This window comes from Streptomyces sp. NPDC051684 (assembly GCF_044453445.1).
Lineage (GTDB): Bacteria > Actinomycetota > Actinomycetes > Streptomycetales > Streptomycetaceae > Streptomyces.
The window spans coordinates 1-51,209 of sequence record NZ_JBITCS010000050.1 but is presented as its reverse complement, the minus strand read 5'-3'; the positions used below and the strand labels follow the sequence as shown (position 1 = coordinate 51,209).

Genomic DNA, 51,209 nt, shown 5'->3' with positions numbered 1-51,209 from the left:
CGACGCTCCGCGTCGCCTCCCTCCTCCGCCTTGCGATCGCACGCACCAGGCCCCGCTCCCTGATCCGGCCTGATCCAAACGACAAGCCCTAGTGGGTGTACGAGGCCTGGGTGGCCGCCACGAGTTCGAGGACCGGGCGCCAGTCCTCCAGGTCCCCCGCGTCCAGGCCCACGACCTTGCCCGCGTCGTCCGCCTGCCGCACCGTCACCGCGTCCTCCGCGTGCGGGTCCGCCTCGAACGCCGCCACCTCCCGTGGCGTCATCGTCCCGCCCTGCAGGCCCAGCGTCAGCGCACTCTGCGGGGACAGGCCGCGCCCCGGCTCGGTCGTCGCCAGATACCGCTTCGCCGGCACGTGCAGCCGTACGAGCTGTGCCACCCGCTCGCCGAGCAGCCCGCGCACCGCGTCCGCCGCCCGGTCCGCGTGCCCCGCGTCGTCGCCCGGGCACAGCAGGTGCCCGAGGTCGTGGACGAGCCCCGCGACCTGCAACTCCTTGTCGCTGGGCCGGGAGCGGCGCAGCAGCGCCGCCGTCTGCAGCGCGTGGTCGTGCAGATCGACGGGGTCACCGCTGCGGTCGGGGGTGTCCCAGGAGCCCCGGCAGGCGTTCAACGAGGCCATCAGTTCCTCGACGGTGCGCAATTCGACGCGTTCCATGGACGACTCCTCCCGAAGCTCTTCCGCAGCCTGCCCGGAAGCAGACCATGGCGAACCGAGGACGAGCCGACCCACCGGTCAACAGGACGTGAACGCTGTCCCCTTTCTCCCATGGTGCAGAATTGCCGCATGCGCCGCCTCACCGTCGTCCCCGCTCTCCTGGTGACCCTCCTGGTCACCGTGGTGGGCGCGGCATGGGGCAGCGACTTCGGCGGCGCGCCCGTCGAACCGGCCCCGGCCCTCGCGTCCGTGCAACAGGGGACGTCGCCCGGCGGCTCGACCGACTGCGCCCCCCAGGGGCCGCACGCCCCCGACAGCCGCCAGGGCGTGCCCTCGCGCGGCACGAGCGCCCACGAACTCCTCGCCCCGCTCGCGTACGCGCACGGCGTCGCCGCGCCGCTCACGGGCATCGTGCCGCCCACCCCGGCAGGCCGCGGACCGCCGCCGCCCAAGGACCCGCCCACCCCGGTCGAACTGTCCGTCCTGCGCGTGTAGATGACGCCCCGCCCCACCCGTCATCACGCATTCCCCACGCACGCAAGGACGACTTCGTCATGCCCAAGAACACCACCACCGCCCGCGCCAAGCAGCGCCGCTCCGCCGCGATCGCCGCCGCGGTCGCCGTGGCCGCGATCCTCCTCGGCACCGTCTCGTACACCGCGACCAGGCCCGAGACCCGTACCGACGCGGCCGACATGTCCGCTCAGCAGGGGGACACCACCGAGGCCAAGGACGAGCTGACCGACAAGCTCGTGAAGCTCGCCCGGCGCGACGCCAAGGACCCGCTCGCGCAGGGCCGCGCCGACGCGCCCGTGGTCCTCATCGAGTACGCCGACTTCAAGTGCGGCTACTGCGGCAAGTTCGCCCGCGACACCGAACCCGACCTGGTGAAGAAGTACGTCGACGACGGCACGCTGCGCATCGAGTGGCGCAACTTCCCGATCTTCGGCGCCGACTCGCAGTCCGCCGCGCGCGCGGCCTGGGCCGCGGGTCAGCAGGGCCGCTTCTGGCAGTTCCACAAGGCGGCCTACGCGGACGGCGCCAAGGACAAGGGCTTCGGCGCCGACCGCCTCGACGCGCTCGCCCGCGAGGCCGGGGTGAAGGACCTCGACCGGTTCCGCACCGACCGCGCGGGCAAGGCGGCGCAGGCCGCGGTGAAGCAGGACAGCGACGAGGCGTACGCGCTCGGCGCCACCTCCACGCCCTCCTTCCTCATCAACGGGACGCCCATCGCGGGTGCCCAGCCCGAGGCCGCCTTCGAGCAGGCCATCGAGGCGGCGAAGGCGCAGTCCGCGAAGTCCGGCGGCGGCAAGTGAACGACATCGGCTACTTCGCGGCGTTCCTCGGCGGCCTGCTCGCCCTGCTCAGCCCCTGCAGCGCCCTGCTGCTGCCCGCGTTCTTCGCGTACTCCATCGACAGCCCGCCCCGGCTCGTCGCCCGCACCGGAGTCTTCTACCTCGGGCTCGCCACCACCCTGGTCCCGCTCGGCGCCGCCGGCTCGTACGCGGGACGCTTCTTCTACGGCAACCGTGACCTGCTCGTCTCTGTCGGCGGCTGGCTGATCATCGCGCTCGGCGTGCTCCAGATCGCGGGCCGCGGCTTCGCATCGCGCCGCATGTCGGAGCTCTCCGGCCGCATCCGGCCCACCAACGCGGTGTCCGTGTACGCGCTCGGGGCGGTCTACGGACTCGCCGGATTCTGCGCGGGACCGATCCTCGGCAGCGTCCTGACGGTCGCGGCGCTCGGCGGACACCCGGTGTACGGCGGGGCGCTGCTCGCGGTGTACGCCCTGGGCATGGCCGTACCGCTGTTCCTGCTCGCCCTGTTGTGGGAACGGTTCGACCTCGGCAAGAAGCGGTGGCTGCGCGGCCGCCCGGTCCGCATCGGCCGTTTCCAGACGCACTCGACGTCGCTCGCCTCCGGCCTGTTCTTCCTGGCGCTCGGCACGCTGTTCCTCGTCTTCGACGGGACGACGGCGCTGCCCGGACTCCTCGACGTCGACAACTCGTTCGCCGCCGAGCAGTGGGCGCGCGGCATGGGCGACCGCGTGCCGGACCTCCTCGTCCTCGTCGTGGCCGGCGTGCTGGTGAGCGCGTTCTTCCTCGTACGGGCGCTGCGCGGGCGGGCGGAGGGCGTGCCGGTCGAGAGCGAGTAGCGAGCGGAGGCAGGGGCGAGTTGACGCCAAACTCCCGCGTCGACCGCCCCGCCCCACGTGCCCCGGTGGCCCCGGACGACGCTTCGGGGTACGCCGTCACCGCGCGGCGACACGCCGCGTTGTCCTGAAGTGCCCCCGTACGAGCGAAAACCCGTCGCGCCGGACCGGGGGCCCGTGGCTGAATGAACGCCAGGCGACCTCCGAAAGACCCAGAGATTTCAGCCCCAGTGAGCGGACCCCCGCTCATATGGTTAGGCTGTAGCCGCACGGTTACCGCAAGTGGGTCCGACACCTTGACCCATGGTGGCCGTACAGGGAGAGACCGAGAACCACGGCCGATCCCACCAGCGACAACCGGCGCCACCGCGCCCGAACTGGCCCTCTACACAAGCCCATCGGGCGCTGGACCCCGCGCGACGCTGGGCCGGACTGCCGGAGCGGGTTACCCGACACACAAGGAGTGCGCGGTGACACCAGAGAAGACGAATCGCGAACAGAGCCCCAAGGACCGGGCCGAGCGGGCCGGCCGGCGCAGGCCGGAGAAGCTCGGCAGTCTCGACGTCTGGGCGAGGTCGGCGCCGATCCGCCTCGCGGGGTACGAGGACGATTTGGCGGAGCCGCACATTCTGCCCAGCGTGGATTGAGACCGGGTTTCCTGGTTGCGCCGTGCCGTGGGCGGGGTCGCGGGGCTCTGCCCCGGGCCCCGCGCCTCAATCGCCGGCGGGGCTTGATTGGCCGGCGCGTCAGCCAGTGAACACCCGTTGCCCGTCCACGAAGGTCTGCTCGACCTTCGTCGAGCCGATCTCCTCCGCCGGGCCGGCGAACGGGTCGCGGTCCAGGACCGCCAGGTCGGCCAGGTAGCCCGCCGCGATCACCCCCGTCTCCGCGTCGAGATGGTTCACGTACGCGCTGCCGGACGTGTACGCCGTGAGCGCGTCACCGAGGCCGATTCGCTGCTCCGGCAGGAACACCGGCGTCCCGGCGGGTGCGTCCGCCAGGATCCGGTTCACCGCCACATGAATGCCCTGCAAGGGGTCCGGGCTGCTCACCGGCCAGTCGCTGCCCGCCGCGAGTGTCGCCCCGGCCCGCAGCAGCGCCCCGAACGGATACTGCCAGGCGGTCCGCTCCGCCCCCAGGAACGGGATCGTCAGGTCGTCCATCTGCGGCTCGTGCGCCGCCCACAGTGCCTGCATGTTCGCCGTCGCCCCCAGTTCCCGGAAGCGGCCGATGTCGTCGGGGTGCACGACCTGAAGATGCGCGAGGTGCGGGCGCGTGTTCGTCCAACCATTGGCCCCCCGTGCCGCTTCGACGGCATCGAGTGCCTCGCGGACGGCCCGGTCGCCGAGCGCGTGGAAGTGCACCTGGAAACCGTGGGCGTCCAGTTCGGTCACGTACTTCTTCAGCGCCTCGGGCGGTACGAAGCTGATCCCGCTGTTGTCCGAGCGGCAGCCGCAGCCGTCGAGATACGGGCCGAGCAGCGCCGCCGTGCCGTTCTCCGCGACCCCGTCCTGCATGATCTTCACGGTCGTCGAGCGGAGCCGGCCGCGGGTGCCGGCCGCGCGCCGGGCCAGCAGTTCCTCGATCTGCTCGGTGCCGCGCGCCCGGTCCCACCACAGCGCGCCCACGACGCGCGCGGTGAGCCGTCCGTCGTCGGCGCAGGCCAGATACGCGTCCGTGGGGTCGGTCAGGTTGGCGTGGTCGCCGAGGATGGCGTCCTGCCAGGCCGTGACGCCCAGGGAGTGCAGGTGCTCCTGGGCGCGGAGCAGCCCCGCGATCCGCTCCTCGCGGGTGACCGGCGGGAGCAGGCGGCCGACGAGGTTCGCGGCGCCCTCCTGGAGCATGCCGGTCGGTGTGCCGTCCGCCGCGCGCTCGATGCGGCCGTCCGACGGGTCCGGGGCGCGGGCGTCGAGTCCGGCGGCCCGCAGCGCGCGCGAGTTGACCCAGGCGCCGTGGTGGTCCCGGTTGACCAAATACACCGGCCGGTCCGGCACCAGGTCGTCCAGCTCGGCCGCCGTCGGCAGCCCGCCCGGGAACGCCTCCATCGCCCAGCCGCCCCCGGTGATCCACTCGGCGTCCGGGTGCGCGCTCGCGTACGCGGCGATCAGCTCCCGGTATTCGGCGAGCGTGGTGGAGCCGCTCAGGTCGCACTGGCCCATCTCCATGCCCGCCCCCACGGGGTGCGCGTGCGCGTCCTGGAAGCCGGGGACCAGCAACTTGCCTGCCAGGTCGACGACGTCGGTGCGTGGTCCGATCAACTCGCGCACCTCGTCGTGGCCGACGGCGACGATCCGCTCGCCCCGCACTGCGACGGACGTGGCGCGCGAGCGGGAGGGGGAGCCGGTGTGGACGGGGCCGCCGGTGAGGACGAGGTCGGCGGGTGCGGGCATGGTCTCAACTCCTAGTGAGTGTACGGGTGGTGCGAGGATTGGTCAGTGGGCCGTCGGCCCGACCAGTTCGACGGAGTCGGCGTCGGTGCCGCGCCCGGTCCTGAAGTAGGGGGAGCGGCGGCCGTACTTGGCGACCGCGGCCATCACGAGGCCGGAGACGACGATCGCCGCGGGCACCGCCAGCATGAACCAGCCGTTGTCCGGCGACAGTTCGAAGTGGTCGCTCATCGTCGCGTACGAGTACGCCAGATACGCGCCGATGCCGAGCAGCGCGAGGGCGCTGAGCCCCGGCACGAGGACCGCGCGCACCGCCTCCCGGGGTGCCGTGCGCAGCAGTGAGCGGAAGCGGACCGAGCAGGCGAGGGCCGTGAGGCCGTAGTAGAGGGCGACGGTGAGCCCGATGGAGTTCACCGCGGCGAGGATCATCTCGTTCAACTTCGGTATCGCCAGGGCGAGCAGGGCGACCGCCGCCGCGATCGACATCACGACGACGGTGCCGGCGGCGGGCGAACCGTAGCGCGGGCTCACCCGCGTCCAGATCGGCCCCATCGTGCGGTCCCGGCCCATCGCGAGCAGTCCGCGCGCCGTCGGGATCACGCTGGCCTGCAAGGACGCCACCGCCGAGAAGAGCAGCGCGAGCAGCGGCAGGCTGGCCACCGGCTCGTCGGCGAGCTTCGCGCCGAGGTAGGTGAGGGCCTGCGGGCCCTGCTCGACCAGTTCGGGCAGCGACATCTCGCGCTGGAAGGCCACGGAACCGTAGAGAAAGAGGCCGAGCATCGCGAAGAGAGCGATCAGGCCGCCGCGCCCCGCGTCCCGTACGTCCTTCGTCTCCTCGGTGACCGTGAACGCCGCGTCCCAGCCCCAGTAGAAGAACACCGCGAGGACCAGGCCCTGCGCGAAGGCGGTGCCGCCGTGGATGTCGAACGGGTTGAACCACGACCACTGGAAGGCGTGCGAGCCGGTGACCAGGGACCAGCCGCAGAACCCGAGCAGCACCACGTACTCGAAGACGAGCAGCCACGCCTGGAGGCGGGTCGCCTTGCGGACGCCGGTGACCGCGGTGACGGTGACGGCGGTGAGCACGAGCAGGCCGACGACCGTCGAGAGCGCCGTCGAGTTCGGGTCGAGGTCGAGCCCGAACAGGGCGTGCAGATCGGCCTTGTTGGCGAACTGGAGGAAGACCGAGCCCGTCACCGCGCTCGTGTACGCCATGAAGACCAGCGTGCCGACGAGGGTGACCCAGCCCGTCAGGAAGCCCAGCCAGGGGCCGAGCGAACCGCCCACCCAGACGTAGCCGCTGCCCATGTTCGGCTCCTGGCGGTTCAGGCGGGCGTAGGCCACCGCGATCCCCAGGATCGGCAGGAACGCCACCAGCAGGACCGCGGGCGCGTGCAGCCCGACCGTCGCGGCCAGCGAACCCATCCCGATGCCGATGCTGGTGGTCGCGGCGGTGCTGGACGCGGCGATGGCGATGCCGTCGACGACACCGAGGGAGCGGCGCAGGCCTGGTGGTTCGCTTCTCATGATCGATCTCCTGACGGCAGGGGAGAGGGAGACGTGCGAGGGGGCTGTGCGAGAGGTGCGTGCCTGTCGGGGGTGACCGGCGACCGCGATCAAATCGGCCTTGCCAGCTTGCGTCAATGGTGTTGTCATAAGAGGGACGCGCCCGGCGAGGGAGGGGAGAGGGTCATGACGGAGGGGCGGATCCCGGTTGAACGGCGGCGACGCAAGCCGACGAAGTCGGGGGTGCTGCTGTCCGAGGACGTGATCGTCGACTGTGCGCTGCGCCTGGTCGGGCAGCACGGGTCCGACGCGCTGAGCGTGCGCCGCCTCGGCGCGGCCCTGGGCTGCGATCCGAGCGCGCTGTACCGCTACTTCCACAGCACGGACGACCTGCTGCTCGCCGTCTCCGACCGGATCATCGGTGAGGCCATGGACGGTTTCCACCCCGAGCGGATGGCCTGGCGCGACGGGCTGCGCGAGTTCGGGCTGCGCATCCACCGCGGGTACCGCGCGCACCCGCGGGTCGCGGCGCTCGCGGCGTACCGGGTGACGCGGCGCGCGCACGAGTTCCGGGCCGTCGACGCGGGCATCGGCCTGCTGCGGCGGGCCGGGTTCGACGACGAGGACGCGGTGCGCCACTACTCCGCGTTCGTCGACACCGTCCTCGGCCACGCGGCCCTGGACGCCGCGTACTTGGCGCTGCCGCCGGAGCGCAGGGAGGCGGACGACCGGGCGTGGACGGGGGAGTACGCGACCCTGTCGGCCGACACCCACCCTCAACTGGGTGCGGTGCGCGAGCACTTGCCGCTGATGGCGGGAAGCTCGTTCGAGGTGGCGTTGGAACTGCTGCTGACGGCGGTGGAGGTGGCGGCGGCGGCGGGGTGAGTGTCAGGGGCGGTAGATGCACTCCGCGATCGTCGAGTGCTTCTTCCAGCCCAAGGTCTCGTACAGGGCGCGGCCGGTGTCCGTCGCGCCGAGGACGCCGATGTGCGCGCCCCGGGCCGCGGCCTGGTCGGCGAGTGTGCGCATCACGAAGCCGCCCAGGCCGCGCCGCCGGTGCGCTCCGAGGTCACCACCCGGTCCACCACCGCTGCCTCGCCGACGAGCGCCGCCCGCCCCTGGGCCGCCGGCTCGCCCGTCTCGTCTTCATCCAGGTCCGCGGGACCGTCACGGAGGCGGCCGCGTCGCGGACCAGCGACTCCTCTGCCTCGGGGAGGACATGGCGGCCCACTTCGGCGGGGTTGTCGGTCACCGCGATGTAGAACCCCCAGGGCTGCGCGACCGGTGAAGGCGTCCGCCGTGACACGGCCCAGCCCGCCACCCATGTCCTGACCGTGTCCGCAAGCATGGAGTCCTCCGACAGCCCGTGTAATACCCGCTGTGCTCGACTGCTCCTTACGTGGCGCGGTCGCGCTCCGAGGGCGGAATCCCGCCCCCGCAGGGGCCTCCAGGTCAGTCCCGAGCGTGTTCCCGGTACAAGTCCAGTTCACCGTCGAGTTCCAGGGCGAGGACCGTGCAGTACGGGTCCAGGAGGGTGTCGTCGTCGAGGTGGAGGTACTCCCAGCCGGGCACCTCGCCGAGGCCGCCGACGCGTTCGTGGCGGATCTCCGTGTCCGTGCCGACGACGCGCGCCGTCCGAACCTGATTGCGGACGCCGCGCAGCACCACGTACTCGTTGGGCCGGTCGAACGTGAAGAGGTACAGGGTGCGGCGGTCGGCGGAGAGGGCCGACGGGCCGTAGAAGTGGCCGTGCGGAAGCCCGCGCGAGGTGTCGTACACGGCGGGTTCGTGGCGCCCGATCCAGTCGCCGAGCGTCGTGAGCCGGTCGGCGGCCTCGGCCGGTACGGTGCCGTCCTCGCGCGGTCCGACGTCGAGCAGCAGATTTCCTCCGCCGCCGATGGTCTCGGCGAAGATGCGGACGATCTGCCGGGGGCTCTTCCAGGCGGTGTCGCCGTGCTGGTAGCCCCAGGAGTCGTTGAGGGTGAGGCACAGTTCCCACGGTCCGGCCGGTGGCTCGATCGGGACGCCCTGCTCGGGGGTGGCGTAGTCCCCGTGGCCGCTCAGGCGGCCGTTGGAGACGGTGTGCGCAGACAACTCGCCGATGAGATGCGCGAGTTCGGTCATGCGCCACTGCTGCGGGCTGCGCTCCCACTCGCCGTCGAACCAAAGCAGGTCCGGCTGGTAGCGGGTGAGCAGCTCGCGGATCTGCGCGCGGTGGAAGGAGAGGAAGGACTCCCAGCGGGCCGGATCCTCGTCGCCCGCGGCCGGCATCGAGTACGGGTTGCCGCGGTCGCCCGGATTCTGGTCGGCGGGCCGGATGCTGGCGTAGTCGGGATGGGACCAGTCCAGGTGGGAGTAGTAGAAGCCGACCTTGATGCCCCGGCGCCGGAGTGCGTCGACGTACGGTCCGATCAGGTCGCGGCCGGCCGGGGTGCGCTTGACCACCGACAGGTCGTTCGCCCCGGTGTCCCAGAGAGCGAGGCCGTCGTGGTGCTTGGTGGTGAGCACGGCGTAGTGCGCGCCCGCGCGGGCGAAGAGGTCCGCCCAGTCGTCCGGATCGTAGGCCCGCGCGGTGAAGCCGTCGAGCTGGCGCATGTACGTGTCGTACGGGACCTGCCCGTTGAAGAATGACCACGACTCGGCCACGCCGTCGACGGCGTAGATCCCCCAGTGGATGAAGATCCCGAGCTTTCCGTCGGTGAACCAGGGCTGGATCATGCGGGGGTCTCCTCCGGGGGAAGGTTGCTGGTGGGAGTCGTCGTCGAACGTGCCGTGGCAAGCGGTGGGCGCTCGGGCCCGGAGTGCCTGTCGGGGGTCAGCCCAACTGCCCGCGCATCCACTCCTCCACCTCGCCCACATGCGCCGCGGCGGCGGCCCGCGCCGCTTCCGGGTCGCGGGCCGTCAGGGCGTACAGGATGCGGGCGTGTTCGCGGCGGGTGCGCTCGAAGGCGCCCTCCTGTTCGTACCCGCGCCACACGCGCGCCCGGAAGGTCCGGGAGGACAGGCCCTCCAGGATCGCCGCCATCGTGTCGTTGCCCGCGGCCGCGGCGATCGTCCGGTGGAACGCCAGGTCGTGGGAGAGGATCTCGTCCGGATCGTCCGTCGCCTCCATCGCCGCCAAGTGGTCCTCCACCTCGGCAAGTTGGGTGCGCGTGATGCGTGCGGCGGCGAGCGCGGTGGCCGTCGACTCCAGGATGCGACGCACCTCCAGGAGTTCCACGAGGCGGGGCCCGCGCGACAGGTCGGCGACCACCCCGAACGTCTCCAGGAGGTCACCGGCCTCCAACTGCGTGACATAGATGCCCGATCCGTGGCGCGCCTCCAGGGCGCCGAGCACCGTGAGTGCCCGGATCGCCTCCCGCATGGAACTGCGCGAGATGCCGAGTTGCGCCGCCAGGTCCCGCTCGGTGGGCAGTCGTTGGCCCGGCTGGAGCTCGCCGCTGCCGATCATCGCCTTGAGCTGTTCAATGGCCCGTTGGGTGACGGTGGCCTTCTGCATGGCGCGCAGTGTAACCAGCCAGGTGGTCGGACCACTACGGGGGAAGTCGGACCTCTTGCTCGTGCCCGACCCGGTAAATACCCAGAAAACTTGCCTACGAAGGGTGTTGGGGCGCCGAAGTGGTCTGATAAATATCTCGGCGCGGGCGTATCCGGAGGGGCGGAGACCGGCCGCGCCCATGACTTCAGGAGCCGAGGAGCAGTCCGATGACTGGCACCACGATGGACTCGAAGGGAACGACCAGGGGGAACGGGGCGGCACGCGGCCGCGGTTCCCGAAGGCGAGGGCTGAGTGCGGCCGCCCTGTTCGGGTGCGCCGCGCTCGCGCTCGCCGCCTGCGGCAGCACCAAGGACACCGCGGCCGGAGCGGGCGGCGGAGGCGGCGACGGCAAGGGCAAGGTGGGTGTCGTACTGCCGCTGCTGACCTCGCCGTTCTGGCAGTCGTACAACGACTACGTGCCGAAGATGGCGAAGTCCGAGGGCGTGGACGCGCTGAAGACGGTCAACTCCAACAGCGACCCCTCGCAGCAGATCACGGACATCAACAACCAGCTCAACCAGGGCGTCAAGGGCCTCGTCGTCGCGCCGCTCGACAGCGCCGCCATCGGCGCCGGGCTCGACCAGGCCGAGCGCAAGGGCGTGCCGGTCGTCGCCGTGGACGTCGCGCCCGACAAGGGCAAGGTCGCCATGGTCGTCCGCGCCAACAACGTCGCGTACGGCAAGAAGGCCTGCGGCTACCTCGGCGACCATGTGAAGTCGGGGAAGGTCGTCCAGGTCATGGGCGACCTCGCGTCCGTGAACGGGCGTGAGCGCTCCAAGGCGTTCCGGGACTGCGTGAAGGAGAAGTACCCGAAGCTGAAGGTCCTGGAGATCCCGGCGAAGTGGGAGTCGGACACCGCCGCCTCCAAGCTCGACACCCTCCTCAACGCCAACCCCGACATCAAGGGCATCTACCTGCAGGCGGGCGGCGTCTACCTCGCCCCGACGCTCCAGACCCTCAAGTCCAAGGGGATGCTGAAGACGGCGGGCGACCCCAAGCACATCACGATCGTGTCGAACGACGGCATCCCGCAGGAGTTCGCCGCCATCCGCAAGGGTCAGATCGACGCGACGGTGTCCCAGCCCGCCGACACGTACGCCAAGTACGGCATGTACTACATCAAGGCCGCGATGCAGGGGAAGAAGTTCAAGCCCGGCCCCACCGACCACGGCTCGAAGATCGTCAAGCTGCCCAGCGGCACTCTGGAGGACCAGCTGCCCGCCCCGCTGGTCACCAAGAAGAACGTCGACGACTCCGAGCTGTGGGGAAACACGGTCAAGTGACCGCCCCCACCGCTCCTTTGGTCGAGGCCCGCGGCATCGTCAAGCGCTACGGGCCCACGGTCGCCCTCGCCGACGGCCGGCTCACCGTGCGCGCCGGCGAGTCCCACGCGCTCGTCGGGCGCAACGGCGCGGGCAAGTCCACGCTCGTCCAGATCCTCACCGGGCTCCAGGCCGCCGACGACGGCACGCTCACCTTCGACGGTGCGCCCGCGCCGCCGCTCGGCGACCGCGAGGCGTGGCGCGCGAAGGTCGCCTGCGTCTACCAAAAGCCCACCGTCATACCCGAGTTGACCGTCGCGGAGAATCTGTTCCTGAACCGGCAGCCGGGCGCCCGGCGCGGCTTCTTCAGCTGGAAGAAGCTCGACGCCGAGGCCCGCGGGCTGCTCGACACCTGGGACGTCCGCGTCGACCCCGGAGCACGCACCGCGGACCTCAAGGTCGAGGACCGCCAAATGGTCGAGATCGCACGGGCGTTGAGCGGCGGCGCCCGCTTCATCGTCCTCGACGAGCCGACCGCGCAGCTCGACAACCGGGAGATCGAGCGCCTCTTCGCCCGCATGCGAGCCCTCCAGGACTCGGGCGTGACCTTCCTGTTCATCTCGCACCACCTCCAGGAGGTGTACGAGGTGTGCCGGACGGTCACCGTGCTCCGCGACGCCCGCTGGATCACCACGGCTCCGGTCGCCGAACTGCCCCGGCCCGCACTCGTCGAGGCGATGGCGGGGGAGGCGGTCGCGGAACAGGCGGCGGCAGCGGCGGAGGCCGTCGTCGAGCAGGCGGCCGAGGAGGCCGTCGAGCCGGTCGTCCTTGAGGTCGCGGGCCTCACCTCGGACACCTACGAGAACGTGGACCTGACCGTGCGGCGCGGCGAGGTCGTCGGGCTCGCGGGCTCCAGCGGCAGCGGCAAGATCGCGCTCGCGGAGTCCCTCGCCGGACTGCACACACCCACGTCGGGCACGGCCCGGCTCGACGGGCGTCCGCTGCCCTTCGGGGACGTGTCAGCCGCGCTCGCCGCGGGCGTGGGATGCGTGCCGCGCGACCGGCACGACCAGGGGCTCGTCACCGGCATGTCCATCGGCGACAACTCCACGCTGTCGGTGCTCGGGCGGCTCGGCCGGCGCGGATTCATCGGCACGGAGAGCCGCCGGCGGTTCGCCAGTGAGCTGATCGAGCGGCTCGACATCCATGCGGAGGGGCCCGACCAGGCCGTCTCCGACCTGTCCGGCGGCAACGCGCAGAAGGTGGTGATGGCCCGTGCGCTGGCCTCCGACCCGCGGCTGCTCGTGCTCATCAACCCGACCGCCGGGGTCGACGTGAAGTCGAAGGAGTCGCTGCTGCGGAGGGTCGACAGTGCGCGCGACGACGGCACGGCGGTCCTCGTCGTGTCGGACGAGCTTGATGACCTGCGGCGCTGCGACCGGGTTTTTGTGCTGTTCCACGGTCGCGTCGTCGCGGAACACGCGGCGGGGTGGGCCGACCATGCGCTTGTCGCGTCGATCGAGGGGGTTGCCAGTGACGTCCACCCGTAAAGTTGCGGACACTCCGGTGCCCAGGCCGCGGGGCTCTGCCCCGGACCCCGCTGGCTCTCGTCCAACAGCGGGGCTCAATAGTGCCAAGAATGTTCTGTTGCGGCGCGCACGCGAACTCGCCCTCGTGCCCGCCCTCATACTCCTCCTGATCCTCGGTGCCGTCCTCAACGACTCGTTCCTGACCGAGCAGAACATCATCTCCATCCTCGGCTCCTCCGCCGCCCTCGCGATGGTGGTCCTCGCCGAGTCCCTTGTCCTCATCAGCGGCAAGTTCGACCTGTCGCTCGAATCGGTTGTCGGCATCGCGCCCGCCTTCGGCGCGCTGCTCGTGCTGCCCGTCGCGCAGTCCGGGTTCGGCACCGAATTCCCCGTCGCCGTCTCGCTGTTGGCGGTGCTCGTGGCCGGGGCGTGCATCGGTGCCTTCAACGGTGTGCTCGTCGTCAAGCTGCGGCTCAACGCGTTCATCGTGACGCTCGCGATGCTGATCGTGCTGCGCGGGCTGCTCGTCGGGGCGACCAAGGGCAAGACGCTGTTCGGGATGCCCGACGCGTTCTTCGCGCTCGCCACCTCGACGTTCCTGCGCGTTCCGATGTCGGTGTGGTTCGCCGCCATCGCGTTCGGTGTCGCCGGGCTCGTCCTCAAGTACCACCGGGTGGGCCGGGCCCTGTACGCGATCGGCGGCAACGCCGAGGCCGCGCGCGCCGCGGGCATCCGCGTCGAGCGCGTCATGCTCGGTGTCTTCGTGGTCGCGGGTGTCCTCGCCTCCGTCGGCGGCATCATGCAGACCGGATACGTGGGTGCCATCAGCGCCAACCAGGGCAACAACATGATCTTCACGGTGTTCGCCGCGGCAGTCATCGGAGGCATCAGCCTCGACGGCGGCAAGGGCACCATGTTCGGCGCCCTGACCGGCGTACTGCTGCTCGGTGTCGTACAGAACATGCTGACCCTCGCCCAGGTGCCGTCCTTCTGGATCCAGGCCATCTACGGCGGAATCATCCTGCTCGCCCTCATGGTCGCCCGTGTCACCACCGGCCGCGCCCAGGACTGACGCCGCCCGACCACGCCCCCGCCCGAAAGGCAGCACGTGTCCTCCACCTCGCCCCGTGTCACCGCTGTCGACACGTACGACATCCGGTTCCCGACCTCCCGGGAGCTGGACGGCTCCGACGCCATGAACCCCGACCCCGACTACTCCGCCGCGTACGTCGTGCTGCGCACCGATGACCCCGACGGACACGAGGGACACGGCTTCACCTTCACCATCGGGCGCGGGAACGACGTCCAGGTCGCCGCGATCCGAGCCCTGGACCAGCACGTCGTGGGCCGCCCGCTCGACGCGCTGTGCGCCGACCCCGGAAGCCTCAATCGCGACCTGATCGGCGACAGCCAACTGCGCTGGCTCGGGCCCGAGAAGGGCGTGATGCACATGGCGATCGGCGCGGTCGTCAACGCGGCCTGGGACCTCGCCGCCAAGCGCGCCGGCAAACCGCTGTGGCGGCTGCTCGCCGAGGCCGAGCCCGAGTGGCTGGTGTCCCAGGTCGACTTCCGCTACATCGCCGACGCCCTCACCCCCGACGAGGCCCTCGACCTGCTGCGGGCGGGGCGGCAGGGAGCCGCCGAGCGCACCGCGCGCCTCGTCGAGCGCGGCTATCCCGGCTACACCACCTCGCCCGGCTGGCTCGGCTACAGCGACGAGAAGCTCACCCGCCTCGCCCGGCAGGCCGTCGCCGACGGCTTCACCCAGATCAAGCTGAAGGTCGGCGCCGACCTCGACGACGACATCCGCCGCTGCCGCACCGCCCGCGCGGTCGTCGGCCCCGACATCCGCCTGGCCGTCGACGCCAACCAGCGCTGGAACGTCGACGACGCCGTCCAATGGACCAACGCCCTGGCCGAGTTCGCGCCCTACTGGGTGGAGGAGCCCACCAGCCCCGACGACATCCTGGGACACGCGGCCATCCGCAGAGGCGTCGCCCCCGTGAAGGTCGCCACCGGCGAACACGTGCAGAACCGCGTCGTGTTCAAGCAGCTCCTCCAGGCCGGCGCGATCGACATCCTGCAGATCGACGCCGCGCGCGTCGGCGGCGTCAACGAGAACCTGGCGATCCTGCTGCTCGCCGCGAAGTTCGGCGTCCCCGTCTGCCCGCACGCGGGCGGCGTCGGCCTGTGCGAACTCGTCCAGCACCTGTCGATGTTCGACTACATCGCCCTGTCGGGCACCACCGAGGACCGAGTCATCGAGTACGTCGACCACCTGCACGAGCACTTCGTCGACCCGGTCGTCGTCCGCGAGGGCCACTACGCCGCCCCGACGGCCCCCGGCTTCTCCGCCACCATGCACACCTCGTCCATCGCCGAATTCACCTACCCGGACGGCGAGTTCTGGGTGCAGGACCTCGCCGCACAGGAGCAGGACACCACCGACCCGAACGGAGCCGCCGCATGAGCGATCCCAGCGTCCCCAACGTGCAGGACTTCGCCGGCCTGAAGGCCCTCGTCACCGGTGGTGCCTCCGGCATCGGCCGGGCCACCGCCGAGCTGCTCGCCGCGCGCGGCGCCGACGTCGCCGTGCTCGACCGCGACATCACCGACGTGGAGAAGCCGCTGCGCGGATACGCCGCCGATGTCACCGACGACACCGCCGTACGGGCCGCCGTGACCACGGCCGTCGGCGACCTCGGCGGACTCGACGTCCTCGTCAACAACGCGGGCATCGGCGCCCAGGGCACCGTCGCCGACAACGACGACGCGGAATGGCACCGGGTCCTCGACGTCAACGTCATCGGCATGGTCCGCGTGGCCCGTGCCGCGCTCCCCGCGCTGCGGGACTCCGGGTACGCCGCGATCGTCAACACGTGCTCCATCGCCGCCACGGCGGGACTCCCGCAGCGGGCCCTGTACGCGGCGTCCAAGGGCGCGGTCCTCTCCCTCACGCTCGCCATGGCCGCCGACCACATCCGCGAGGGCATCCGCGTCAACTGCGTCAACCCCGGCACCGCCGACACCCCCTGGGTCGGCCGGCTCCTCGACAAGGCCGACGATCCGGCCGCCGAGCGCGCCGCCCTCGAAGCCCGCCAGCCCACAGGCCGCCTGGTCTCCGCCGCCGAAGTCGCGGGCGCCATAGCCCACTTGGCGAGCCCGCTGTCCGGCGCGACGACCGGCACGTCCATGGCCGTGGACGGCGGCATGCAGGGGCTGCGGCTGCGCCCCGTGGGGCAGTGACCCGCATGCGCACCGGCACACTCGGCCGCACCGACGTCCCGGTCACCGCGCTCGGTTTCGGTGGCGCGGCCATCGGCAACCTCTACACACCCGTCGGCGACGAGGAGGCCCACCTCGCCCTGGACGCCGCGTGGGACGCGGGCCTGCGCTACTTCGACACCGCGCCGCACTACGGCCTCGGCCTGTCCGAGCGCCGGATCGGGGAGCATCTGCGCGGCCGGCCCACGGGCTCGTACACGCTGTCCACGAAGGTCGGCAGACTCCTCGAACCGCACAACGGCGGCGACGACAGCGCCCACGGCTTCGCCGTGCCCGCCACCACCCGCCGGGTGTGGGACTTCAGCGCCGCCGGGGTGCGCCGCTCCATCGAGGAGAGCCTCGGCCGGCTCGGCCTCGACCGGATCGACGTCGTCTACCTCCACGACCCCGACGACCACGCGAAGGAGGCGTTCGGCGAGGCCTACCCGGAGCTGGAGCGGCTGCGCGGCGAGGGGCTCGTCGGCGCCATCGGCGCGGGCATGAACCAGTCCGCCATGCTGACCCGCTTCGTTCGGGACACCGACGTGGACGTGGTGCTGTGCGCGGGCCGCTACTCGCTGCTCGACCAGCGCGCCCTGAAGCAGCTGCTGCCCGCGGCCGTCGAACGCGGCGTCTCCGTCGTCATCGGCGGCGTCTTCAACTCCGGACTGCTCGCAGACCCCCAGCAGGGCGGCACGTTCGACTACGCCCTCGCCCCGCCCGAGGTCCTCGCCCGCGCCCGCCGGCTCAAAGACCTCGCCGAGCGCCACGGCACCACCCTGCGTGCCGCCGCGCTCGCCTTCCCGTTCGGGCACCCGGGCGTCACCAGTGTGCTCGTCGGAACCCGCTCGGCGGCCGAAGTCGCCGACACGGCGCGCCAGTTCAGCGCGGAGGTGCCCGCCGCGTTCTGGCAGGAGGCCGGCGACACCCACCTCCTCCCGGCCGACGTGCCCGTCCCCTCCGAACAGGAGTCGTCCGCATGAGAGTCGCCCTGCACACCAAGGTCCACGCCTACCTGATCGACGAGTACGAGGCCGCCCACCGCGAGGTGCCGGAGGAACTCGTCGCCGCGATCCGCGCGGCGGGCGCCCGGCAGTGGACGATCTGGCGCAGCGGCACGGACCTGTTCCACGTCATCGAGTGCGAGGACTACGCCCGCATGCTCTCCGAACTCGACAAGCTGCCCGTGAACATCGCCTGGCAGGCCCGCATGGACGAACTCCTCGACGTCGCCCACGACTACTCCGCCGAAGGCGCGGACGCCGGACTGCCCGTCGTGTGGGAGCTGCCGTGACCCCCGGGATCGTCGACGCGCACCACCACGTCTGGGACCTCTCCGTACGCGACCAGGACTGGATCACCGGCTCCGAACTCGCCCCGATCCGCCGTACGTTCACCTTCGGCGAGCTGGCCCCCGAGCTGCGCGCTGCGGGCGTCGACGCGACCGTGCTCGTGCAGACGGTGACCGTCGCCGAGGAGACCCCCGAGTTCCTGGCGCTCGCCGAGCGCAGCGACCTCGTCGCGGGAGTGGTCGGCTGGACCGATCTGACCCGGCCCGACGTCCGCGACACCCTGGCGCGGCTGCGGGAGCTGCCGGGCGGGCGGCACCTGGTGGGCATCAGACATCAGGTGCAGGGCGAGAGCGACCCCGGGTGGCTGCTGCGGCCCGACGTGCGGCGCGGGCTGGCCGCGGTCGCGGACGCCGGGCTCGTCTACGACCTGGTGGTCCTGCCGCACCAGCTGCCGGCCTGCGTCAGGGCCGCGGCCGAGCACCCGGGACTCACCTTCGTCCTCGACCACCTGGGCAAGCCGCCGATCGCGGCGGGGGAACTCGCCCCCTGGCGGGACGACGTCCGCGCGCTCGCGGCGCTCCCCAACACCGTCTGCAAGCTCTCCGGCATGGTCACGGAGGCCGACTGGTCGGGCTGGACCGTCGACCACCTGCGGCCGTACGCGGACACGGTCGTCGACGCCTTCGGGCCCGCCCGCGTGATGTTCGGCTCCGACTGGCCGGTGTGCACGCTCGCCGCGACGTATCAGCAAGTCGTCGACACCGCCCGGGAGTTGGTCGGCGGCGCAGACCTGCACGTCTTCGGGGAGACCGCTCGCCGTATCTACCTCAGCCGGGTCGGCGGCAGGAACTCCCGTACGTAGGTCCGCTCCCACCACGCCCCCGTCTCCCGCAGCTCCCGCCACGATGTGAAGCGGTAGCGGTACACGCGCGCCCGGATGTGCACGGGCGGCGCGTCGGCCGGGAAGGGGGAGCGGCGCAGCAGCCGCAGCGTGTCCCGGTCGCCCTCCAGGAGCCGCTCGACCAGGCCCTGGAACCACGACCGGGCGTACGCGGGTGACAGCGCGGCGAACCACATCATCCAGTCGAGCCGCAGATGGTACGGCGCGAACTGGCGCGGCAGGCGGCGCGGATCGCCCGGTTTGCCCTTGAACTCGTAGGCCAGCCAGCCCGATTCGGGGCGCGGCACCTCGTCCGTAGTCCCCTCGATCACGATCTCCTGGCGGACCCGGCCGACCGATCCGAACGCCCCGTACGTGTTGACCAGGTGCAGGGAGTCGTAGGAGCGGTTCATGGACTGGCGGCGCGAGAGCAGGTTGCGCACCGGCCGGTAGCTGAGCACCGCGACCGCCGCCGTGAGGGCGATGACCACCACCTCGTACCAGAGCGGCGCCTCGGGGAGCGCCGGTGTGGCGTGCAGGGCGGACAGGTCGAGGGCGGAGGCGGCCAGGACGATGGTGAGCCAGTTCAGCCACGCGAAGTTGCCCGAGGCGACCAGCCACAGCTGGGTCACGATCATCAGGGCGGCGGCCCACGTGGCGACCGGCTGCGGGGCGAAGAGCAGGAAGGGGACCGCCAACTGGGTGACGTGGTTGGCCGCCACCTCCACCCGGTGCAGTGGGCGCGGCAGGTGGTGGAAGAACCAGCTCAGCGGGCCCGGCATCGGCTGCGTCTCGTGGTGGAAGTCGAGACAGGTCAGCTTCCGCCAGCACGCGTCGCCGCGAATCTTGATCAGCCCGGCCCCGAATTCGAGGCGGAACAGCACCCAGCGCAGCAGGAACAGCACCAGGACCGGCGGCGCCACCTCGTCGTTGCCGAGGAACACCGCCAGGAAGCCGACCTCCAGGAGCAGTGACTCCCAGCCGAAGCCGTACCAGGTCTGGCCGACGTTCACGATCGACAGATACAGAGCCCACGGCACCAGCCACAGCGGCATCGCGGCCCACAGCGGCAGCAGCCCGTCCGCCCCGGCGAGCAGCCCGGCCGCCACCGCCGCGCCGCCCCACGCGCACCCGGCGAAGAACCGGTCCGAGTAGTGCAGCCGGAACAGCGTGGGCGCGGCCTTCCACGGCACGCGGGCCAGGAACCGGGGGACCGGCGTCATCCCGCGCTCCCCGATCAGCGCCCGGAACTGCAGCGCCGCCGCCACGAACGCGACGAGGTACAGCGCCGCGAGCCCGCGCTGGAACACCAGGCGGGCGAGCCATGGGTCCGATGCGCCGAACCAGTCCATGCCTCCAGTGTGTCCCCGCGTCCGTATCAAGGTCACGACGTGCGGGCCAAGGGGGCTCGGCCTAGCGTGGGGCCCATGGGCGAGGGTGACGGGGGCGGCGAGGAGTCCGGGAACGCCCCAGGCGGGGAGGGCCCGGAGGACGCCTCGCACGGATTTCTGGAGGCCTACGGCCGGGCGCTGCGCATGGGCAGCTTCGACTGGGACCTCGACACCGGCCTGATGGCGATGGACGCCCAGGCCCACGAGGTCTTCGACCTGCGCCCCGACGAATACGACGACCACCCGGAGACCCTGGGGCAGCGGGTGCCGCCCAGCGACGGCGCACGGCTGGACACCCTCGTCTCCCGCGCGCTCAAGAGCGGCGACGAGAGCTACGGAACGTACTTCCGCATCCGCACCCGCACGGACGAACTGCGCTGGACCCACACCCGCGGCTACATCCGCCGCGACGAGCAGGGCCGGCCGCGGCGCATCGTCGGCATCGTGCGCGATGCCACCGACGAGCTGAACGACGCTACCGTGCAGCACGAGCGCGAGGCCCGCGAGGCCGCCCGCAGGCGCGAGACCAGCGTCGTCCAGCACACCACCGCCGCGCTCGCCCACGCGCGCACCGTCGACGAGGTCGTCGACGTGCTGCGCGACACCCACGGCATCTACCACCTGGGCGCAACCAGCTTCGTGATGGGCCGCGTCAAGGCCGGGCGCATCCACCTGCTCGCCGAGGGGCCCAAGGGCAGTTTCGTGCCCGGCACCGGCATCACGCCCATCGACGCCCCGTACCCGATGAGCGAGGTCGTGCGCACCCTCAAGCCGCGCTTCATCGAATCGGCCCAGGACTTCGCCGCGTCGTACCCGGAGCTGTGGCCGCACATCGCCCACCTGGGGATCAGCTCCGCCGCCTATCTGCCGCTCATCGCGCAGGCTCGGCCCATCGGCGCGGTCGGCCTGCTGTACCACGACCGCGCGGGGTTCACGGAGTCCGAGCGCAACGTCCTCGTCGCGCTCGGCAGCAGCATCGCCCAGAGCCTTCAGCGCGCCATGTTCTACGAGCAGGAGAAGGACCTGGCCCAGGGCCTCCAGCAGGCCATGCTGCCGCGCAGCATCCCCGAGGTGCCGGGCGCCGACATCGCCGTCCGCTACCGCGCGGCGTCCCTCGGCCGGGACATCGGCGGCGACTGGTACGACGTGATCCCGCTGCCCGGCGGCCGCGTCGGCGCGGTCATCGGCGACGTCCAGGGACACGACACGCACGCCGCCGCCGTCATGGGCCAGCTGCGCATCGTGCTGCGCGCCTACGCCGCCGAGGGCCACACGCCCGCCACTGTCATGGCCCGCGCCTCCTCCTTCCTGCACGAACTCGACACCGACCGCTTCGCGACCTGCCTGTACGCGGAGGCCGACCTGTCGACCGGCGTCGTCCAGCTGGTGCGGGCCGGGCACCTCGACCCGCTGCTCCGCCTGACCGGCGGGAACTGCCGCCGACTGCCGGTGGAGGGTGGGCTCCCGCTCGGCCTGTCCGCCGAGTTCGGGCGCCTCGAGTACCCGGTGACCACCGCCGAACTCGACCCCGGTGAGGCGCTGGTGATGTGCACCGACGGCCTCGTCGAACGGCCCGGGACGGACCTCGACGACGGCCTCCAGACCCTCACCACGCTCATCGGCACGGGGCCCGACGACGTCGACGAGCTCGCGGACCGGCTCGTCGGTTCTGTCGACGAACGCGACATCGAGGACGACGTGGCGCTGCTGCTCCTGCGCCGCCGCGGCGCGGGCGCCGTGCAGAGCGGTGGCCGGCTCACCGAACACGTGCCGCCCGGCGACCCGGAGGCCCTGACGGCCGCCCGCCACATGATCCGGCACGCCGTGCGGGCCTGGGGGGCGAGGGACAGCGCCGACGAGATCGAACTCGTCGCCGACGAGATGATCACCAACGCCCTCATGCACACCGAAGGACCCGCCATCGTCACCCTGCGCGTCCTGACCGGCGCCGAGCGAAGACTCAGGGTCGACGTGGAGGACACCTCCAGCGCCCTGCCGCGCCGCCGGGAGGCGGGTGAGGACGGCGTCTCGGGGCGCGGCCTGTTCCTCGTCGACCAGCTCGCCGACGTGTGGGGCGTGGAGGCGCGCGGCGTGGGCAAGTGCGTCTGGTGCGAATTCGTGGTGCCCGCGCGCGAGTGAGAGGCTGTAGGGCATGCCGGAGCTCCCCGAGGTCGAAGCGCTCAAGGACTTCCTCACCGAACGCCTGGCGGGACACGACATCGTGCGCGTCCTGCCGGTCGCGGTGAGCGTCCTGAAGACGTACGACCCGCCGCTCACCGCCCTGGAGGGCCGCACGGTCACGTCCGTGGCGCGGCACGGCAAGTTCCTCGACCTGGCCACCGAGGACGGTCCCCACCTGGTCACGCACCTGGCCCGCGCGGGCTGGCTCCAGTGGAAGGACCGGCTGCCCGACGGCCCGCCCAAACCCGGCAAGGGACCGCTGGCGCTGCGCGTCGCCCTGGAGACCGGCGAGGGCTTCGACCTCACCGAAGCGGGCACGACCAAGAAGCTCGCCGTGTACGTGGTCGGCGACCCCGGCGACGTACCCGGCGTCGCCCGCCTCGGCCCCGACCCGCTGGCCGACGACTTCGACGAGACGGCCTTCGCGCGCCTGTTGCAGGGGGAGCGGCGCCAGATCAAGGGCGCCCTGCGCGACCAGTCGCTCATCGCCGGCATCGGCAACGCCTACAGCGACGAGATCCTGCACGCCGCCCGCATGTCCCCGTTCAAACCGACGGCCGGGCTGAGCGCCGACGACGTGCACACGCTGTACGAGGCGATGCGCACGACGCTGGCCGAAGCGGTCGAACGTTCGCGCGGGGTCGCCGCCGGGAAGCTCAAGGCCGAGAAGAAGAGCGGCCTTCGCGTGCACGGACGGACCGGGGAGGCGTGCCCCGTGTGCGGGGACACCGTCCGCGAGGTCAGTTTCAGCGACAGCGCGCTGCAGTACTGCCCGACCTGCCAGACGGACGGCAAGCCACTGGCGGACCGGCGAATGTCGCGACTGCTGAAGTAGCGGCTCACTGGAGGGGGAGCGTCAGCAACGGCTCCCCGTCCGCCGCCCGCACCTCGAACCGCGCGAGATCCGCGGGCCGCGCCGCCACCCCGCCGTCCAGCGCCACCGGGTCCCCGCGCACGGTCCACGTCGCCACCGTCTGCTCCGAGCCGTCCCGGCCCACCGCGACCAGCTCGCACACCCGCGGACCGCCCGAGTCCCGTACGTCCAGGCCCACTTGGGTGCCCCAGTCCCGGTCGTCCGCGGTCACGGTCGCCGCCACGCCGGTCGCGGCATCGTGCCCGCTCAAGGTCGCCGTGTGCCCGGCAGGTCCGGCACCGGCCCCGGTGAGCAGCACGACCCCCTGCCCCGCCGCGGCGAGCACGAGCACCGCCGCGACGGCCGCGCCCCACAGCCGGCGCCGCATCCTGCGGTGCAGCGCGCCGAGCCGGTCCACGGCCCGGTCGAGGAGCGTCGGGGCCGGTCGCGCCAGCACCTCCACGCACGGCGGTGTCGCCCGCGCGTACAGCGCCAGCGCGCCCGTCGTGGGCGCCAGTTCGCCGACCAGGGACGCGCACGCGGCGCACTCGGGCAGATGGTCCTCGAAGCGGAAGCGTTCCGCGGGGTCGAGAACCCCCAGCGCGTAGGCGCCTACGTCGCGATGCCGTTCCAGGGACCACATGCCTTCCTCCTGCTGTCGCCCACCGGTACGCAGGAGGCGGCTGATTCATTCAAGCGACCGCGCGATTACACTCCGCCGCATGTTGCGCGCACTGGCCGTCGACGACGAGGAACCCGCCCTCGCCGAACTCCTGTACCTCCTGCGGGCCGACCCGCGGATCCGCAGCGCCGAGGGCGCCACCGACGCCAACGAGGCGCTGCGCCGCATCGGCCGGGCCCTCGACGGCGCGGACGGCGCGATCGACGTCCTGTTCCTCGACATCCACATGGCGGGCCTGACGGGCCTCGACGTGGCGCGCCTCCTCGCCGGCTTCGCCCGCCCGCCGCTCGTCGTCTTCGTCACGGCCCACGAGGACTTCGCGGTCAAGGCCTTCGACCTCAAGGCCGTCGACTACGTGCTCAAACCGGTGCGCCGCGAACGCCTCGCGGAGGCCGTGAGCCGGGTCGCGGAACGCGTCGTGAGCAGCGCGCCGCCGGCCACCGTCGCGGACCGCATCCCCGTCGAACTCGGCGGCATCACCCGGCTCGTGGCCGTCGCCGACATCACCTACGCCGAGGCGCAGGGCGACTACGCGCGCCTGCACACGCAGGACGGCGTCAGCCACCTGGTGCGGATACCGCTCAGCACCCTGGAGGAACGCTGGCAGGAACTCGGCTTCGTCCGCGTCCACCGCAGCCACCTCGTCGCCCTCCACCGCATCGACGAACTCCGCCTCGACGGAGGCGGAATGACGGTCCGGGTCGGCGAGGCGGAAATCGCGGTGAGCCGCCGCCACGCGAGCCGCGTCCGCGAACTCTTGATGCGCAGACCTTGAGCGATCCGGCTGCCGGATTGCGCGATTCAAGCCCCGGTGCCGTCTGATCTCTTCGAGCGGCCTCGGCGCCGGTCGAGCAAATTCAAGCCCCGCCGGCGATTGAGGCGCGGGGTCCGGGTCAGCGCCCCGTGACCGCAACACCGTCCGGCCGCAAGCAACCCCTTCCGCCGGCCCACCCGACCTGCTTAAACTCCGCCCGTGCCCGATCACCCGCAACGCGAAACCGTGACCGGCGAACCCCGCCAGGTCCCCGGCCCGGCAGGCCTCCGTACGCACCGGGAGATCGACGAACAGACCACCCTCGGCGCCGCATACGTCCGCTCGCTCATGCGCAGCCAACTCCGCGCCGGCATCACCGCGTTCACCCTCCTCGCCGTCCCCGTCGCCGTCCTGCCCCTGTTCTTCGGCGCCCTGCGCAACGCCGCCGTGCAATGGCTCGTCCTCGGCTTCGGCTGCTACCCGTTCCTCGTGCTGATCGCCTGGTGGTACGTGCGCCGCGCCGAGCGCAACGAACGCGACTTCGCCGACCTCGTGCGTGGCCGCCCCGCCGACCACACAACGCCGTGAACGAGGCGTACGCGATCCCGGCGGTCGCCGTCGTCGTCCTCGCCACCGTCCTCATCGGCGGCTTCGGCCTGCGCGTCTCCCGTACGACGTCCGACTTCTACGTCGCCTCCCGCACGGTCGGCCCGCGGCTCAACGCGGCGGCGATCAGCGGTGAGTACCTCTCGGCCGCCTCCTTCCTCGGCATCGCGGGCCTGCTCCTCATCCACGGCCCAGACATGCTCTGGTACCCGGTCGGCTACACGGCGGGCTACCTCGTCCTCCTGGTCTTCGTCGCCGCGCCGCTGCGCCGCTCGGGCGCGTACACGCTGCCCGACTTCGCCGAGGGGCGGCTCGAATCCCGCCAGGTGCGGCGCGTGGTCAGCCTGTTCGTGGTCGGCGCGGGCTGGCTGTACCTGGTGCCCCAACTCCAGGGCGCGGGACTCACGCTGCAGATCCTCACGGGCGCGCCCCGCTGGTTCGGGGCGACGCTCGTCGCGGCGGTCGTGGTGCTCGCGGTCGCGGCGGGCGGCATGCGCTCGATCACCTTCGTCCAGGCCTTCCAGTACTGGCTCAAGCTCACGGCGCTCCTCGTGCCCGCCTTCTTCCTCCTGCTGGCCTGGCACGGCAACGGCGCCCCGCCGCCGGAGGCCGCGACCCTCGCCCCGCCGTCCGCCGGGGTCGGCGCGGGCCAGCCGCTCGCCACCAGCCGCGCCGACCACCCGCTCTACGCCACGTACGGCCTGATCATGGCCACGTTCCTGGGCACGATGGGCCTGCCGCACGTCGTCGTCCGCTTCTACACCAGCCCCAACGGCCGCGCGGCCCGCCGCACCACCGTCGTGGTCCTCGCCCTGATCGGCCTCTTCTACCTGCTGCCGCCCGTGTACGGCTGGCTGGGCCGCCTGTACGCGCCCGAGCTCACCGCCACCCAGGACGCCGACGCCACCGTGCTGCTGCTGCCGGCGCGCGTCTTCGACGGGGTGGCGGGCGACCTCCTGGGCGCGCTGGTCGCGGGCGGCGCGTTCGCGGCGTTCCTGTCCACCGCGTCGGGGCTGACGATGGCGGTGGCCGGGGTCGTCAGCCAGGACGTGCTCCAGGCGCGCGGCGTGCGGCACTTCCGGCTCGCCGTGCTGCTCGCGATCGCGATGCCGCTGGGCGGAGCGCTCCTGGTGGACGGGGTGCCGGTCGCCGACGCGGTCGGAATGGCGTTCGCGGTGTCGGCGTCCTCGTTCTGCCCGCTGCTGATCCTGGGCATCTGGTGGCGCCGACTCACCCCGCCGGGGGCGCTCGCGGGCCTGTTCCTCGGCGGCGGCTCGGCCCTCGTGGCGGTCGCGCTGACGGTGGCCGGACCGATCACCTCGGGCTGGCTGCACACGCTGCTCGCGTGGCCCGCCGTGTGGTCGGTGCCGGTCGGCTTCCTGGCGATGATCCTGGTGTCCCTTGCGACGCGGGACGCGATCCCGCCGCACACGACGGCGACGATGACCCGCCTGCACCTCCCGGAGTCGCTGAAGGCGTCCGTGCGCGGCCTCACGCCGCCGGACGGCCGGCCGCCGCGGGCTCGCGCCGGGGAGCCGGGAGGTGGATCGGAGTGAGCGGCACCGTCACCGCGGTCCTCATCGCCCTGTGCCCGCTGCTGCTCGGCGTCGGATTCCTGCTCGGGCGGCGCACCGCCCACCCCGACGGGCGCAGCGACGTCGGTACGCCCGTGGAGCGCGCCACCTTCGAGACTCTGCACACCGCCTCGCTCGCCGCCCCGGCGCTGCGCGCGGGCCTCACCGAGGACACCGCCCGCAAGTCCGCCCGCCGCCTGCGCACGCTGCTCGGCACGGACGCCCTCGCCGTCACCAACCGCTCCACGGTCCTCGCCTGGGACGGGACGGCCGAACACGCCCACGCCGCCCATGTGATGGAGCGGGTGCAGCCGGTGCTCGCCGGGGGCCGCAGCGCCGCGTTCGGCTGCGGCTGCGGGGGCGACGACTGCCCGCTGCGGTGGGCGGTGGCGGCCCCCGTGGTCGCGGACGGCCGGGTCCTGGGCGCCGTCGTCGCCTACGCGCCCCGCGAGTCGGCCGTACTCGCCCGCGCCACCGACGAGGTCGCCCGCTGGGTCTCGGTCCAGCTCGAACTCGCCGAACTGGACCGCTCCCGCACCCGCCTCATCGAGGCCGAGATCAAGGCGCTGCGCGCGCAGATCTCCCCGCACTTCATCTTCAACTCGCTCGCGGCGATCGCCTCGTTCGTCCGCACGGACCCCGAGCGGGCCCGCGAACTCCTCCTGGAATTCGCCGACTTCACCCGCTACTCGTTCCGCCGCCACGGCGACTTCACCACGCTGGCCGACGAACTCCACTCCATCGACCAGTACCTGGCACTGGTGCGCGCCCGCTTCGGCGACCGCCTCTCCGTGACGTTGCAGATCGCCCCCGAGGTCCTCCCGGTCACGCTGCCGTTCCTGTGCCTGCAACCGCTCGTCGAGAACGCGGTCAAGCACGGCCTGGAGGGCGCCGTCACCCGCAGCCGCATCTCCATCGGCGCCACCGACGCGGGCGCCGAGGCCGAGGTCGTCATCGAGGACGACGGCATCGGCATGAACCCCGGCGACCTCCGCGCGATCCTGCGCGGCGAGGGCGGCCACGGACACGGCATCGGCCTCTCGAACGTCGACGAACGCCTCCGCCAGGTCTTCGGCGACGCCTACGGCCTCGTGATCGAGACCGCGGAGGGCGCCGGCATGAAGATCACCATCCGCATCCCGAAGTACCGCGCGGGCGTGTACGCGCCGTAGGCACCCTCGCGTACCTAGAACAGCGAGATCGCCAAATGGCCCAGGGGTAAGCCCAGTTGCCACGCCGGAGTCCACACCTGGGGGCCGTCCTCCTCGTCCGGCACGGGCACCGCGTCGAGGTCGGGGGCGAGCAGCTCGGTCTCCTCCAGCCATCTCCACGCGGCCTCGGCGAGGAGCAGGTCGGGGGAGGGGCGGCGGGCCCGCGCGTTCTGGTCGAGGCGCTCCGCGAAGCGGTCCCGTACCCACGACTGCCACGGCTGGTCGTACGCCGTCAGCGACAGCCAGTTCTCCAACTGGGACACGACGCGGATACCGGAGAGCTCGTCGCCCGCGTCGGACAGGAAGATCGTCAGCGCGAGCGCGTCACGGCCCGCCTTGAACTCGAAGGACGTGGGCGGCATCAGGTCGCCGGTCCGCAGCAACTCGTCCGCGATGTACTCCGCGTACAACCACGCCATGGGGACGACGAGTCCGCCGCCCGGTCCGTCCTCGGCTCCGGACCTGCCGTCCGTGCCCTCATCGCTCCCGTACCGCATCGCCTTCCTGCCTTCCTCCGGTCCGTGTGCTGCTTCGGCCCCCGGACCCACCCGTCTCAACTCACCGGGGAGGACAGCGGATTACTCAACCGAGGAAAGGGTGTGCGGAGCAAGGCGCTTTACCGATGCTTGACCCGGCCTTCGGTTTCACCGCAGGTCGGGTGCGTAACCCGGAAGGACACGACGCAACGCCCGCAACGCGTAGTACGCACGGGACTTGACCGTACCGGGGGGAATACCGAGGGTCTCTGCGGCCTCCGCCACACTAGCGCCCCGGAAGTAGACCTCGAGCAGGACTGCGCGGTGTTCGGGTGTGAGGGTCGCCACGGCCTCCCGCACGTCGAGCGCCGCCGCCGAGCGCTCCGCGTGGTCCGCGCACACCCGGGCGTTCTCCAGAACCGCGTCGCCCACCTCGGCGGGCCGCGACAGCCGCGCCCTGCGCGCGTCGATGGCCAGCCGCCGCCCGACCGTGAACAGCCAGGGCCGCACCGACTCGTAGCGCGGATCGAGCGCCTCGGGATGCTGCCAGGCGCGTACGTACGTCTCCTGGACCAGGTCCTCCGCGCGCTGGGCGTCACCGTCGCACAGGCGCAGCAGGAACGAGAACAGCGGACCGCCGTGCTCCCGCTGGACCTGGGCGAGGTCCTCCTCCGTCGTCGTGGGTGTCGTGAACGCCGTCGTCATGGGCGTCATGGCAGCGCAGCCCGCCCCGCGCGCCCAGGGGACGCGCGGGGCTCTGCGGCGGGCGGGGCGAAGCCCTCGACGAGCGGTGCGGTGAGCGGGCCGGGCGGGTCCTCGCCAGCCAGTACGTAATCAGTCGGATGTGCGGGCCAATTCGGACTTCCTGTACGAGTAGCCGAAGTAGATGACCAGACCGATCAGGAACCACACGGCGAACCGCACCCACGTCTGCCACTGCAGGAACGTGATCAGCCAGATCGAGAAGACGACGCCCACGACGGGCACGAACGGCATGCCCGGCGTGCGGAAGGTGCGCGGCAGCTCCGGCTGCCGGTAGCGCAGCACGATGATCGCCACACAGACCACGACGAAGGCCAACAGGATGCCGATGTTGGTGAGTTCGGCCGCCTCGCCGATCGGCAGGAAGCCTGCGATGGCGGCGGAGCAGACACCGACGATCCACGTCACACGGGTCGGCACGTGCCGCGTGGGATGGGTCTTCGCGAACCACTTCGGCAGCAGTCCGTCGCGCGACATCGCGAACCACACGCGCGTGACGCCCAGCATGAACGTGAACATCACGGTGAGGATGCCGATGATCGCGCCCACCGCGATCACGTCCGCGAGACCGCTCAGACCCACCGACTTGAACGCGGTCGAGAAGCCGCTCTCCGGGTCGATGTCCTTGTAGTTCTGCATGCCGGTCAGGACCAGGCAGGCGAGCACGTACAGGATCATCGAGATGATCAGCGAGTAGATGATCGCCTTCGGCATGTGGCGCTGCGCGTCCTTCGACTCCTCGGCCGCCGTGGACATGGCGTCGTAGCCGAAGACCGCGAAGAAGACCGTGGCGGCGCCGGTGAACGCGCCGCTGACGCCGAACGGGAAGAACGGCGTGTAGTTGTCCGAGTTGATGTGGAAGACGCCGACGCCGATGACGAGCAGCACCACGAGGACCTTGAGCACGACCACGAAGGTCTCGAAGCGGGCCGCGTTCTTCATGCCCATGTTCAGCAGCCACGCGATCAGCAGACAGAGCGCGGCGGCGAACAGGTCGACCTTGTGCCCGCTGCCGGTGCCCGGCGCGCCCAGCATCCAGCTGGGCAGGTCGACGCCCATCTCTCCCAGCAGGAAGCTGAAGTAGCCGGAGATGCCGATCGCGACGACCGCGACGATCGCCGTGTACTCCAGGAGCAGGTCCCAGCCGATGAACCAGCCGACGAGTTCGCCGAGCACCGCGTAGCCGTACGTGTACGCGGACCCGGCCTTCGGGATCATCCCGGCGAACTCTGCGTACGACAGGGCGGCCGCCGCGCTCGCGACGCCCGCGATGAGAAACGAGATGAGGACCGCGGGCCCCGCCGTGCCGTTGGCCACGGTGCCGGCGAGGGTGAAGATGCCGGCGCCGATGATGCCGCCGACACCGATCGAGGTGAGCTGCCACAGGCCGAGGGAGCGGGTGAGCTTCCCGCCGGACTCCGTGTCCTCGATCTGCTCGATGGGTTTGCGGCGCAGAACGCCCTGCCCTCTCGAGATCTTCGGGGGGACGGACATGGGCCTCACCTCTTGGCTGCTGCGGAGACGGCTGACGGCCGATCATGATGCCTCCGAGACAGCGGGTTCGGAAGACAGCAGCGCCGTAGAGGCACCCACGGAAATCTTTACGGGACGACGGTGACCGGCCAGCGCCCCGCCTTCACCAGGCGTACCGCCACCGAGCCGACGATGCGGTGGCCCGCCTGCTCCGAGGCGCCGACCACCACCGCGTCCGCCTTCAGCTCGTCGGCGGCCGTGACCAGGCCGTTGAAGGGGTCGCCGCGGAAGGTGTGGAACTCCCAGCGCACGTCGTATATGTCCTTGACCCGAGCGGCCGAGGCCCGGATCTCCTGGATGAGCCCCTCGGCGATCTCGTCGGTGGTCTCCGCGACGGGCACCCCGAGCGCGGCCCCTCCCGTCATCACGGGCTGTACGTAGACCACGGCGAGCAGCGCGCGCTGCCTGCGGGCCAGACCTCCCGCGTAGGCCGCCGCGCGGAACGAGGAATCGGATCCGTCGACACCGACGACGATCACTTTCGGTCCGTCGGTGCCACGTTCGAACTGATGAGGCTGCTCTTCGGTCACGCGGCAGAGGTTAACGGAGAAGCCGCCGATCAGGTGCTTTCCCGCGTCCCATCCGGTGGTTCCGTGCGCGGCACCCGCGTGCCGTGTCACGCATTAATCATGACAAAGCATCAGGACATCACGGGACGGCGCGCGTTGTTGCGCGGCTTCACCGCCGTCGGCCTGGCCGCGCTCACCGGATGCGCGGGCCCCGACCGGCAGGGCGCCGCCCCGGCCCCCGCGGGCGGGGCGGCCCGGCCGGTGCGCGAGCCGTCCACGTACCGGCTGCGACCGATGGCGGGAGCCGGAGGGCCGCGACGCGCGGCCCTGAAAGTGCGCAAGGCGCCCATCCTGAGGCTGGACACCGCACCGGGCGACCGCGCCATGGCCCTCACCTTCGACGACGGCCCCGACCCCGCGTACACCCCCGAGATCCTGCGGCTGCTGCGCGAGCACGACGTGCGCGCGACGTTCCTGGTGTGCGGGGGCCGGGCGCGGGAAAGTCCCGACCTGCTGCGCAGGATGGCCGGCGAGGGGCATGTCATCGGCAATCACACCTGGACGCACCCGCTGCTGCTCAAGCTGGACAGGACGCGGATCCGCGCCGAGATCGAGCGCACCAGCGAGCTCATCGAGCGGACCCTCGGCGAGCCGCCGTTCTGGTTCCGGGCGCCCTATGGCGCGTGGAACCGCCATGTGTTCGAGCTGGGGACCGAACTCGGCATGGAACCGCTGGCCTGGACCGTGGACTCGCTCGACTGGGACAACCCCGGCGCCCCCACGGTGATCTCCCGGGTCGTGAACCGGGCGGCGCCCGGAGTGATCGTGCTCAACCACGATGCGGGCGGCGACCGCTCCCAGACGCTCACCGCCGTGCGCGACTATCTGCCGCGCCTGCTGGACGCCGGGTACCGGATGACGGTGCCGCGCCCCTACGGCATGTGACGCGGCGCCGGGCACGGGTGGCTCAGCGCGTCGACACCAGGCGCGCGAACGCCACGACATTGCCCTCGTAGCCGTCGCGCTTCGAGAAGCGGCCGCCGCACGTGATGAGCCGCAGCTCCGGCGTGCCGTGTGACCGGTAGACCTTGCGGCCGGGGAAGCGAGACTTGGCGAACACCTCGACCCCGTAGACCCGGAAGACGGCCGTCCTGCCGTCCTCGCGCCGGATCTCCACGTGGTGGCCCTCGCGCAGAGAGCCCAGGCCGTAGAAGACGGCGGGGCCGCGCGCGTTGTCGACGTGGCCCACGACCACGGCGGTGCCGCGCTCGCCGGGCGCCGCCGCGCCCGTGAACCAGCCCGCCAGATTCGCCTCCTTCGGCGGCGGCGCGTCGATCCAGCCCTCCGCGTCGAGGCCGACCTCCGTCACCGGGGCGTCGACCCGGATCGCCGGGATCCGTACCCGCTCGACCGTCGAGAAGGGCAGCGGGTGGGCCGCCTTCGCCCGCGCCGGCTCCGGTGCGCGCCGTTCGGCGGCCGCGGCGGACGCGGGCTGCGGCGGTCCGGGGTCGAACTCTCCCGAACCGCTGCGGACGAGGGCGAGCCCGGTGAGCAGCACCAGCGCGAGCACGCCCCACGGGGCGCGCCTCCTCGGCCGTTCCTCGTCCGCGAAGCGCCAGTTCGACATGGGGAGGCGGCGGGGCGGGTCAGGCGCTCTTGTCGCCGGTGCGGCGGCGCGCCACGACGTACGCGGTGCCGAGCGCGCCCGCGATCAGGGCGCCGCCGAGCGCGACCTCCCGCAGATCGAGCCCACCGGCACTGCCGCCGATACCGGCCTTGACGCCCTGCGGGACGGGGCTGGGCGAGGAGTCGGGGCGGCCGGTGGCGATGGTGAGGTCGGCCCTGCGGGGCTGGCCACCGTCGCAGACGAACGTGACCGTGTAGGCGGCGCCCTGCTTGGCGTCCCAGTCGACGTCGACGCTGCGGGGGCCCTCGTCGGGGCCGATCTTGACGGAGTCGAAGATCCCGGCCGTCACTTTCGTCTTGCCCGTGCAGCCACTGGCCGACAGGGTCACCTTGCCGCCCGCGGCGATGGTGGTGGGGGAGATGCTCGGCCTGAAGCCGTCCTCGGCGACGGCCGACGGCGCGATCAAGGTCAGCGCGGGGAGCGAGAGCACGGCGGCGGATGCGGCACGTATCGCGTGCATGGGGGTTCCTCCGGGTTCACGAGGAGCGGCAGCGGACCGGTTCCGCGCGCGGGGGACAGCCACCTCGATGCCCGACACGCTAAGGACAGCCCTGTACGGCCGCGATCGGTGTCGTACGAACGGGGCACGCGTGTGGGCCGGTCAGGTGGCTTCCGGGCCGTGGTGATGCTCCGTCGGGCCGCCGGTGTGCCACACGTGCGGGCCCGCCCCGCGCCACTCCACCAGGTGCGGGTCGTCGAGCGTCACGTCCGACGCGCCGAACCCGGCGCGGCGCAGCAGTTCGGTCAGGTCCGTGTCGCTGTGCGCGAGGCCGAGCGCCTGTCCGCGTACGGAGACATGCCGCCCACCCGCCGGTGCGGGCGGGTGGACGACGATCGGTGCGTGCCATCGGGTCATGCACCACAGAGTGCTGGGCGCGGGGGCGGACCGCAGCCCGAAGCGGTCAGTGGGCGCCGGGGAACAGCAACAGGAACGGCTCCGCCGTGGCCGCGACGCCCCGGCTGTACGGCGCGTCCAGGTCCCAGATCAGGAAGAGCAGGAACGCGATCAGGGACGAGAAGAGCCCGGCGAGGACCAGTTCGCGCGCGGTGCGCCTGATCTGCAGCGCGAAGATCATGCCGATGGTGACCAGGGCTCCGGCGACCAGGCCGAACCAGACGACGCCCGGCATGGTCGCGCCCGTCGAGTCCTCGCGGGCGCCGCGTGCCTCGTCGGCGGCCGTCACCTGGTCGAGCAGCGGCTGGTAGGCCTGCGCCTGGAAGTCGTTCTTCGGCTCGAAGTCCGTGACGTCCTCGCGCACCTTCTGCAGCAGCGTGTCGCCCTTCGCGGTCAGCTCCCCCTGATCGCGCATCGCGTCCCACTCGGTGGTGACGACATGGCTGACATACCTGTCGACATCCGCGCGAATACGGTCCCGGGTCTCGGCCGGATAGACCCGGACGCGTTCATGGATCTCGTGCAGCGCCTGCGCCTCGCTGCGGACGTGGTCCTCGGCGGCGCTGCGGCCCTCCCAGACGCCCGCGATGGCGAGGCCGAGGACGATCGCGTAGACCACGCCGATCATCATCGTCATGTACTCGATGACGTCGGGGGTCTCGGACGGGTCGTCGTCATCGCCGATCCTGCGCTGCTGCAGGACCTGGACGACGAGGACGACACCGCAGACCGCGAGCATCGCGAGGGCGAGAACAAGCCATTCCGACATCGAAAGCTCCACAAGGGTTCAACAAGATCAGCGGGGACGCAGTGCGGCGACGGCGAGCACCGCGGGCGCGGTGATGAGCAGGGTGAGCGTGACCAGGGACGGTCCGCCGCGCGGCGGGGCGCGGTGGGAGGTGGGGCGGTAGGCCGGGTAGTGCACGGGCTTCGGGCTGGGCGCGGGCTTCGTGCGGGTCGGGGTCGGCTTCGGCTTCGGCTCTGGTTTCGGGGGCGGTTCAGGGGCCGCCGGTGGCGGAGGCGGGGGAGGCGTCGGCGTGGGGGTCGGCGGAGGCGGCGGTGGTGGAGGAGGCGGTGGAGGCGGCGGCGGTGGTGGTGGGGGCGCCGGTTTGGGAGGCGGGGGCTTGGGCGCGGGCTTCTTCGGCGGAGGAGTGCTGGGGCCCGCGCTGCAATCGACGCCGCTGCCGGAGACCGCCACCGCGTCGCCCGACGAGCCGCCGTCCACGGAGGCGTAGGCGCAGCTGTCGGCCGGGACGGCGAGCGGTGCGGCGACGGCGGCCGCGCTCGGCGCGCCGCACAGCCAGGCGGTGGTGAGTACCGCGAGGACGCGGGTGACCAGGGCTGACCCGGGGCGCTTGGTTGGATGCACGACCATGATCCTTAGCAGCGGCGGGCCCCGGCACGCCGTCCCGGGCGCGGAATGGCCCGATGGTGGGGAGCGGGAGCATTCGGGTTTGCTCGCGTGCGCGGGCCTGCTCCCGTACCTGCGCCCCCTGGCGCACGCCCCGGTCGCACCCGAAGAAATCTTCCCCCGCATTGAACACAGCCGTCACCGCCGCCCGTACCTAGGGCCATGTGCGGCCCGCCCGGGTCCGCACAACACCCAAGCAATGTGCGGGAGTTGAGATGAAGACCTCCTGGCGGAGCGCCTCGCTCGTAGCGACAGCTGCGGCCCTGCTGGCGCTGACGACGGCGTGCGGTCAGGACCAGGGCGACCAGGCGGCGACGGGCCAGAACGTGGGCAGCGCGGCCGACGCGCAGGGCGGTTACGGGTCCTCCGACGGCTATGGATCGGGCTCGGACGGCTACGGCTCCTCGGGCGCCGACAAGAGCGCGGCCAAGGCCAAGTCCGCGGGCCAGCTCGCCTCGTGGGACAGCAAGGAACTCGGCAAGGTGCTCACCGACAGTGCCGGGATGACCCTGTACCGCTTCGACAAGGACACCGCGCAGCCGCCCAAGTCGAACTGTGACGCGGCGTGCCTCAAGGCGTGGCCGGCCGTCCCGGCGAGCGGCGCCAAGGCCGCGCCCGGGGTCGACAAGTCGCTGCTCGGCGAGGTGACGGCCGCCGACGGCACGAAGCAGCTGACGGTCGACGGCTGGCCCATGTACCACTACGCGATGGACAAGAAGGCCGGCGACGTCAAGGGTCAGGGCGTGGGCGGCACTTGGTGGGCGGCGGCTCCCGACGGCAAGAAGGCGAACAAGAAGGCCGAGCAGGAGGCCGGCGCCCAGCCCGCCGACCTCGAGGGCCTGTCCACGCGCAACGACCCGAAGCTCGGCGAGGTCGTCGTCGACAAGAACGGCATGACGGTCTACCGATTCCTCAAGGACTCGGCGTGGCCCATCAAGTCGAACTGTGTCGGCGCCTGTGCGGAGAAGTGGCCCGCGGTGGCTCCGGTTGCGAAGAACGACACGCAGAACATTCCACTGAAGGGATACATGACCTTCACACGGCCCGACGGAACCAAGCAGCAGACCCTGAACTGCTGGCCCGTCTACACCTTCTCGGGCGACAAAAAGCCAGGTGACACGAACGGACAGGGCGTAGGAGGTACTTGGTACGCGGCGGCTCCGAATGGAAAGCCGGTAGGCGCTCCCAAGTAACAACTGGGAGGGGTCGGTGCGCCCGGTGAGGCGCTCACAGTAGAGTCGTCAACGGAATTGGCTCGTCGCCGGTCCGTTCCCCGCATGGCCAGGTCAGGCCGTGTGGAGGGAACGGACCGGTTCTTTTCGTCGGGAAAGTCGGGGAAAGAGAAGGTTTCGGGATGGTTTCGGATCGTTGCCGTTTGGCACGTGACGGAGGCAGTGACCGGGAACGGACGGTCAATTTCCGTTTTGACTCGCTCCTTTGGCGGTGGATCAGTAGCCTCGGCTCGAACACCGGCACGCCTACGCCATGGAGACCTTGATGCAGCGTCCCGCCTGGGCCCCACGGGGCATCGACATCTCGGTGCCCAGTGTGTCCCGTATCTACGACTTCTACCTGGGCGGTTCGCACAATTTCGAGGTCGACCGGGAAGCGGCCCGCAAGGCCATGGAGTTCCTGCCGGGGCTGCCGAAGATCATGCAGGCGAACCGGGCGTTCATGCGTCGTGCCGTGCGGTACGCCGCCGAGGCCGGCATCACGCAGTTCCTCGACATCGGCTCCGGCATCCCGACGTTCGGCAACGTCCACGAGGTCGCCCAGCAGGAGAGCCCCGGGGCGAGCGTGGTGTACGTCGATCACGACCCGGTCGCGGTCGCGCACAGCAGGGCGGTCCTCGAGGACGTCCCGCGCACCGGAGTCGTCACGGCGGACCTGCGCAGGCCGCGGGAGATCCTGGAAAGCCCCGAAGTCGCCGAACTGCTCGACCTGGAGCGGCCGGTGGCCCTGCTCCTCGTCGCAGTACTGCACTTCATCGAGGAGGTCGACGACCCGTACGCGGCCGTGGCCGAACTCAGTGAGGCGCTGGCACCGGGCAGCCTGCTCATCGTGACGCATGCCTCCAATGAGGGCATGCCCATAGAGACGGAGCGGGCGGACGGGATGGTCGACGTCTACCGAAACGATGTCCGCAATCCGCTGATCATGCGGAACCGCGATGAGGTCAAACGGTTCTTCAAGGGGTACGAGGTGGTCGAACCGGGCATCGTGGCGATGCCGGTGTGGCGGCCCGACACCGCCCCTGACGACGAGGACCCGTACACCTTCGCGGGCTATGTGGGAGTGGGGCGCAAGGCGTGACTGCTGCATCCTCCCGGGGGACGAACCCCGGGCCCCGGGCCGGGAAAGCCGGCCGGACGGACAGGTCGGCACGGACCGACGACGGTATCGGCGGTGATGCGTCGGCCGGGCCGGAAGACAGAGTGCGCGAGTTCGCCACGCTCTGGAGCCGGGAGATCTTCCCGCTCACGGCGACCTCGCTGACCCGGCACGAGTTCGAGGCGGAACTCGTGCCGCTCGTGCGCCGGCTGCGCACCGCGCTCGCCGCGCAGGCCCTGGACCGCTCGGAGGCGCAGGCCGTCGGCGCGGCCCTGGTCGAAGTGCACTGCACCGATCCCGAGGCACTGACCCAGACCCTCGACGTGGTGGAGACACATCTCGTCGGGCACTGTGCGGAAAAGGCGCCCACCGCGGGGCGCGCGGAGGAACTGCGCTCGCGCTGCGCCCGTATCCAGCACGCGATGGCCGCCGGGTTCGCGGCCGCGCTGCGGGAGCGCACCCGCGCCGAACAGGAGGCCATATCGCGGGCCGCGCTCGACGCCCGCAGCGCCGTCGCCGAGGCCCTGCACGCGAGCGAGGCCAAGTTCCGCGCGGTCTTCCACGGAGCCGCGATCGGCATCGGGATCGCCGACCTCGACGGCACCATCATCGAGGTCAACGAGACGATGGTGCGGATGTTCGGCGGCAGCAGGCAGCAGCTGCTCCAGCGCAAGGCCCACGAGCTGACCCACCCCGAGGACGCCCCGCACATCTGGCGCATGTACCACGAGCTGGTGCAGGGCGAGCGCGAGCACTACCGGGTGGACAAGGCCTACTCGCGCCCGGACGGCACGGCCCTGTGGACGAACCTGACGGTCTCCCTGCTGCGCGACGCGGACGGCGTCCCCCAGTACCAGCTGGCGCTCATGGAGGATGTCACCGAGCGCCGCCTGCTGAACCTGCGGCTGCGCTACGAGGCCACCCACGACGCGCTCACCGGGCTGCCCAACCGCACCCTGTTCTTCGAGCGCCTGGAGAAGGTGCTCAGCGCGGGCGGGGGCATGCGCTTCGGTCTGTGCTACCTCGACCTCGACGGCTTCAAGACCATCAACGACAGCCTCGGCCACGCGGCCGGCGACCGGCTCCTGGTCGAGGTCGCGGACCGCCTCCAGGCCTGCGCCACCGCCCCCGGCGAGATGGTCGCACGGCTCGGCGGCGACGAGTTCGTGGCCCTGACCACCGGCAAGGACACCCAGGCCGAGGTCGACGAACTGGCCGGACGCATCATGCACGCCCTGGCCACCCCCATTCGTATCGACGGCCGCGAGCTGACCGTGCGCGGCTCGGTCGGCATCGTCGAGGGCCCGGCCGCCGAGCGCAGCCCCGCCGAGGTGCTGCGCAGCGCCGACATCACGATGTACCGGGCCAAGTCCGCGGGCGGCAACCGCTACGAGCTGGCCGACCCGGAGGCCGATGCCCGCGCCATCACCCGGCACGGCCTGACGACGGCGCTGCCCGCCGCCCTGGACCGCGGCGAGTTCTTCATCGAGTACCAGCCCCTGGTGCACCTCGGCGACGGCAGCGTGCGCGGCGCCGAGGCTCTGGTGCGCTGGCTGCATCCGCAGCACGGGGTGCTCGGCCCCGACCGCTTCATCCCGCTCGCCGAGCACACCGGCCTGATCGTGCCGCTCGGCCGCTGGGTCCTGGAGGAGTCGGTCCGACAGGCGCGGGTCTGGCAGGACCGGTACGAGGAGGCGGGCCCGTTCCGCATCAACGTCAACCTGTCCCCGATGCAGCTGACCCACCCCGGTCTGGTGGCGGACACGGTCGAGATCCTGGAGCGCTTCGGCCTGGAGCCGGACGCGCTGTGCCTGGAGGTCACGGAGTCGGCCCTGATCGGCGCGGACGACGACCTCCTCAAGCCCCTCAGACGGCTCTCCGAGATGGGCGTCGACATCGCCCTCGACGACTTCGGCACCGGTTACTCGAACCTGGCCAACCTGCGCCGCCTGCCCGTGAACGTCCTCAAGTTGGACCGCTCCTTCACGCAGGGCATGCAGCAGTTCCCCGCGGACCCGGTCGACCTGAAGATCGTCGAGGGCATCGTCTCGCTGGCTCACAGCCTCGACCTCTCGGTCACGGTCGAGGGCGTCGAGACGGGCGCCCAGGCGGAGCAGCTCCGCCACCTGGGCTGCGACACGGCCCAGGGCTGGTACTACGCCCGCCCTGGTCCTCCGGACCGCCTCCACGAACTGGCCTTGGCGGACGCGACAGGCCCTAGAGCCGGGGCTCCGCCCCGGACCCCGCGCCTCAATCGCCGGCGGGGCTGGGTTGTCCCTCGAACAGCATCCGCTGAAGCTCGCGCGCAGCGCGTGGTGGGGCCACGTCGGACCGGTGCGCGAGCGCGATCGTGCGGCTGAGCCCCGGCTTGGCCAGGGGCGTGACCCGCAGGTCCGCCCCCGCCCGGTGCGCCACCATCCACGGCACCACCGCCACCCCGAGCCCGGCCCGTACGAACCCGAGGACCGCGTCCATCTCGCCGCCCTCCACCGCGAAGTCCGGCTCGAAGCCCTCGCCCCGGCACGCGGCGACGGTCAGCTCCCGCAGGTCGTACCCGTGCCGGAACATGACGAGGCGTTCGCCCTCCAGGTCGGAGATCCGCACGGACCTGCGGCTCTGCCCCGGCGCGGGCGCGTCCTTGGACGACACCACCACCAGCTCCTCGCGCAGCAGCTCCACCGTCGTCAGGGCGGGCGCGGGCGCGGGCAGCGGGAGCACGACGAGCGCGAGGTCGAGGGCGCCGCGCGCGAGTTCCCGTACGAGGTCGTGGGAGCCGCCCTCCTCGATCATCAGCTGGATCCCGGGATAGCGGTCGTGGAAGGAGCGCAACACGTCCGGCAACAGGCCCGTGCACAGGGAGGGCGTCGCGCCGAGCCGCACCCGCCCGCGCTTGAGCTGGGCCAGCTCCTGCACCTCGTGTCGGGCGGTGTCCGCGTCGGCGAGGATCCGGCGGGCCAGCGGCAGCAGTGCCTCGCCCGCGTCCGTCAGCGAGATGTTCCCCCGGGCCCGCAGGAACAGATCGACGCCCAGCTCCCGCTCAAGGGCCCGGATCTGCTGGGACAGCGACGGCTGCGCGACATGCACCAGCTCGGCGGCGCGTGTGAAGTGCCGGGTCTCCGCGACCGCGACGAAGTACTGGAGCTGCTGGAACTGCATGGGCCCACCTTAGACCGTCGATAGTGAAAGCCTATGGAAATGAGCCGCACCATGTCTTGGACCGATCGGGCCTTTGGGCTCTAGCGTCTTGACCCATGGCTCTGGCAACGCGGACGGACCGACGGCCGTCCATGGCACGTACTGTCTGGGACAGTTCCGTCGGCAAGAAGACAGTGATGGCGGTGAGCGGGTTCGTCATGCTGCTCTACCTGGTCGCGCACATGATCGGGAACCTCAAGATCTTCTTCGGCCCCGAGGAGATCAACCACTACGCCGTCTGGCTGCGCACCATGGGCGGGCCCGTCCTGCACTACGAGTGGGGCCTGTGGATCGCCCGCGTCGTGCTGATCGTCGCCGTCGTCGCGCACGCCACCTCCGCGTACCAGCTGAGCCGCCGCGGCATCAAGGCGCGCTCCACCAAGTACGCGCACAAGAAGCCGCGCTCCGACTACGCCACGCGCACCATGCGCTGGGGCGGCATCATCCTCGGCCTGTTCATCGTCTGGCACATCCTCGACCTGACGACCGGCACGGTGCACCCCGGCGGCTACGAGCACCTGCACCCGTACCAGAACGTCATCGACACGTTCTCGACCTGGTACTCCAACGTCATCTACATCGTCGCGATGCTCGCGCTCGGCTTCCACATTCAGCACGGGTTCTGGAGTGCCGCGCAGACCCTCGGCGTCGGCAGCCGCACCCGCGACCGTGTCCTGAAGACCGTCGGCAACGTACTCGCCGTGGTGCTCACGCTCGGCTTCATCGCCGTGCCCGTGGGCGTCATGACCGGATTGGTGAGTTGAGAGACATGACTGTGAACACGCAGTACGCCGAATACACCACCGGTGAGCCGGTCGCCGACACCAAGGCCCCGGCAGGCCCCGTCAACGAGCGCTGGGACACCCGCCGCTTCGAGGCCAAGCTGGTCAACCCGGCCAACCGGCGCAAGCACACCGTCATCGTCGTCGGCACCGGACTCGCCGGCGGCTCGGCGGGCGCCACGCTCGCCGAACAGGGCTACCACGTCGTCCAGTTCTGCTACCAGGACTCGCCGCGCCGCGCCCACTCGATCGCCGCGCAAGGTGGCATCAACGCCGCGAAGAACTACCGCAACGACGGCGACTCGGTGCACCGCCTCTTCTACGACACCGTCAAGGGCGGCGACTTCCGCGCCCGCGAGTCGAACGTGCACCGCCTCGCGCAGATCTCCGTCGAGATCATCGACCAGTGCGTCGCGCAGGGCGTGCCCTTCGCCCGCGAGTACGGCGGCCTCCTCGACACCCGCTCCTTCGGCGGCGTGCAGGTCTCGCGTACGTTCTACGCCCGCGGCCAGACGGGCCAGCAGCTCCTCCTCGGCGCGTACCAGGCACTCAGCCGCCAGGTCGCCGCCGGGAACATCGAACTTCACCCGCGCACCGAGATGCTCGACCTCGTCATCGTGGACGGCAAGGCCCGCGGCATCGTCGCCCGCGACCTGATCACCGGCAAGATCGAGACCTACTTCGCGGACGCCGTCGTGCTCGCGTCCGGCGGCTACGGCAACGTCTTCTACCTGTCGACGAACGCCATGAACTCGAATGCGACGGCCATCTGGCGCGCCCACCGGCGCGGCGCCTACTTCGCGAACCCGTGCTTCACGCAGATCCACCCGACGTGCATTCCGCGCACCGGCGACCACCAGTCGAAGCTGACCCTGATGTCGGAGTCGCTGCGCAACGACGGCCGGATCTGGGTGCCGAAGGCGAAGGGCGACGACCGCCCGGCGAACAAGATCCCCGAGGACGAGCGCGACTACTACCTGGAGCGCATCTACCCGGCGTTCGGCAACCTCGTGCCCCGTGACATCGCCTCCCGCGCCGCGAAGAACGTGTGCGACGAGGGCAGGGGAGTGGGCCCCGGCGGCCAGGGTGTGTACCTCGACTTCGCCGACGCCATCGAGCGGATGGGCCGCAAGGCCGTCGAGGCCAAGTACGGCAACCTCTTCGACATGTACGCGCGGATCACCGACGAGGACCCGTACAAGACACCGATGCGGATCTACCCGGCCGTGCACTACACTATGGGCGGGCTGTGGGTCGACTACGACCTCCAGACCACCATCCCCGGCCTTTTCGCCGTCGGCGAGGCCAACTTCTCCGACCACGGCGCCAACCGGCTCGGTGCGAGTGCCCTGATGCAGGGCCTGGCCGACGGCTACTTCGTCCTCCCGGCCACCATCAACGACTACCTCGCAAAGCATCCGCACACCGACGAGGTGAACGCCGAACACCCCGCCACCGTCGAGGTCGTGCGCGAGACCGAGGAGCGGCTCGCCAAGCTGCTCGCCGTCGACGGGGACCGCACGCCCGACTCCTTCCACCGTGAACTCGGCGAGCTCATGTGGGAGTTCTGCGGCATGGCCCGCACCGACGCCGGGCTGCGCAAGGCCCTCGACCGGATCCCGCAGATCCGCGAGGAGTTCTGGCGCCGCATCAAGGTGCCCGGCACCGGCGAGGAGTTCAACCAGTCGCTGGAGAAGGCCAACCGCATCATCGACTACATCGAGCTCGCCGAGCTGATGTGCCTCGACGCCTTGCACCGCGCCGAGTCCTGCGGCGGCCACTTCCGTGAGGAGTCGCAGACCCCCGACGGCGAGGCCGCCCGCGTCGACGAGGAGTTCTCCTACGCCGCCGCCTGGGAGTTCACCGGCACCGGTACGGCCCCCACTCTGCACAAGGAAGACCTGGTCTTCGAGTACGTCCACCCCACTCAGCGGAGCTACGCATGAAGCTCACCCTGCGCGTCTGGCGCCAGAAGAACGCCGACGCCGAAGGCGCCATGTCCACGTACGAGGTGGACGGGATCTCGACGGACATGTCGTTCCTCGAAATGCTCGACACCCTCAACGAGGAGCTCATCCTCAAGGGCGAGGACCCGGTCGCCTTCGACCACGACTGCCGCGAGGGCATCTGCGGCGCCTGCTCGCTCGTCATCAACGGCGACGCGCACGGCCCGGAGCGCACCACCACCTGCCAGCTGCACATGCGGTCCTTCAAGGACGGCGACACCATCGACATCGAGCCGTGGCGCGCCTCCGCCTTCCCGGTCGTGAAGGACCTGGTCGTGGACCGCTCGGCCTTCGACCGGATCATCCAGGCCGGCGGCTACATCACGGCCCCGACGGGCGCGGCCCCCGAGGCGCACTCCACGCCCGTGCCCAAGCCCGACGCCGACTTCTCCTTCGAGCACGCCGAGTGCATCGGCTGCGGCGCGTGTGTGGCCGCGTGCCCGAACGGCGCGGCGATGCTGTTCACCTCGGCGAAGATCAACCACCTCAACGTGCTGCCGCAGGGCGCGCCCGAGCGCGAGACCCGCGTCCTGGACATGGTGGGCCAGATGGACGAGGAGGGCTTCGGCGGCTGCACGCTCACCGGCGAGTGCGCGACGGCCTGCCCGAAGGGCATCCCGCTGTTCTCCATCACCAGCATGAACAAGGAGTGGCTGCGCGCGAACCGGAAGGTCAGCCGCTGACCCTTCGATGAACGTCCCGCGAAGAGCGCGGGGTGGGCGGGACCGGATGTGGTGCTCAACCCCCGGTCCCGTCATCGTTTTCCGGCCCGTGCCGGTGCGCCGAGGGGCGGCCACCCCGGGCATTCAACCTCCCCACATCCGCGCACGACACGCTGGTCACGTACACGCCAACCGGGATCGGAAGAACTGAGGCGGAAGGCCGCACCACGTCGGCCCCCCCACCTCCGCCGACAGGCACGTGACCAGGAGTCAGTCATGACCGGCGCACGTACGCTCCACCGCCCCGCACGATCCGTCGCACCCACCCGCTACACCGTCGGCCTCGCCCGCGACGAGGCCGACGTCCGCGCCGCCCAACGGCTGCGCCACGATGTGTTCGCCCTCGAAATGGGCGCCCGGCTCGACACCCAGCGCCCCGGACTCGACGTCGACACGTTCGACGCCCACTGCGACCATCTGCTGGTGCGCGAGACACCCGGCGGACAGGTGGTCGGCACCTACCGCCTGCTGCCGCCCGAGCGCGTCGCCGGGGCCGGCCGGCTGTACTCCGAGGGCGAGTTCGACCTCAGGTCGCTCGCCCCGATCCGCTCGGACCTCGTCGAGGCCGGTCGTTCCTGTGTGCACCCCGACCACCGCGACGGCGCCGTCATCGGACTGATCTGGGCGGCCATCGCCCGCTACATGGTCGACCGCGGCCACGAGTGGCTCGCGGGCTGCTGCTCGATCCCGCTCGCCGACGGCGGCGCGCTCGCCGCGGCGGCCTGGGACCGGGTGCGCGCCGGGCACCTCGCACCCGAGGAGTATCGGGTGACCCCGCTGCGCGCCTGGCGCCCCGATGCCGTCCCCCGTCCCGCCGGACGCACCGCGCTCCCGGCCCTGCTGCGCGGATACACACGGCTCGGCGCCTGGGTGTGCGGGGCGCCCGCGCACGACCCCGACTTCGGGGTCGCCGATCTGTACGCGCTGCTCTCGATGCGCCGGATGAACACGCGCTACCTGAACCACTTCCTGTCGCTCGCCCCGGCCCGATGAGCGTCTGGCTGCCCACAGCGCCCTGCTCCAGCGCGTGCCTGGAGGACGAGAGCGCGGGTGTGCGGGTGCCGCGTGCGGTGCTGCGTCTCACGGCGCTGCTCGCGGTGCTGGGCGTGGGCGTCGTGTTCCTGCCGTTCGGCCGGTGGCTGCCCGAGGGAGGGGTGCGTCTGTTCGCCAGGGCCGTCGTGCGCGCCACCGGGGTGCGCCTGCACCTGACCGGCGCGGCGCCGCCCTCCGGTGGGCTGCTGATGGTCGCCAACCACATCTCCTGGATGGACGTCCCGCTGCTCGCGGCCGTCCGGCCGGCCCGCATGGTGGCCAAGAAGGAGATCAGACGGTGGCCGGTCGCCGGTTTCCTGGCGGCGCGGGCGGGGGTGGTCTTCCTCGACCGCGACCGGCTGCGGGCGCTGCCCGGCACGGTGGCCCGGCTCGCCGCGGTCCTCGGGCGGGGCGGCGCGGTGGCGGTGTTCCCGGAGGGCAGCACCTGGTGCGGCCGGGCGCGGGGGACCTTCCGCCGGGCCGCGTTCCAGGCCGCCCTGGACGCGGGCACACCGGTGCAGCCGGTGCGGCTCGGCTACCGCCTGCCCGACGGCACGGTCAGCACGGCGCCCGCGTTCGTCGGCGACGACACCCTGTTCGCGGCCCTGTGGCGGGTGGTCTCGGCGCGCCGGATCGAGGCGCATGTGGAGATCCGCCCGGTACTCGCTGCGGGCCATCACACGGACCGCAGATCGCTGGCCGCGGCGGCGCAGAACGCGTCGGGGAGGCGAGCGCCGCACGGACCACCGGTGCTCCCCGGCGGTCCGTAAGGTGCACTGGCGCTCGCGGGAAACTCAGGACCCCAGCAGGCGCCGCAGGTAGGGAGCGGTCCGGCTCGCGGTCTCGGCGGCCACGGTCGCGGGCGGCCCGGCGGTCACCATCCGTCCGCCCGCGGCCCCGCCGCCCGGCCCCATGTCGATCACCCAGTCCGCCCCGGCGACCACCGCCATGTCGTGCTCGACCACGATCACGGAGTGCCCGGCGTCGACGAGCCCGTTCAGCTGCCGCAGCAGCACCTCCACGTCGGCCGGGTGCAGCCCGGTCGTCGGCTCGTCGAGGAGATACAGGGTGTGCCCGCGCCTTACCCTTCCCCAAGCTCTTCGAGCAGGGGATGCCCCATGCAACTCGCTGGCGAGCTTGACGCGTTGGGCCTCGCCGCCCGACAGCTCGGTGGCGGGCTGCCCGAGCCGCAGATAGCCGAGGCCGACGTCGAGCAGCGTGCGCAGGCTGCGAAGGACCGGCCTGGCCGCGTCGTCGTCGGCCGCCTCGAAGAATTCCGCCGCCGACTCCACCGTCAGATCGAGCACCTCGGCGATGTTCCGGCCCCGGTAGGTGACTTGCAGCGTCTCCGGGTTGTAGCGGGCGCCCGCGCAGTCCGGGCACGGTGTGTAGGTGCTCGGCAGGAACAGCAGCTCCACGCTGACGAAGCCCTCGCCCTGACAGGTCTCGCAGCGCCCGCCGGTGACATTGAACGAGAAGCGGCCGACGCCGTACCCGCGCGCCTTCGCCTCGTCGGTCGCGGCGAACACCTTGCGGACGACGTCGAACAGGCCCGTGTACGTGGCCAGGTTGGAGCGCGGTGTGCGCCCGATCGGCTTCTGGTCGACGACCACGAGCCGGCCGACCCCCTCGACGTCCTCGGTGATCTCGCCGATCAGCGTCGACTTCCCGGACCCGGAGACACCCGTGACGGCGGTGAAGGCGCCCAGCGGGAACGCGGCGCTCACCTCGCGCAGGTTGTGCCGGGTGACCGGTCCGACCTTCAACCAGCCGGTGGGCGTGCGGACATCACGCTCGCCGACCGGTTCGTCGTCGAAGAGATAGCGGGCCGTCGCCGACTCCGCGACCTCCCGCAGCCCGTCCACCGGACCGCTGTGCAGCACCCGGCCGCCGTGCTCCCCGGCCAGCGGCCCGACATCGACCAGCCAGTCCGCGTGCCGCATGACATCAAGGTGGTGCTCGACCACGAAGACGGAGTTGCCGGACGCCTTCAGCCGGTCCAGGACGGTGAGCAGGGACTCGGTGTCGGCCGGATGCAGTCCGGCCGACGGCTCGTCGAGGACGTACACGACACCGAAGAGCCCCGACCTCAACTGCGTTGCCAGGCGCAGGCGTTGCAGCTCGCCCGCCGACAGGGTGGGGGTCGACCGGTCGAGGCTCAGATAGCCGAGGCCGAGCTCCGTGACCGTGGCGATGCGGGCCCGCAGATCCTCGGTGAGCACGCGCGCCGTCTCGGACGTGTCGCCCTCGGCGGCGAGCAGCTCGGCGAGGTCCGCGAGCGGGACACCGGCGAGATCCGCGATGGTACGGCCCCCGAACGTGACGGCCAGTGCCTCCGCCCGCAGCCGGGCACCCCCGCACACCGGACACGGCGTGCTCTCCAGGAACTTCTCCGCCTTCGCACGCAGCGACTGGCTCTTGGAGTCCGAGAACGTCTTGAGCACGTACCGGTTCGCGCTCATGTACGTGCCCTGGTACGGGCGGTGGATGCGGCCCGCGTCGCGCACCGGGTGCACGGTCACCACCGGCTGCTCGTCCGTGAACAGGATCCAGTCCCGGTCCGTCTGCGCCAGCTCCCGCCACGGCCGGTCGACGTCGTGGCCGAGCGCGTCCAGGACGTCGCGCAGGTTCTTGCCCTGCCAGGCGCCGGGCCACGCCGCGATGGCCCCTTCGCGGATCGACAGCGAGGGGTCCGGGACGAGCAACTCCTCGGTCGTGCGATGCACTTGGCCGAGTCCGTGGCACGAGGGGCAGGCCCCGGCCGCCGTGTTCGAGGAGAAGGCGTCCGAGTCCAGACGCTCGGCGCCCGCCGGATACGTACCGGCCCGCGAGAACAGCATCCGCAGCGAGTTCGACAGCGTCGTCACCGTGCCGACCGAGGAGCGGGACGTCGGCGCCGAACGGCTCTGCTGCAGCGACACCGCCGGCGGCAGCCCGCTGATCTCACCCACCTTCGGCGCGCCGACCTGGTGGATCAGCCGGCGCGCGTACGGGGCGACCGACTCGAAGTAGCGGCGCTGGGCCTCCGCATAGATCGTCCCGAAGGCGAGCGACGACTTCCCCGAGCCCGACACCCCCGTGAAGACCGCGAGGACGTCGCGCGGGATGTCGACGTCGACGCCCTTGAGGTTGTGCTCGCGGGCGCCCCGCACCCGCACGAGACCGTCGTGGCGGGGATCGGGCGAGGTGGGGTCGTGCATGGGGCGGGCTCCCGGTCGTACGGCTGTCGCGGCTGCGTACCCCATGATCCACCACCGGCGTGCCGAAGGCGGCACGGAGAACGCCCGATGAATGATGTGCACATGCCTTGACTGGTGGTCATGGGCTCACGCACCGTTACGGAGGTCGTCATTCGAGCAGTGGGGGGCTTGTGAACGGCAGACTCTTCGGCGTGGGCGCGGCGTTGTGCGCTCTCGCCCTCGTGGGCGCGGCACCGGCGCCCGCCACGTCGTCAGCGGCCTCGTTCGGGCCCCGGCACGGCGGGCTGCCGCTCGGCCCCGCCGATCTGTCCGAGACCCGCACGACGCGGACGCTGCAACCGGGCGTGACGCTCACCCGGATCGTGCGCGGTGCGGACGCCCCGGCCATGGCGTGGACCGTGGAGGTCTCCATCCCCGGCGGCGCCGGATCGCCCGACCCGGACGCGCCGCCGACCGCCCTGAAGGACGGGGCCAGCGCCGCCGAACTCGCCTCCGACCTGCGCGCGGACGGCTTCGACGCTCGTTCCGAGAAGGTCACCACGGCCGCGACCGCCGACTACGCGGGCGGCACGCTCGGCTGGCGGGTCCGCGTCGGCAGCTTCCGGACCGAGGCCGCCGCCACCGCCGAACGCACCCGGCTGCGCGCCGCCGGCCACACCGGATCCGCCTGGTACACCGGCTGGGACGGGAACGTGGGGGACCGCGGCCCCTGGCACGTGGACGTGCTCACCATCGACCCGAAGAAGTTCGACGGCGACCTCAAGGCGTCGTACGGCCCCGACCTGGAGAACCGCGAGACCACCAGCGCGCTCGCCGCCGCCGAGGGGGCGACGGCCGGGGTGAACGCGGGCTTCTTCGTCCTCGACCCCAAGGCGGGCGCCCCCGGCGACCCCGCCGGTGTCGGAGTCTACGATGGTCGCCTGCTGAGCGAGGCGGTGAACGGCCGCCCCGCTCTCGTCGTCCACGACTCCGCGCGCGGCACAGGCGTGGAGCGGTTCACCTGGCAGGGGAGCGTCCGCGCCGGAGGGGCGAAGCTGCCGCTCGACGGCATCGACCGCGTCCCCGGACTGATCCGCAACTGCGGCGGCACCGCCGACGACACCCCGACCGCCACGCCGCTGCACGACACCACCTGCACCGACCCCGACGAACTCATCGCCTTCACCCCGGAGTTCGGCAAACAGACGCCGAAGGGTGAAGGGGTCGAAGCCGTCCTCGACCGGACAGGCCGGGTCGTCGAGGTGCGCACCCCGCGCGGCGGCGCCCTGCCCGCAGGAGGCCGCAGCGTCCAGGCCACGGGTGCGTACGCGGCACGGCTGACGGCCCTGGCGAAGACCGGTCAACACCTGCGCATCCAGGGCGGGTTGAAGGACACCAAGGGCCGCGCTGTGCCCACTTCCCGTTCGACCGGCATCCTCGACGGCGGCCCCGAACTCGTCCGCGACGGCCGCCGCCACGTCACCCCGGCCACCGACGGCATGGTGCAGCCCGGCAACCCGAGCTTCTACTACGGCTGGGTGCACAAGCGGAACCCGCGCACCCTCGCGGGCACGGACGCCGCGGGACGCACCCTGCTCGTCACCGCCGACGGCCGCAGCACCGGTTCCCTCGGCCTGAGCATCAACGAGAGCGCCGACGTCGCCGAGTCCCTCGGCCTGCGGGACGCCATCAACCTCGACGGCGGCGGCTCGACCACGATGGTCGTCGACGGCCAGGTGATCAACGACCCGTCGGACGCCACCGGCGAACGCCCGGTCGGGGACGCCTTGTTGGTGCTGCGCGACACCCACTGACGCACGCGCCGGACGATTCGAGGGAGCCGACATGACCGCCGCCCTGACCCGCCGCACCAGACGCCTGTTCCTCGTCCTCGCCGCCCTGCTGCTCACCCTGGGCTCGGCCCCGTCGGCGGTCGCCGCCACGCGGGCGGAGCCCGCCGCCGAGGTCGTCGACGTCACGCAGGTCGCCGACCGCCAGGTGGACCTCTCCGTACGCGCATCGGCCCTGGGCGGGCGCACCGTCAAGGTCCGCCTGCTCACCCCCGACGGCTGGAACCCGGACGACCGCACCAAGCACTGGCCCACCCTGTGGCTGCTGCACGGCTGCTGCGGCGACTACACGTCCTGGACGAACATGACGGACGTCGCCTCCGTCGACAGCCTGCGCGACGTCCTCGTCGTGATGCCGGAGGCGGGCTGGAACGGCTGGTACAGCGACTGGTGGAACCACGGCGCGGGCGGCGACCCGGCCTGGGACGCCTTCCACACCCGCGATCTGCGCCGCCTGCTGGAGAGCGACTGGGGAGCGGGTTCGCGCCGCGTCGTCGCGGGCCTGTCGATGGGCGGCCAGGGCGCGCTCCTGTACGCGGCCCGGCACCCGGGGATGTTCAAGGCGGCCGCGGCCTACTCGGGCTCCGCGCACCCGCTCCTGAACGACGAGTCGACGGACCGGATCATGGGCTTCTTCGCCGGCCAGGGCAACGATCCCCTGCGTATCTGGGGCGACCCGGTGGCCCAGCGCGACATCTGGCAGGCCCACGACCCGTACTACCTGGCCAAGCGCCTCAAGTCCCTCCCCGTCTACCTCTCCTGCGGCGACGGCACCGCGGGCCCGCTCGACCCGCCCGGCGCCACCAACGCCCTGGAGGCCGACTTCAACCGCCAGAACCACGCCCTGGCCGCCCAGTTGAAGAAGGCGGGCGCCAAACACCTCACCACCAACTTCTACGGTCCCGGCACCCACACCTGGCCGTACTGGCAGCGTGAACTGCACACCTCGCTGCCGATGCTGCTGCGCGCCCTCAAGGCAGACGGTTAGGGCTTGTCGTTTGGATCAGGCCGGGCTCGCGGGGCCTGGCATGCACGCTCGCGGCGTTGTCGTCGGTCGACGACGCTCCGCGTCGCCTCCCTCCTCCGCCTTGCGATCGCACGCACCAGGCCCCGCTCCCTGATCCG

The 51,209-nt window shown here is 71.7% G+C and carries 49 protein-coding genes and 1 pseudogene; 30 read left to right on the top strand and 20 right to left on the bottom strand.

The window, feature by feature from the left end; translation table 11 throughout:
* Positions 1 to 88: 88 nt before the first annotated feature.
* Positions 89 to 652 carry an HD domain-containing protein gene (locus ACIA8D_RS37570; protein WP_399239225.1) on the bottom strand — a complete coding sequence of 188 codons (564 nt, stop codon included), beginning with the start codon at positions 650 to 652 and terminating at the stop codon, positions 89 to 91.
* A gap of 129 nt (positions 653 to 781) precedes the next feature.
* On the opposite strand from ACIA8D_RS37570, the gene ACIA8D_RS37565 reads away from it, so the two are divergent.
* From ACIA8D_RS37565 to ACIA8D_RS37550, 4 genes are all read left to right on the top strand, one after another.
* On the top strand, positions 782 to 1,147 hold the full coding sequence (locus ACIA8D_RS37565; protein WP_399239223.1) for a hypothetical protein: 366 nt from the start codon (positions 782 to 784) through the stop codon (positions 1,145 to 1,147).
* A gap of 59 nt (positions 1,148 to 1,206) precedes the next feature.
* Positions 1,207 to 1,968, top strand: coding sequence for a DsbA family protein (locus ACIA8D_RS37560; protein WP_399239221.1), 762 nt, complete (start codon positions 1,207 to 1,209; stop codon positions 1,966 to 1,968).
* Complete coding sequence (locus ACIA8D_RS37555) at positions 1,965 to 2,807, top strand: cytochrome c biogenesis CcdA family protein (RefSeq protein ID WP_399239219.1); 843 nt, start codon at positions 1,965 to 1,967, stop codon at positions 2,805 to 2,807. Before ACIA8D_RS37560 ends, ACIA8D_RS37555 begins: the two co-directional genes overlap by 4 nt.
* A gap of 467 nt (positions 2,808 to 3,274) precedes the next feature.
* Positions 3,275 to 3,451: a hypothetical protein gene (locus tag ACIA8D_RS37550; RefSeq protein WP_267072111.1), complete on the top strand. Its 177-nt coding sequence runs from the start codon at positions 3,275 to 3,277 to the stop codon at positions 3,449 to 3,451.
* Positions 3,452 to 3,550: 99 nt separating this feature from the next.
* Here ACIA8D_RS37550 and ACIA8D_RS37545 read toward each other — a convergent pair whose 3' ends face one another.
* The gene (locus ACIA8D_RS37545; RefSeq protein ID WP_399239216.1) at positions 3,551 to 5,194 is read right to left on the bottom strand and encodes an amidohydrolase; all 1,644 of its coding nucleotides are present in this window, start codon (positions 5,192 to 5,194) and stop codon (positions 3,551 to 3,553) included.
* A 42-nt stretch (positions 5,195 to 5,236) separates the two neighbouring features.
* Positions 5,237 to 6,718, bottom strand: a complete 1,482-nt coding sequence (locus tag ACIA8D_RS37540; RefSeq protein WP_399239214.1) for an APC family permease — start codon at positions 6,716 to 6,718, stop codon at positions 5,237 to 5,239.
* A gap of 165 nt (positions 6,719 to 6,883) precedes the next feature.
* Between ACIA8D_RS37540 and ACIA8D_RS37535 the strand changes: the two genes are divergently transcribed.
* Positions 6,884 to 7,582 carry a TetR/AcrR family transcriptional regulator gene (locus ACIA8D_RS37535; RefSeq protein ID WP_399239212.1) on the top strand — a complete coding sequence of 233 codons (699 nt, stop codon included), beginning with the start codon at positions 6,884 to 6,886 and terminating at the stop codon, positions 7,580 to 7,582.
* A gap of 3 nt (positions 7,583 to 7,585) precedes the next feature.
* Here ACIA8D_RS37535 and ACIA8D_RS37530 read toward each other — a convergent pair whose 3' ends face one another.
* From ACIA8D_RS37530 to ACIA8D_RS37515, 4 genes are all read right to left on the bottom strand, one after another.
* Complete coding sequence (locus tag ACIA8D_RS37530) at positions 7,586 to 7,726, bottom strand: hypothetical protein (protein WP_399239210.1); 141 nt, start codon at positions 7,724 to 7,726, stop codon at positions 7,586 to 7,588.
* Between the two features lie 40 nt (positions 7,727 to 7,766).
* The gene (locus ACIA8D_RS37525; RefSeq protein ID WP_399239208.1) at positions 7,767 to 8,045 is read right to left on the bottom strand and encodes a hypothetical protein; all 279 of its coding nucleotides are present in this window, start codon (positions 8,043 to 8,045) and stop codon (positions 7,767 to 7,769) included.
* Between the two features lie 104 nt (positions 8,046 to 8,149).
* On the bottom strand, positions 8,150 to 9,415 hold the full coding sequence (locus ACIA8D_RS37520; RefSeq protein WP_399239206.1) for an alpha-L-fucosidase: 1,266 nt from the start codon (positions 9,413 to 9,415) through the stop codon (positions 8,150 to 8,152).
* 97 nt (positions 9,416 to 9,512) lie between these two features.
* Positions 9,513 to 10,196 carry a FadR/GntR family transcriptional regulator gene (locus ACIA8D_RS37515; protein WP_399239204.1) on the bottom strand — a complete coding sequence of 228 codons (684 nt, stop codon included), beginning with the start codon at positions 10,194 to 10,196 and terminating at the stop codon, positions 9,513 to 9,515.
* Positions 10,197 to 10,402: 206 nt separating this feature from the next.
* Between ACIA8D_RS37515 and ACIA8D_RS37510 the strand changes: the two genes are divergently transcribed.
* Genes ACIA8D_RS37510 through ACIA8D_RS37475 form a run of 8 tightly spaced genes read left to right on the top strand, consistent with a single transcriptional unit; the run spans position 10,403 to position 18,444 of the window.
* Positions 10,403 to 11,518, top strand: coding sequence for a sugar ABC transporter substrate-binding protein (locus tag ACIA8D_RS37510; protein WP_399239202.1), 1,116 nt, complete (start codon positions 10,403 to 10,405; stop codon positions 11,516 to 11,518).
* On the top strand, positions 11,515 to 13,047 hold the full coding sequence (locus ACIA8D_RS37505; RefSeq protein ID WP_399239200.1) for a sugar ABC transporter ATP-binding protein: 1,533 nt from the start codon (positions 11,515 to 11,517) through the stop codon (positions 13,045 to 13,047). Before ACIA8D_RS37510 ends, ACIA8D_RS37505 begins: the two co-directional genes overlap by 4 nt.
* On the top strand, positions 12,998 to 14,098 hold the full coding sequence (locus ACIA8D_RS37500) for an ABC transporter permease (protein WP_399239198.1): 1,101 nt from the start codon (positions 12,998 to 13,000) through the stop codon (positions 14,096 to 14,098). The genes ACIA8D_RS37505 and ACIA8D_RS37500 overlap by 50 nt, the downstream gene beginning before the upstream one ends.
* Before the next feature lie 36 nt (positions 14,099 to 14,134).
* Complete coding sequence (locus ACIA8D_RS37495; protein WP_399239196.1) at positions 14,135 to 15,496, top strand: L-fuconate dehydratase; 1,362 nt, start codon at positions 14,135 to 14,137, stop codon at positions 15,494 to 15,496.
* Between the two features lie 20 nt (positions 15,497 to 15,516).
* Complete coding sequence (locus tag ACIA8D_RS37490; protein ID WP_399239230.1) at positions 15,517 to 16,272, top strand: SDR family NAD(P)-dependent oxidoreductase; 756 nt, start codon at positions 15,517 to 15,519, stop codon at positions 16,270 to 16,272.
* Between the two features lie 5 nt (positions 16,273 to 16,277).
* Positions 16,278 to 17,273, top strand: coding sequence for an aldo/keto reductase (locus ACIA8D_RS37485; protein ID WP_399239194.1), 996 nt, complete (start codon positions 16,278 to 16,280; stop codon positions 17,271 to 17,273).
* Entirely contained in the window at positions 17,270 to 17,584 is a 315-nt protein-coding gene (locus ACIA8D_RS37480; RefSeq protein WP_399239192.1) for an L-rhamnose mutarotase, read from the top strand. The genes ACIA8D_RS37485 and ACIA8D_RS37480 overlap by 4 nt, the downstream gene beginning before the upstream one ends.
* Positions 17,581 to 18,444 (top strand): amidohydrolase family protein, encoded by an 864-nt coding sequence (locus tag ACIA8D_RS37475; RefSeq protein WP_399239190.1) that lies wholly within the window; start codon positions 17,581 to 17,583, stop codon positions 18,442 to 18,444. Before ACIA8D_RS37480 ends, ACIA8D_RS37475 begins: the two co-directional genes overlap by 4 nt.
* Here the strand turns inward: ACIA8D_RS37475 and ACIA8D_RS37470 are convergent.
* Positions 18,405 to 19,814: a lipase maturation factor family protein gene (locus ACIA8D_RS37470; protein WP_399239188.1), complete on the bottom strand. Its 1,410-nt coding sequence runs from the start codon at positions 19,812 to 19,814 to the stop codon at positions 18,405 to 18,407. The two genes, ACIA8D_RS37475 and ACIA8D_RS37470, sit on opposite strands and share 40 nt — an antisense overlap.
* Before the next feature lie 75 nt (positions 19,815 to 19,889).
* Between ACIA8D_RS37470 and ACIA8D_RS37465 the strand changes: the two genes are divergently transcribed.
* Both ACIA8D_RS37465 and ACIA8D_RS37460 read left to right on the top strand, forming a co-directional pair.
* A complete protein-coding gene (locus ACIA8D_RS37465) occupies positions 19,890 to 21,992 on the top strand; it encodes a SpoIIE family protein phosphatase (protein WP_399239186.1) in 2,103 nt (700 codons plus the stop codon).
* A 13-nt stretch (positions 21,993 to 22,005) separates the two neighbouring features.
* Positions 22,006 to 22,869, top strand: coding sequence for an Fpg/Nei family DNA glycosylase (locus ACIA8D_RS37460; RefSeq protein ID WP_399239184.1), 864 nt, complete (start codon positions 22,006 to 22,008; stop codon positions 22,867 to 22,869).
* A 4-nt stretch (positions 22,870 to 22,873) separates the two neighbouring features.
* Here the strand turns inward: ACIA8D_RS37460 and ACIA8D_RS37455 are convergent, their stop codons facing one another.
* Positions 22,874 to 23,530 carry a zf-HC2 domain-containing protein gene (locus ACIA8D_RS37455; RefSeq protein ID WP_399239182.1) on the bottom strand — a complete coding sequence of 219 codons (657 nt, stop codon included), beginning with the start codon at positions 23,528 to 23,530 and terminating at the stop codon, positions 22,874 to 22,876.
* A gap of 79 nt (positions 23,531 to 23,609) precedes the next feature.
* On the opposite strand from ACIA8D_RS37455, the gene ACIA8D_RS37450 reads away from it, so the two are divergent.
* The 4 genes from ACIA8D_RS37450 to ACIA8D_RS37435 all read left to right on the top strand — a co-directional run bounded on the left by ACIA8D_RS37450 (position 23,610) and on the right by ACIA8D_RS37435 (position 27,675).
* Positions 23,610 to 24,344 (top strand): LytR/AlgR family response regulator transcription factor, encoded by a 735-nt coding sequence (locus ACIA8D_RS37450; protein WP_399239180.1) that lies wholly within the window; start codon positions 23,610 to 23,612, stop codon positions 24,342 to 24,344.
* A 225-nt stretch (positions 24,345 to 24,569) separates the two neighbouring features.
* The gene (locus ACIA8D_RS37445; protein WP_399239228.1) at positions 24,570 to 24,911 is read left to right on the top strand and encodes a hypothetical protein; all 342 of its coding nucleotides are present in this window, start codon (positions 24,570 to 24,572) and stop codon (positions 24,909 to 24,911) included.
* Positions 24,908 to 26,485, top strand: a complete 1,578-nt coding sequence (locus ACIA8D_RS37440) for a cation acetate symporter (protein WP_399239179.1) — start codon at positions 24,908 to 24,910, stop codon at positions 26,483 to 26,485. Before ACIA8D_RS37445 ends, ACIA8D_RS37440 begins: the two co-directional genes overlap by 4 nt.
* Positions 26,476 to 27,675 carry a sensor histidine kinase gene (locus ACIA8D_RS37435; RefSeq protein ID WP_399239227.1) on the top strand — a complete coding sequence of 400 codons (1,200 nt, stop codon included), beginning with the start codon at positions 26,476 to 26,478 and terminating at the stop codon, positions 27,673 to 27,675. Before ACIA8D_RS37440 ends, ACIA8D_RS37435 begins: the two co-directional genes overlap by 10 nt.
* A 14-nt stretch (positions 27,676 to 27,689) precedes the next feature.
* Here the strand turns inward: ACIA8D_RS37435 and ACIA8D_RS37430 are convergent, their stop codons facing one another.
* From ACIA8D_RS37430 to ACIA8D_RS37415, 4 genes are all read right to left on the bottom strand, one after another.
* A complete protein-coding gene (locus ACIA8D_RS37430; protein ID WP_399239177.1) occupies positions 27,690 to 28,211 on the bottom strand; it encodes a hypothetical protein in 522 nt (173 codons plus the stop codon).
* 147 nt (positions 28,212 to 28,358) lie between these two features.
* Positions 28,359 to 28,904, bottom strand: coding sequence for a sigma-70 family RNA polymerase sigma factor (locus ACIA8D_RS37425; RefSeq protein ID WP_399239175.1), 546 nt, complete (start codon positions 28,902 to 28,904; stop codon positions 28,359 to 28,361).
* Between the two features lie 120 nt (positions 28,905 to 29,024).
* Positions 29,025 to 30,446, bottom strand: a complete 1,422-nt coding sequence (locus ACIA8D_RS37420; RefSeq protein WP_399239173.1) for an amino acid permease — start codon at positions 30,444 to 30,446, stop codon at positions 29,025 to 29,027.
* Positions 30,447 to 30,553: 107 nt separating this feature from the next.
* On the bottom strand, positions 30,554 to 31,015 hold the full coding sequence (locus ACIA8D_RS37415) for a universal stress protein (protein ID WP_356380601.1): 462 nt from the start codon (positions 31,013 to 31,015) through the stop codon (positions 30,554 to 30,556).
* 99 nt (positions 31,016 to 31,114) lie between these two features.
* On the opposite strand from ACIA8D_RS37415, the gene ACIA8D_RS37410 reads away from it, so the two are divergent.
* Entirely contained in the window at positions 31,115 to 31,939 is an 825-nt protein-coding gene (locus tag ACIA8D_RS37410) for a polysaccharide deacetylase family protein (protein WP_399239171.1), read from the top strand.
* Between the two features lie 22 nt (positions 31,940 to 31,961).
* On the opposite strand, the gene ACIA8D_RS37405 is transcribed toward ACIA8D_RS37410, so the two are convergent.
* The 5 genes from ACIA8D_RS37405 to ACIA8D_RS37385 all read right to left on the bottom strand — a co-directional run bounded on the left by ACIA8D_RS37405 (position 31,962) and on the right by ACIA8D_RS37385 (position 34,951).
* A complete protein-coding gene (locus ACIA8D_RS37405) occupies positions 31,962 to 32,621 on the bottom strand; it encodes a class F sortase (protein ID WP_399239169.1) in 660 nt (219 codons plus the stop codon).
* Between the two features lie 19 nt (positions 32,622 to 32,640).
* Positions 32,641 to 33,141 (bottom strand): hypothetical protein, encoded by a 501-nt coding sequence (locus ACIA8D_RS37400; protein WP_399239167.1) that lies wholly within the window; start codon positions 33,139 to 33,141, stop codon positions 32,641 to 32,643.
* A gap of 141 nt (positions 33,142 to 33,282) precedes the next feature.
* Positions 33,283 to 33,537 carry a hypothetical protein gene (locus tag ACIA8D_RS37395; RefSeq protein WP_399239165.1) on the bottom strand — a complete coding sequence of 85 codons (255 nt, stop codon included), beginning with the start codon at positions 33,535 to 33,537 and terminating at the stop codon, positions 33,283 to 33,285.
* 46 nt (positions 33,538 to 33,583) lie between these two features.
* Positions 33,584 to 34,345: a hypothetical protein gene (locus ACIA8D_RS37390; RefSeq protein WP_399239163.1), complete on the bottom strand. Its 762-nt coding sequence runs from the start codon at positions 34,343 to 34,345 to the stop codon at positions 33,584 to 33,586.
* Between the two features lie 27 nt (positions 34,346 to 34,372).
* Positions 34,373 to 34,951, bottom strand: a complete 579-nt coding sequence (locus tag ACIA8D_RS37385; RefSeq protein ID WP_399239161.1) for a hypothetical protein — start codon at positions 34,949 to 34,951, stop codon at positions 34,373 to 34,375.
* A 251-nt stretch (positions 34,952 to 35,202) separates the two neighbouring features.
* Here ACIA8D_RS37385 and ACIA8D_RS37380 point away from each other — a divergent pair, with 251 nt between their 5' ends.
* From ACIA8D_RS37380 to ACIA8D_RS37370, 3 genes and pseudogenes are all read left to right on the top strand, one after another.
* Positions 35,203 to 36,180 (top strand): SCO0930 family lipoprotein, encoded by a 978-nt coding sequence (locus tag ACIA8D_RS37380; RefSeq protein ID WP_399239159.1) that lies wholly within the window; start codon positions 35,203 to 35,205, stop codon positions 36,178 to 36,180.
* A 304-nt stretch (positions 36,181 to 36,484) separates the two neighbouring features.
* A complete protein-coding gene (locus ACIA8D_RS37375) occupies positions 36,485 to 37,300 on the top strand; it encodes an SAM-dependent methyltransferase (protein ID WP_399239157.1) in 816 nt (271 codons plus the stop codon).
* Positions 37,301 to 37,386: 86 nt separating this feature from the next.
* Positions 37,387 to 39,534, top strand: a pseudogene (locus tag ACIA8D_RS37370) (putative bifunctional diguanylate cyclase/phosphodiesterase); the annotation flags it as partial.
* Positions 39,535 to 39,568: 34 nt separating this feature from the next.
* On the opposite strand, the gene ACIA8D_RS37365 reads toward ACIA8D_RS37370, so the two are convergent.
* Positions 39,569 to 40,474 (bottom strand): LysR family transcriptional regulator, encoded by a 906-nt coding sequence (locus tag ACIA8D_RS37365; protein WP_399239155.1) that lies wholly within the window; start codon positions 40,472 to 40,474, stop codon positions 39,569 to 39,571.
* A gap of 131 nt (positions 40,475 to 40,605) precedes the next feature.
* On the opposite strand from ACIA8D_RS37365, the gene ACIA8D_RS37360 reads away from it, so the two are divergent.
* The 5 genes from ACIA8D_RS37360 (at position 40,606) to ACIA8D_RS37340 (ending at position 45,825) form a co-directional block, all read left to right on the top strand.
* Complete coding sequence (locus ACIA8D_RS37360) at positions 40,606 to 41,277, top strand: succinate dehydrogenase (RefSeq protein ID WP_399239153.1); 672 nt, start codon at positions 40,606 to 40,608, stop codon at positions 41,275 to 41,277.
* A 5-nt stretch (positions 41,278 to 41,282) separates the two neighbouring features.
* Positions 41,283 to 43,241: a fumarate reductase/succinate dehydrogenase flavoprotein subunit gene (locus tag ACIA8D_RS37355; RefSeq protein ID WP_399239151.1), complete on the top strand. Its 1,959-nt coding sequence runs from the start codon at positions 41,283 to 41,285 to the stop codon at positions 43,239 to 43,241.
* A complete protein-coding gene (locus ACIA8D_RS37350) occupies positions 43,238 to 43,984 on the top strand; it encodes a succinate dehydrogenase/fumarate reductase iron-sulfur subunit (protein ID WP_399239149.1) in 747 nt (248 codons plus the stop codon). The genes ACIA8D_RS37355 and ACIA8D_RS37350 overlap by 4 nt, the downstream gene beginning before the upstream one ends.
* 255 nt (positions 43,985 to 44,239) lie before the next feature.
* Positions 44,240 to 45,016, top strand: a complete 777-nt coding sequence (locus ACIA8D_RS37345; RefSeq protein ID WP_399239147.1) for a GNAT family N-acetyltransferase — start codon at positions 44,240 to 44,242, stop codon at positions 45,014 to 45,016.
* Positions 45,013 to 45,825 (top strand): lysophospholipid acyltransferase family protein, encoded by an 813-nt coding sequence (locus ACIA8D_RS37340; protein ID WP_399239145.1) that lies wholly within the window; start codon positions 45,013 to 45,015, stop codon positions 45,823 to 45,825. The genes ACIA8D_RS37345 and ACIA8D_RS37340 overlap by 4 nt, the downstream gene beginning before the upstream one ends.
* Positions 45,826 to 45,849: 24 nt before the next feature.
* On the opposite strand, the gene ACIA8D_RS37335 is transcribed toward ACIA8D_RS37340, so the two are convergent.
* Positions 45,850 to 48,255, bottom strand: a complete 2,406-nt coding sequence (locus tag ACIA8D_RS37335) for an ATP-binding cassette domain-containing protein (RefSeq protein WP_399239143.1) — start codon at positions 48,253 to 48,255, stop codon at positions 45,850 to 45,852.
* Between the two features lie 170 nt (positions 48,256 to 48,425).
* Between ACIA8D_RS37335 and ACIA8D_RS37330 the strand changes: the two genes are divergently transcribed.
* On the top strand, positions 48,426 to 50,048 hold the full coding sequence (locus ACIA8D_RS37330; RefSeq protein ID WP_399239141.1) for a phosphodiester glycosidase family protein: 1,623 nt from the start codon (positions 48,426 to 48,428) through the stop codon (positions 50,046 to 50,048).
* 31 nt (positions 50,049 to 50,079) lie between these two features.
* Complete coding sequence (locus ACIA8D_RS37325; protein WP_399239139.1) at positions 50,080 to 51,072, top strand: alpha/beta hydrolase; 993 nt, start codon at positions 50,080 to 50,082, stop codon at positions 51,070 to 51,072.
* The last annotated feature ends 137 nt before the right edge of the window (positions 51,073 to 51,209 follow it).

What these genes read in the sequence shown, in the direction of transcription:
- ACIA8D_RS37545 (WP_399239216.1), bottom strand. Translation starts at nt 5,194, where the DNA reads ATGCCCGCACCCGCCGACCTCGTCCTCACCGGCGGCCCCGTCCACACC.
- ACIA8D_RS37340 (WP_399239145.1), top strand. Translation starts at nt 45,013, where the DNA reads ATGAGCGTCTGGCTGCCCACAGCGCCCTGCTCCAGCGCGTGCCTGGAG.
- ACIA8D_RS37485 (WP_399239194.1), top strand. Translation starts at nt 16,278, where the DNA reads ATGCGCACCGGCACACTCGGCCGCACCGACGTCCCGGTCACCGCGCTC.
- ACIA8D_RS37420 (WP_399239173.1), bottom strand. Translation starts at nt 30,446, where the DNA reads ATGTCCGTCCCCCCGAAGATCTCGAGAGGGCAGGGCGTTCTGCGCCGC.
- ACIA8D_RS37520 (WP_399239206.1), bottom strand. Translation starts at nt 9,415, where the DNA reads ATGATCCAGCCCTGGTTCACCGACGGAAAGCTCGGGATCTTCATCCAC.
- ACIA8D_RS37395 (WP_399239165.1), bottom strand. Translation starts at nt 33,537, where the DNA reads ATGACCCGATGGCACGCACCGATCGTCGTCCACCCGCCCGCACCGGCG.
- ACIA8D_RS37385 (WP_399239161.1), bottom strand. Translation starts at nt 34,951, where the DNA reads ATGGTCGTGCATCCAACCAAGCGCCCCGGGTCAGCCCTGGTCACCCGC.
- ACIA8D_RS37365 (WP_399239155.1), bottom strand. Translation starts at nt 40,474, where the DNA reads ATGCAGTTCCAGCAGCTCCAGTACTTCGTCGCGGTCGCGGAGACCCGG.
- ACIA8D_RS37355 (WP_399239151.1), top strand. Translation starts at nt 41,283, where the DNA reads ATGACTGTGAACACGCAGTACGCCGAATACACCACCGGTGAGCCGGTC.
- ACIA8D_RS37450 (WP_399239180.1), top strand. Translation starts at nt 23,610, where the DNA reads ATGTTGCGCGCACTGGCCGTCGACGACGAGGAACCCGCCCTCGCCGAA.
- ACIA8D_RS37430 (WP_399239177.1), bottom strand. Translation starts at nt 28,211, where the DNA reads ATGCGGTACGGGAGCGATGAGGGCACGGACGGCAGGTCCGGAGCCGAG.
- ACIA8D_RS37560 (WP_399239221.1), top strand. Translation starts at nt 1,207, where the DNA reads ATGCCCAAGAACACCACCACCGCCCGCGCCAAGCAGCGCCGCTCCGCC.
- ACIA8D_RS37525 (WP_399239208.1), bottom strand. Translation starts at nt 8,045, where the DNA reads ATGCTTGCGGACACGGTCAGGACATGGGTGGCGGGCTGGGCCGTGTCA.
- ACIA8D_RS37390 (WP_399239163.1), bottom strand. Translation starts at nt 34,345, where the DNA reads ATGTCGGAATGGCTTGTTCTCGCCCTCGCGATGCTCGCGGTCTGCGGT.
- ACIA8D_RS37460 (WP_399239184.1), top strand. Translation starts at nt 22,006, where the DNA reads ATGCCGGAGCTCCCCGAGGTCGAAGCGCTCAAGGACTTCCTCACCGAA.
- ACIA8D_RS37350 (WP_399239149.1), top strand. Translation starts at nt 43,238, where the DNA reads ATGAAGCTCACCCTGCGCGTCTGGCGCCAGAAGAACGCCGACGCCGAA.
- ACIA8D_RS37540 (WP_399239214.1), bottom strand. Translation starts at nt 6,718, where the DNA reads ATGAGAAGCGAACCACCAGGCCTGCGCCGCTCCCTCGGTGTCGTCGAC.
- ACIA8D_RS37535 (WP_399239212.1), top strand. Translation starts at nt 6,884, where the DNA reads ATGACGGAGGGGCGGATCCCGGTTGAACGGCGGCGACGCAAGCCGACG.
- ACIA8D_RS37565 (WP_399239223.1), top strand. Translation starts at nt 782, where the DNA reads ATGCGCCGCCTCACCGTCGTCCCCGCTCTCCTGGTGACCCTCCTGGTC.
- ACIA8D_RS37455 (WP_399239182.1), bottom strand. Translation starts at nt 23,530, where the DNA reads ATGTGGTCCCTGGAACGGCATCGCGACGTAGGCGCCTACGCGCTGGGG.
- ACIA8D_RS37375 (WP_399239157.1), top strand. Translation starts at nt 36,485, where the DNA reads ATGCAGCGTCCCGCCTGGGCCCCACGGGGCATCGACATCTCGGTGCCC.
- ACIA8D_RS37515 (WP_399239204.1), bottom strand. Translation starts at nt 10,196, where the DNA reads ATGCAGAAGGCCACCGTCACCCAACGGGCCATTGAACAGCTCAAGGCG.
- ACIA8D_RS37510 (WP_399239202.1), top strand. Translation starts at nt 10,403, where the DNA reads ATGACTGGCACCACGATGGACTCGAAGGGAACGACCAGGGGGAACGGG.
- ACIA8D_RS37360 (WP_399239153.1), top strand. Translation starts at nt 40,606, where the DNA reads ATGGCACGTACTGTCTGGGACAGTTCCGTCGGCAAGAAGACAGTGATG.
- ACIA8D_RS37470 (WP_399239188.1), bottom strand. Translation starts at nt 19,814, where the DNA reads ATGGACTGGTTCGGCGCATCGGACCCATGGCTCGCCCGCCTGGTGTTC.
- ACIA8D_RS37425 (WP_399239175.1), bottom strand. Translation starts at nt 28,904, where the DNA reads ATGACGCCCATGACGACGGCGTTCACGACACCCACGACGACGGAGGAG.
- ACIA8D_RS37405 (WP_399239169.1), bottom strand. Translation starts at nt 32,621, where the DNA reads ATGTCGAACTGGCGCTTCGCGGACGAGGAACGGCCGAGGAGGCGCGCC.
- ACIA8D_RS37345 (WP_399239147.1), top strand. Translation starts at nt 44,240, where the DNA reads ATGACCGGCGCACGTACGCTCCACCGCCCCGCACGATCCGTCGCACCC.
- ACIA8D_RS37465 (WP_399239186.1), top strand. Translation starts at nt 19,890, where the DNA reads ATGGGCGAGGGTGACGGGGGCGGCGAGGAGTCCGGGAACGCCCCAGGC.
- ACIA8D_RS37480 (WP_399239192.1), top strand. Translation starts at nt 17,270, where the DNA reads ATGAGAGTCGCCCTGCACACCAAGGTCCACGCCTACCTGATCGACGAG.
- ACIA8D_RS37530 (WP_399239210.1), bottom strand. Translation starts at nt 7,726, where the DNA reads ATGCGCACACTCGCCGACCAGGCCGCGGCCCGGGGCGCGCACATCGGC.
- ACIA8D_RS37335 (WP_399239143.1), bottom strand. Translation starts at nt 48,255, where the DNA reads ATGCACGACCCCACCTCGCCCGATCCCCGCCACGACGGTCTCGTGCGG.
- ACIA8D_RS37400 (WP_399239167.1), bottom strand. Translation starts at nt 33,141, where the DNA reads ATGCACGCGATACGTGCCGCATCCGCCGCCGTGCTCTCGCTCCCCGCG.
- ACIA8D_RS37325 (WP_399239139.1), top strand. Translation starts at nt 50,080, where the DNA reads ATGACCGCCGCCCTGACCCGCCGCACCAGACGCCTGTTCCTCGTCCTC.
- ACIA8D_RS37500 (WP_399239198.1), top strand. Translation starts at nt 12,998, where the DNA reads ATGCGCTTGTCGCGTCGATCGAGGGGGTTGCCAGTGACGTCCACCCGT.
- ACIA8D_RS37570 (WP_399239225.1), bottom strand. Translation starts at nt 652, where the DNA reads ATGGAACGCGTCGAATTGCGCACCGTCGAGGAACTGATGGCCTCGTTG.
- ACIA8D_RS37410 (WP_399239171.1), top strand. Translation starts at nt 31,115, where the DNA reads ATGACAAAGCATCAGGACATCACGGGACGGCGCGCGTTGTTGCGCGGC.
- ACIA8D_RS37380 (WP_399239159.1), top strand. Translation starts at nt 35,203, where the DNA reads ATGAAGACCTCCTGGCGGAGCGCCTCGCTCGTAGCGACAGCTGCGGCC.